Origin of the sequence: Burkholderia sp. Ac-20344, from assembly GCF_017104975.1 — a bacterium.
Taxonomy (GTDB): Bacteria; Pseudomonadota; Gammaproteobacteria; order Burkholderiales; family Burkholderiaceae; genus Burkholderia.
The window spans coordinates 1-55,799 of the sequence record NZ_JAAGPP010000046.1; the positions used below are offsets into that span (position 1 = coordinate 1).

Annotated in this window: 47 protein-coding genes and 4 pseudogenes; 26 read left to right on the top strand and 25 right to left on the bottom strand. The window is 63.3% G+C overall.

What is annotated here, in order from left to right:
* Positions 1-633: 633 nt before the first annotated feature.
* The 7 genes and pseudogenes from G3N64_RS39760 to G3N64_RS16765 all read left to right on the top strand — a co-directional run bounded on the left by G3N64_RS39760 (position 634) and on the right by G3N64_RS16765 (position 6,740).
* Positions 634-1,001, top strand: a pseudogene (locus tag G3N64_RS39760) (DUF934 domain-containing protein).
* A gap of 185 nt (positions 1,002-1,186) precedes the next feature.
* A complete protein-coding gene (locus G3N64_RS16740) occupies positions 1,187-2,146 on the top strand; it encodes an AraC family transcriptional regulator (RefSeq protein WP_205784925.1) in 960 nt (319 codons plus the stop codon).
* 126 nt (positions 2,147-2,272) lie between these two features.
* The gene (locus tag G3N64_RS16745) at positions 2,273-2,839 is read left to right on the top strand and encodes a carboxymuconolactone decarboxylase family protein (RefSeq protein WP_205784926.1); all 567 of its coding nucleotides are present in this window, start codon (positions 2,273-2,275) and stop codon (positions 2,837-2,839) included.
* Entirely contained in the window at positions 2,812-3,927 is a 1,116-nt protein-coding gene (locus G3N64_RS16750) for an acyl-CoA dehydrogenase family protein (RefSeq protein WP_205784927.1), read from the top strand. Before G3N64_RS16745 ends, G3N64_RS16750 begins: the two co-directional genes overlap by 28 nt.
* Positions 3,924-4,718, top strand: a complete 795-nt coding sequence (locus G3N64_RS16755; RefSeq protein ID WP_205784928.1) for an ABC transporter ATP-binding protein — start codon at positions 3,924-3,926, stop codon at positions 4,716-4,718. Before G3N64_RS16750 ends, G3N64_RS16755 begins: the two co-directional genes overlap by 4 nt.
* Before the next feature lie 11 nt (positions 4,719-4,729).
* Positions 4,730-5,920: an ABC transporter substrate-binding protein gene (locus tag G3N64_RS16760; RefSeq protein WP_205784929.1), complete on the top strand. Its 1,191-nt coding sequence runs from the start codon at positions 4,730-4,732 to the stop codon at positions 5,918-5,920.
* Positions 5,913-6,740: an ABC transporter permease gene (locus tag G3N64_RS16765; protein ID WP_205784930.1), complete on the top strand. Its 828-nt coding sequence runs from the start codon at positions 5,913-5,915 to the stop codon at positions 6,738-6,740. Before G3N64_RS16760 ends, G3N64_RS16765 begins: the two co-directional genes overlap by 8 nt.
* 219 nt (positions 6,741-6,959) lie before the next feature.
* Here the strand turns inward: G3N64_RS16765 and G3N64_RS16770 are convergent.
* Positions 6,960-7,363 (bottom strand): annotated as a pseudogene (locus G3N64_RS16770) (LysR family transcriptional regulator); the annotation flags it as partial.
* A 152-nt stretch (positions 7,364-7,515) separates the two neighbouring features.
* Here G3N64_RS16770 and G3N64_RS16775 point away from each other — a divergent pair.
* The 3 genes and pseudogenes from G3N64_RS16775 to G3N64_RS16785 form a co-directional block, all read left to right on the top strand.
* Positions 7,516-8,175, top strand: a complete 660-nt coding sequence (locus G3N64_RS16775) for a carbonic anhydrase (protein WP_205784931.1) — start codon at positions 7,516-7,518, stop codon at positions 8,173-8,175.
* 61 nt (positions 8,176-8,236) lie between these two features.
* Positions 8,237-8,707 (top strand): cyanase, encoded by a 471-nt coding sequence (cynS, locus tag G3N64_RS16780; RefSeq protein ID WP_205784932.1) that lies wholly within the window; start codon positions 8,237-8,239, stop codon positions 8,705-8,707.
* A gap of 145 nt (positions 8,708-8,852) precedes the next feature.
* A pseudogene (locus tag G3N64_RS16785) lies at positions 8,853-9,065 on the top strand (DUF1348 family protein); the annotation flags it as partial.
* Between the two features lie 482 nt (positions 9,066-9,547).
* Here G3N64_RS16785 and scpA read toward each other — a convergent pair.
* From scpA to G3N64_RS16835, 10 genes are read right to left on the bottom strand one after another with little or no spacing between them, the layout of a single operon-like run.
* Positions 9,548-11,689, bottom strand: a complete 2,142-nt coding sequence (gene scpA / locus G3N64_RS16790; RefSeq protein ID WP_205784933.1) for a methylmalonyl-CoA mutase — start codon at positions 11,687-11,689, stop codon at positions 9,548-9,550.
* A complete protein-coding gene (locus G3N64_RS16795) occupies positions 11,686-12,525 on the bottom strand; it encodes a Pnap_2097 family protein (RefSeq protein ID WP_205784934.1) in 840 nt (279 codons plus the stop codon). The genes scpA and G3N64_RS16795 overlap by 4 nt, the downstream gene beginning before the upstream one ends.
* Before the next feature lie 5 nt (positions 12,526-12,530).
* Positions 12,531-13,832, bottom strand: coding sequence for an MSMEG_0569 family flavin-dependent oxidoreductase (locus G3N64_RS16800; protein WP_205784935.1), 1,302 nt, complete (start codon positions 13,830-13,832; stop codon positions 12,531-12,533).
* Positions 13,833-13,888: 56 nt separating this feature from the next.
* Entirely contained in the window at positions 13,889-14,173 is a 285-nt protein-coding gene (locus G3N64_RS16805; RefSeq protein WP_205784936.1) for an MSMEG_0570 family nitrogen starvation response protein, read from the bottom strand.
* 9 nt (positions 14,174-14,182) lie between these two features.
* A complete protein-coding gene (locus tag G3N64_RS16810) occupies positions 14,183-15,367 on the bottom strand; it encodes an MSMEG_0565 family glycosyltransferase (RefSeq protein WP_205784937.1) in 1,185 nt (394 codons plus the stop codon).
* Positions 15,367-16,350 carry a sll0787 family AIR synthase-like protein gene (locus G3N64_RS16815; protein ID WP_205784938.1) on the bottom strand — a complete coding sequence of 328 codons (984 nt, stop codon included), beginning with the start codon at positions 16,348-16,350 and terminating at the stop codon, positions 15,367-15,369. The genes G3N64_RS16810 and G3N64_RS16815 overlap by 1 nt, the downstream gene beginning before the upstream one ends.
* The gene (locus G3N64_RS16820; RefSeq protein ID WP_205784939.1) at positions 16,347-16,907 is read right to left on the bottom strand and encodes an MSMEG_0567/Sll0786 family nitrogen starvation N-acetyltransferase; all 561 of its coding nucleotides are present in this window, start codon (positions 16,905-16,907) and stop codon (positions 16,347-16,349) included. Before G3N64_RS16820 ends, G3N64_RS16815 begins: the two co-directional genes overlap by 4 nt.
* Positions 16,908-16,909: 2 nt before the next feature.
* Positions 16,910-18,022, bottom strand: a complete 1,113-nt coding sequence (locus tag G3N64_RS16825; protein WP_241021028.1) for an MSMEG_0568 family radical SAM protein — start codon at positions 18,020-18,022, stop codon at positions 16,910-16,912.
* Complete coding sequence (locus G3N64_RS16830; RefSeq protein ID WP_205784940.1) at positions 17,973-18,995, bottom strand: Nit6803 family nitrilase; 1,023 nt, start codon at positions 18,993-18,995, stop codon at positions 17,973-17,975. Before G3N64_RS16830 ends, G3N64_RS16825 begins: the two co-directional genes overlap by 50 nt.
* A 19-nt stretch (positions 18,996-19,014) precedes the next feature.
* Entirely contained in the window at positions 19,015-19,497 is a 483-nt protein-coding gene (locus G3N64_RS16835) for an MSMEG_0572/Sll0783 family nitrogen starvation response protein (protein WP_006405208.1), read from the bottom strand.
* A 381-nt stretch (positions 19,498-19,878) separates the two neighbouring features.
* Here G3N64_RS16835 and G3N64_RS16840 point away from each other — a divergent pair, with 381 nt between their 5' ends.
* Positions 19,879-21,270 (top strand): PLP-dependent aminotransferase family protein, encoded by a 1,392-nt coding sequence (locus G3N64_RS16840; RefSeq protein ID WP_205784966.1) that lies wholly within the window; start codon positions 19,879-19,881, stop codon positions 21,268-21,270.
* Between the two features lie 542 nt (positions 21,271-21,812).
* Here the strand turns inward: G3N64_RS16840 and G3N64_RS16845 are convergent.
* From G3N64_RS16845 to G3N64_RS16860, 4 genes and pseudogenes are all read right to left on the bottom strand, one after another.
* Positions 21,813-21,887: pseudogene (locus G3N64_RS16845) on the bottom strand (CidA/LrgA family protein); the annotation flags it as partial.
* 275 nt (positions 21,888-22,162) lie between these two features.
* Positions 22,163-23,197, bottom strand: a complete 1,035-nt coding sequence (locus tag G3N64_RS16850; RefSeq protein WP_126223996.1) for an alpha/beta hydrolase — start codon at positions 23,195-23,197, stop codon at positions 22,163-22,165.
* A gap of 67 nt (positions 23,198-23,264) precedes the next feature.
* Positions 23,265-23,690: an organic hydroperoxide resistance protein gene (locus G3N64_RS16855; protein WP_011880657.1), complete on the bottom strand. Its 426-nt coding sequence runs from the start codon at positions 23,688-23,690 to the stop codon at positions 23,265-23,267.
* Between the two features lie 226 nt (positions 23,691-23,916).
* A complete protein-coding gene (locus tag G3N64_RS16860; RefSeq protein WP_205784941.1) occupies positions 23,917-24,483 on the bottom strand; it encodes a TetR/AcrR family transcriptional regulator in 567 nt (188 codons plus the stop codon).
* A gap of 526 nt (positions 24,484-25,009) precedes the next feature.
* Between G3N64_RS16860 and G3N64_RS16865 the strand changes: the two genes are divergently transcribed.
* The 5 genes from G3N64_RS16865 to G3N64_RS16885 all read left to right on the top strand — a co-directional run bounded on the left by G3N64_RS16865 (position 25,010) and on the right by G3N64_RS16885 (position 29,245).
* On the top strand, positions 25,010-25,558 hold the full coding sequence (locus tag G3N64_RS16865; RefSeq protein ID WP_205784942.1) for a TetR/AcrR family transcriptional regulator: 549 nt from the start codon (positions 25,010-25,012) through the stop codon (positions 25,556-25,558).
* A gap of 140 nt (positions 25,559-25,698) precedes the next feature.
* Positions 25,699-26,559, top strand: coding sequence for an N-acyl homoserine lactonase family protein (locus tag G3N64_RS16870; RefSeq protein ID WP_205784943.1), 861 nt, complete (start codon positions 25,699-25,701; stop codon positions 26,557-26,559).
* 148 nt (positions 26,560-26,707) lie between these two features.
* Entirely contained in the window at positions 26,708-27,943 is a 1,236-nt protein-coding gene (locus tag G3N64_RS16875; protein WP_346778820.1) for an MFS transporter, read from the top strand.
* A 224-nt stretch (positions 27,944-28,167) separates the two neighbouring features.
* Positions 28,168-28,536, top strand: coding sequence for a CidA/LrgA family protein (locus tag G3N64_RS16880; RefSeq protein WP_205784944.1), 369 nt, complete (start codon positions 28,168-28,170; stop codon positions 28,534-28,536).
* Positions 28,526-29,245: an LrgB family protein gene (locus tag G3N64_RS16885; RefSeq protein ID WP_205784945.1), complete on the top strand. Its 720-nt coding sequence runs from the start codon at positions 28,526-28,528 to the stop codon at positions 29,243-29,245. Before G3N64_RS16880 ends, G3N64_RS16885 begins: the two co-directional genes overlap by 11 nt.
* A 105-nt stretch (positions 29,246-29,350) precedes the next feature.
* Here the strand turns inward: G3N64_RS16885 and G3N64_RS16890 are convergent, their stop codons facing one another.
* The 4 genes from G3N64_RS16890 to G3N64_RS16905 form a co-directional block, all read right to left on the bottom strand.
* Positions 29,351-29,638, bottom strand: coding sequence for a putative quinol monooxygenase (locus G3N64_RS16890; protein ID WP_205784946.1), 288 nt, complete (start codon positions 29,636-29,638; stop codon positions 29,351-29,353).
* Positions 29,639-29,865: 227 nt separating this feature from the next.
* Positions 29,866-30,402, bottom strand: coding sequence for a carboxymuconolactone decarboxylase family protein (locus G3N64_RS16895; protein WP_205784947.1), 537 nt, complete (start codon positions 30,400-30,402; stop codon positions 29,866-29,868).
* A gap of 427 nt (positions 30,403-30,829) precedes the next feature.
* Entirely contained in the window at positions 30,830-31,198 is a 369-nt protein-coding gene (locus G3N64_RS16900; protein ID WP_205784948.1) for a BON domain-containing protein, read from the bottom strand.
* Positions 31,199-31,668: 470 nt separating this feature from the next.
* Positions 31,669-32,601, bottom strand: a complete 933-nt coding sequence (locus tag G3N64_RS16905; protein ID WP_205784949.1) for a LysR family transcriptional regulator — start codon at positions 32,599-32,601, stop codon at positions 31,669-31,671.
* 140 nt (positions 32,602-32,741) lie between these two features.
* On the opposite strand from G3N64_RS16905, the gene G3N64_RS16910 reads away from it, so the two are divergent.
* The 10 genes from G3N64_RS16910 to G3N64_RS16955 all read left to right on the top strand — a co-directional run bounded on the left by G3N64_RS16910 (position 32,742) and on the right by G3N64_RS16955 (position 44,254).
* A complete protein-coding gene (locus G3N64_RS16910) occupies positions 32,742-33,749 on the top strand; it encodes a zinc-binding alcohol dehydrogenase family protein (protein WP_205784950.1) in 1,008 nt (335 codons plus the stop codon).
* 62 nt (positions 33,750-33,811) lie between these two features.
* Positions 33,812-35,035, top strand: coding sequence for an L-dopachrome tautomerase-related protein (locus tag G3N64_RS16915; protein WP_205784968.1), 1,224 nt, complete (start codon positions 33,812-33,814; stop codon positions 35,033-35,035).
* A 36-nt stretch (positions 35,036-35,071) separates the two neighbouring features.
* Positions 35,072-35,725 carry an oxygen-insensitive NAD(P)H nitroreductase gene (gene nfsB, locus G3N64_RS16920; protein WP_205784951.1) on the top strand — a complete coding sequence of 218 codons (654 nt, stop codon included), beginning with the start codon at positions 35,072-35,074 and terminating at the stop codon, positions 35,723-35,725.
* 90 nt (positions 35,726-35,815) lie between these two features.
* Entirely contained in the window at positions 35,816-36,739 is a 924-nt protein-coding gene (locus G3N64_RS16925) for a DMT family transporter (protein WP_205784952.1), read from the top strand.
* Positions 36,740-36,767: 28 nt separating this feature from the next.
* On the top strand, positions 36,768-37,529 hold the full coding sequence (locus G3N64_RS16930; RefSeq protein ID WP_205784953.1) for a glycine betaine ABC transporter substrate-binding protein: 762 nt from the start codon (positions 36,768-36,770) through the stop codon (positions 37,527-37,529).
* A 295-nt stretch (positions 37,530-37,824) separates the two neighbouring features.
* Entirely contained in the window at positions 37,825-38,625 is an 801-nt protein-coding gene (locus G3N64_RS16935; protein ID WP_205784954.1) for an SDR family oxidoreductase, read from the top strand.
* Between the two features lie 57 nt (positions 38,626-38,682).
* Positions 38,683-39,444 (top strand): SDR family NAD(P)-dependent oxidoreductase, encoded by a 762-nt coding sequence (locus G3N64_RS16940; protein ID WP_205784955.1) that lies wholly within the window; start codon positions 38,683-38,685, stop codon positions 39,442-39,444.
* A gap of 102 nt (positions 39,445-39,546) precedes the next feature.
* Positions 39,547-40,980, top strand: a complete 1,434-nt coding sequence (locus tag G3N64_RS16945; protein WP_205784956.1) for a catalase — start codon at positions 39,547-39,549, stop codon at positions 40,978-40,980.
* A 79-nt stretch (positions 40,981-41,059) separates the two neighbouring features.
* The gene (locus tag G3N64_RS16950) at positions 41,060-42,424 is read left to right on the top strand and encodes an FAD-dependent oxidoreductase (protein WP_205784957.1); all 1,365 of its coding nucleotides are present in this window, start codon (positions 41,060-41,062) and stop codon (positions 42,422-42,424) included.
* 501 nt (positions 42,425-42,925) lie between these two features.
* Positions 42,926-44,254, top strand: a complete 1,329-nt coding sequence (locus G3N64_RS16955) for an MFS transporter (protein WP_205784958.1) — start codon at positions 42,926-42,928, stop codon at positions 44,252-44,254.
* A 163-nt stretch (positions 44,255-44,417) separates the two neighbouring features.
* Here the strand turns inward: G3N64_RS16955 and G3N64_RS16960 are convergent, their stop codons facing one another.
* From G3N64_RS16960 to G3N64_RS16985, 6 genes are all read right to left on the bottom strand, one after another.
* Positions 44,418-45,062 carry a response regulator transcription factor gene (locus G3N64_RS16960; protein WP_205784959.1) on the bottom strand — a complete coding sequence of 215 codons (645 nt, stop codon included), beginning with the start codon at positions 45,060-45,062 and terminating at the stop codon, positions 44,418-44,420.
* A complete protein-coding gene (locus G3N64_RS16965) occupies positions 45,059-46,957 on the bottom strand; it encodes a PAS domain-containing sensor histidine kinase (RefSeq protein ID WP_205784960.1) in 1,899 nt (632 codons plus the stop codon). The genes G3N64_RS16960 and G3N64_RS16965 overlap by 4 nt, the downstream gene beginning before the upstream one ends.
* Before the next feature lie 30 nt (positions 46,958-46,987).
* On the bottom strand, positions 46,988-47,368 hold the full coding sequence (locus G3N64_RS16970) for a response regulator (protein ID WP_205784961.1): 381 nt from the start codon (positions 47,366-47,368) through the stop codon (positions 46,988-46,990).
* A 160-nt stretch (positions 47,369-47,528) separates the two neighbouring features.
* The gene (locus G3N64_RS16975) at positions 47,529-48,569 is read right to left on the bottom strand and encodes a LysR family transcriptional regulator (RefSeq protein WP_205784962.1); all 1,041 of its coding nucleotides are present in this window, start codon (positions 48,567-48,569) and stop codon (positions 47,529-47,531) included.
* Positions 48,570-49,251: 682 nt separating this feature from the next.
* Positions 49,252-50,781 (bottom strand): hypothetical protein, encoded by a 1,530-nt coding sequence (locus G3N64_RS16980; RefSeq protein ID WP_205784963.1) that lies wholly within the window; start codon positions 50,779-50,781, stop codon positions 49,252-49,254.
* Positions 50,778-55,622, bottom strand: coding sequence for an ATP-binding protein (locus G3N64_RS16985; protein WP_205784964.1), 4,845 nt, complete (start codon positions 55,620-55,622; stop codon positions 50,778-50,780). The genes G3N64_RS16980 and G3N64_RS16985 overlap by 4 nt, the downstream gene beginning before the upstream one ends.
* Positions 55,623-55,799: the final 177 nt, after the last annotated feature.

A 55,799-nucleotide genomic window follows, 5' to 3' on the forward strand; every position in this document is an offset into this window, starting at 1 on the left:
ATCCACAATTCGTCATCAACGATCGGCGCTTGCATTCCTCATGATCCCGTTGCTCAGATGCTTGAGGTTAACAGGTCGCCGGCGAAGTTAACAGCCCCTCGAGGGTCTTTTTGAACTGGCCTCTAAGGATGTCTCTCGCTCGTAGTCCTCCAGATTCGCCAAGATCCGCGCAGTGTCGTTTAGCCTCGTCCGAGTCAGGGCGATAAAGACACTACGAGAATAACTCGGCAATGTGAAGATCACTCGCGTCGTCCGATCGGACGACTCAATGGACGAATGAGCCACACGGTACTTTCCAGAAAACTCACCGGATAAAGAGAACTCCAGCGAATCGACATCGTTACCAATCGGTAGTCTGTCAAAGAGAAATGTCAAAACAGCGGCTTGGTACTGTTCAAGCTTCATCACATCGATCCACTAAGTTATCCAGGATAAAAAGAGTTATCACGTGGCGTCCAAAATCTGCTTCTTGTACCAGGACGCAGCATCCAGGATATCCGCCTTCAACGCCGCACTCGCGGCTTCTGCATCGCCCTTTGCCAACGCAACGAGTACGTTGAAGTGGATGCATCGCGCCGCGGTCGTGCAAGGCTTCCGGTGAGGCCTGCATCCGATTCATGCCCGCTGCAATGTATGGTCCGCTTCGCAAGCGTAACCTTTCGATGATCGAAATCACTAGGTCCGACGTACGCGCTCGAGATCGCGACCGCGACGCGCGTCGATTTGCATTTCCCGTCGTTTACTGACGGACGCTCGTATAGCCAGGCCGCCAGGCCTATTACCTGCGCCGATGACTCGGCTTCAAGGGCGACTTGCGGGCCACTGGTGAGGTTCTCGTCGATCAATTACAGCAGATGGAACGCATGGGCTTTTCGAGTGCGGTACTGAGGGAAGGCTCCGACAGCGAAGCCGCCCGGCGGCCGTTGGAACGATTCGCGGCGTTCTATCAGGGCGATGTCGCGCGAGCAGCACCCTATCGTGAAAACGACGTGGATCGCTGAACGACTACTGCTTCGTGTGCGTTCGCGGCGCGACATCATTCAGTAATGGGATATTCCGTCTACCAGACGTCCTTCAGTTCGACACCGGTGTGGTCCTGGCGGGAAAATGCATTTCACGAATCGTTGGTTTGAGCGGCGTGGCACAGCCCGTAGCATGGGCGCCTCACCCATCCTCCAGCATCGGAATGTCCGCGCAAACAGACAAGGTCGTCCATTGGCTGCTGTGCAGCCTGGAGCCGAAAAGCCAGCTTTTTCATGTCGGCCAGTATTGCGGCGACTGGCAGGCGTCCACCGCCGGCCGCGCGAAAGCGAGCTTCCACGTTATCCTGCATGGATCGGCGTGGCTTCACTTCGCGGACGGGCGCGACAGCATCCCGGTCGCCGAAGGTGAAGCCGTCTTTCTGCTGCGCGACGTGCCGCACGGGTTGTCGCCGAGCCCGGTTCGCCCGCAGACCTGCGCGGTCGCCGGCGGCCACCCGCTCGAGCCACGCGGGTCGATGCAACCGCTCGACTCGTCGGTCGACGGTAGCGTCGGCCTCGCGTGCGGTTTCATCGAATTCCACTCCACCGTGTCGCGCGCGATCGTGTCGCTCTTTCCCGAGTACCTGATCGTGCGGCGCGGCGACGACGCCTATCGCGGCATCCATGGGCTATTCGACCTGATTCGCGCCGAAGGGCGTCATGGCGTCGATGCGCCGTCCCCGCTGATCGACAAGCTGGTCGAACTGCTGCTGTTCTATGCGGTGCGGGACGCCGCGGGGCACGATACCGTCGCCAGCGGGCTCGCGTCGCTGATGCAGCGGACCGGGTTCGGCACGCTGGTTGCCGCGATCATCGACGCGCCCGCCGACGCGTGGACCACCGATTCGATGGCCGCATTCGCGAACATGTCGCGCACCGCGTTCTGCAAACACTTCAGCGAAGCGTCAGGCCATCCGCCGATGCAGTTCGTCACGATGGTCCGGATGCGGCTCGCGGCGGACCTGTTGCGGCAAGGCCTGCCGATTTCGCGGGCGGGCGAACTGGTCGGCTATCAGTCGGAATCGGCCTTTGCGCATGCGTTCAAGCGCACGATGGGCATGCAACCCGGCGCGTGGCGCCGCGACCGCGACGACGCGTCGCAATCGGCCGCCCGCCTGCACTAACCGGCTGGCCGGCGCGACGTCGAAACGCACGTCGTGGGACGAACGCACAGGAATCGCGGATGTTCGCGCATTGTCCGGCGGCAGCGGCGCCTCGACAATGATCGCACTGCCCTTCCGGAGAATCCTGTGAGCCGCCTGCCCTTGCCTACCGTCGAAACCGCCCCCGCGGCGAGCCAGCCCTTCCTGGAAAAATCGCAGCGCGCGAACGGCTTCCTGCCGAATCTCGTACGCTCGCTCGCGAATGCGCCGGTCGCCCTCGAAACCTATCTGACCGTCGCGGAGATCAACGGCCGCGCGGGCCTCACGTTCGCCGAGCGCGAAGCCGTGCAGATCACCGCGGCCGCCGTCCACGGCTGTGCATTCTGCGTGGCCGGACACACCGCCGCCGCGCTGAAAAAGGCGCATGTCGACCGCGCAGACGTCGACGCGCTGCGCGGCGGCGAACCGGTTGCCGATCGGCGGCTCGACGCGGTGGCCGCCTTCACGCGCGCCGTGATCGCGACGCGCGGCGGCGTGACCGACGACGCGCTCGACGCGTTCCTGGCCGCCGGCTTCACCCAAGCGAACGCACTCGAAGTGGTGCTGGGCGTGAGCCTCGCGACGCTGTGCAACTTCGCGAACAATCTGTCGCGCAACGAACTCAACCCCGAACTGGCGGCATACCGATGGGAACCCCGGACACAGGCCGCCTGAAGGCACCCGCCCTCGACGCGTCGCTGGTCGACTGGCTCGACGCGAACGCCACGCAGCTCGACACGAGCGCCGCGCTGAAAGCGGACGTCGTGCCGCGTCTCGCGACCGCCGGCCTGTTCCGGACCGGTGTGCCCGCAAGCCTCGGCGGCGCGGGCGGCACCACCACGGACGCCATTGCCGGCATCGCCGCGGTCGCCGAGCATTCGCTGACCGCCGCCTTCGTGCTGTGGGGCCAGCGCAGTTTCATCGAATATCTGCTGCAAAGCCCGAATACCGCGCTGCGCGAACGCTGGCTGCCGGCGCTGCTCGATGGCCGTTGCGCCGGCGCCAGCGGCCTGTCGAACGCGATGAAATACCTGTCCGGCATCGAGTCGCTTCAGATCGACGCGACGCCGCACGCGGAAAGCGCCGACGATTGGCGGTTGACCGGCCGGATGGCGTGGGTGACGAACCTGCGCGCGGAACGGTTCGTGGTGGCGGCTGCCGTCGCGTTCGGCGATGGCCGGCCGTCCGCGATCGTCGCGATCCCGGATGACGCACCGGGCCTGACACGCAGCTCCGATCTCGACCTGATCGCGCTGCGCGGCAGCAACACCGCCGCGCTGCATCTCGACGGCGTCCCGACCGACGCCGCGTGGCTGATCCATCCGGACGCGCAAACCTTCCTGCCCGCGGTGCGACCGGCGTTCCTCGGCTTGCAGTGCGGGCTGTCGATCGGGCTCGCGCGGCGGGCGCTGGCCGAAGCGCGGCGCGCGGCGGAAACGACGCGCGGCATTCTCGGCCCCGAAGTCGAATCCTGCGCGGCCGGACTGGCCGCCGCCTGCGCGCAGCTGTCGGCCGGCCTCGCCGACGGTAGCCTGCGCCTGCACCCGAACCGCCTGTTCGAGCTGCGCATCGCGCTCGCGACGCACGTGGCCACCGCCGTGAACCTCGAACTCGAGGCGAGCGGCGGCCGCGGCTATCTGCGCGATGCGGGGCTCGGCTTCGAGCGACGCTGGCGCGAAGCGGCGTTCATTCCGATCGTCACGCCGAGCGTGGTGCAGTTGAAGGCGCAACTCGCCGCGCAGGCGCGGAGCATCGCCGCATGACGCCCCCGCTGCTGGACGCGCGCCATCTGACGCTGGGCTACGACGGCAAGCGGCGCCATACCGTCCTTGCCGATGTCTCGCTGTCGGTCGAGCGCGGCGAAATCGTCGCGTTGATCGGCCCGAGCGGCACCGGCAAGTCGAGCCTCCTGCGGGCGCTGGCGGGCCTGGAGCGGCCGCAATCCGGCACCGTGTCGATCGACGGTACGACGCTGCAGGGCCCGCACCCGAGGATCGCGATCGCGTTTCAGGACCCGTGCCTGCTGCCGTGGCTGTCGACCGAGCGGAACGTCGCGTTCGGGCTCGCCTTCGAACATCAGGAGCGCCTCACGCGCGATCAGCAACGCGAACGCGTCCGCTCCGCGCTGCACGCGGTCGGGCTCGAAGCCGCCGCGTCGCTGCGTCCGGCCCAGCTCTCCGGCGGGATGGCGCAGCGTGCGGCGCTGGCGCGCGTACTCGCGCGTCAGCCGCACGCGCTGCTGCTCGACGAGCCCTTTTCGGCGCTCGACGAAGTCACGCGCGCCGCGATGCAGCGGTTGCTGGTGAACATCGTATCGACAACGCGATGCGCGACGGTGCTCGTGACCCACGATATCGACGAGGCGCTGCTCGTGGCCGATCGCATCGTGCTGCTCGGCACGCAAGGCCGCCTCATCGACGCGTGGCACGTCGATTTCCCGCATCTGCGCGACGCGTTCGTGAGCGAACTCGGCACGATGCGCATCGACATCCTGAAGGCGTTGCAGGCCGGCATGAAACGCCCGCATGCGTCCGCACTCCATCCCTTGAACTGATCTCCCTATCCATGTGCCAGATTCCGATGTCGCGCCGCGAATGGCTGAAGCTCGCGGCCCTGTTCACCGCGACGGGCGCCGCCCCGTTGCTGTCGATGGCGAACGCGCACGCCGCGGCCGAACCGGATGCGCCGGTTCGCATCGGCTATCTGCCGATTACCGACGCAGCGCCGTTGCTCGTTGCGCACAACAACGGCTATTTCGCGTCCGAAGGGCTGACGGTCGAGCAACCGAAGCTGCTGCGCAGCTGGGCGCAACTCGTCGAAGCGTTCCTGTCCGGGCAGGTCAACGTCGTGCACCTGCTGTCGCCGATGACGCTGTGGGCGCGCTACGGCAGCCGCGCGCCGGCGAAGGTGGTCGCGTGGAACCACGTGAACGGCTCCGGGCTGACGGTCGGGCTCGACATCGATTCGCTGCGCGATCTCGGCGGCAAGACCGTCGCGATTCCGTTCTGGTATTCGATTCACAACGTCGTGCTGCAGGACATGCTGCGCCAGCAGGGGCTTACGCCCGTGCTCAAGCGGCGCGGCACGCCCGCGGCGAACGAGGTCAACCTGGTCGTGATGGCGCCGTCGGACATGCTGCCCGCGCTCGCCGCGCGCCAGATCGCCGGGTATATCGTCGCGGAGCCGTTCAATGCGACCGCTGAATTGATGAAGATCGGCAAGATCCTGCGCTTCACCGGCGATGTGTGGAAAAACCATGCGTGCTGCGTCGTGTTCATGCACGAGAACGATCTGGCGCAGCGCCCCGCGTGGTCGCAAAAGGTCGTCAACGCGATCGTGAAAGCACAGCTGTGGACGCGCGCACATCCGCAGGACACCGCGCAGTTGCTGTCGAAGGACGGCGCGCACCGCTATTCGCCGCATACGCTCGCGTCGCTCGACCGCGTGCTGGTGCCGTCGCCATCGCTGGCCGACACCTATCGGGCGAGCGGTGCGATCCGCCATGCCGACTGGCACGCGAAGCGGATCGACTTCCAGCCGTATCCGTTCCCGAGCTATACCAAGGCGCTGGTTCAGCGTCTGAAGCGCACGGTGGTCGACGGCGACAGCGCATTCCTCGCGTCGCTCGACCCGGCGTTCGCGGCCCGCGATCTCGTCGACGATCGATTCGTGCGCAAGAGCATCGAGGCAGTCGGCGGCCTGACCGCGTTCGGTCAATCGGGCGCGTTCCAGCGCGAGGAGATCATCGTTGTCTGACGCGCTCGCCTCCCGCCGCTCGTCCGCACCCGACACGCGCCGGAGCGGCGGCTCCCGCTACCCGGCACGCGTTGCCGCGGGATGGCTCGGCGTCGCCGGGCTCGTGGCGACGGTCGCCGTCTGGTGGGCCGCGATCCACGTGTTGACCGAGCCCGGCTCGCTCGGCCGGCAGTTCGCGCCGGACAGCGCGTTCGCCAGCCTGAGATCGCTGTGCGCGGACGATCATCTCGTCGAACACGCGCTCGTCAGCCTGCGACGCATCGGCGTCGGGCTCGGTGCGGCGCTACTGGCCGGCATCCCGCTCGGATTGTTGATCGGCCGCGTGCAATGGGTCGAGCGAATGCTGTCGCCGACGTTCCAGTTTCTGCGCATGGTGTCGCCGCTGTCGTGGATGCCGCTCGCGGTCATGTCGTTCGGCATCGGCGATCGCGCGATCTACTTCCTGCTCGGGTTCGCCGCGTTGTGGCCGGTGCTGATGAGCACGGCGGCCGGCGTCACGCAGATCGACCTGCGCTGGCTGCAACTCGGCGCAAGCCTCGCGGCCACCCGCCGCGAGCTCCTGGTGCATATCGTGCTGCCCGCCATCGCGGGGCCGCTGCTCAACGGCATCCGGCTCGCGATCGGCATCCTGTGGATCGTGCTCGTGCCGGCCGAGATGCTCGGCGTCAACGCGGGCCTCGGCTACCTGATCCTCGATACGCGCGACCGGCTCGCGTATTCTGAACTGACGGCAGTCATTCTCGTCATCGGCTCACTCGGGTTCGCGCTCGACGGTACCGCCCGCCTTCTGGCGCGGGCCGTGCTCGCGACCGATCGCTAGCGATTCGATGGCAGCCGCAAGAGCATGAAAAGCATCAAAAGGTCCCGTGGGCTGGCGCCGGATTGGTGCGGTCGACTCGGTGTCAGATTCTGCGAGGCCCCCCCGATCATTTGCTCGTCGCTTAAACAGGCGCCACTCACCGATAGCCGATCGCGAAGATGTCCGCGAATGCCTCGCGCCACGACACCATCGACGGCCGTCGAGGCTGTAATCAACCGGCTGCGCTCCGATCTGATCCTGCGTGATTTCCTGAATGTCGATCACGATGCCAGGATGCAGCCCATAAAAGCGATCGATCATGGGCCCCACGAGATACGCCGTGAAGGTCGGCGTCACGGCAACGCGCAGATTGCCGCGGCTCAGTTCGCCGACGTCATGTATCGCCCGCACGCCCGCACCCAGATCCTGTAGCGCGAGCTTCGCATAGCGCATCCACGCCGCGCCGGCATCCGTGAGTTGCACGTTCCGCCCCGAACGGTCCAGCCGCTGAGTGCGCCGCTTGTCTTCCAGTTGCAGTATCTGCTGCGACAGCGTGGGCTGCGAAACGTGCAGTGCCTCGGCGGCGCACGTGAAATAGCATGTTCCGGGACGGCCGGAAGGTAACGGATACCACGCAACAGCACGGCGAATTTCTTCGTGCCCGACAACAATTGGTATTGCCTATGGTTAGCATCACAAACCCGTCTTGGACACTATGACGGAACAGGTCCATTCTCTGTTCAACGCATCGCACTGACCGACGCGGCAACGAACGCCAGACTGAATGGAGCTGACCATGCAAGAGATCATCGACGGTTTTCTGAAGTTTCAACGGGACGTCATGCCCGCGCGCAGGGAGTTGTTCCGCAAGCTGGCGACCAGCCAGACGCCGCGCACCCTGTTCATTTCCTGTTCCGATAGCCGCATGGTTCCCGAACTGGTCACGCAGCGCGAACCGGGGGATCTGTTCGTGATCCGCAATGCCGGCAACATCGTGCCTTCGTTCGGTCCCGAGCCGGGCGGCGTTTCGGCTACCGTCGAATATGCAGTGGCCGCGCTCGGCGTGACGGATGTGGTGATATGCGGCCACTCGGACTGCGGCGCAATGACGGCCGTCGCGACGTGCAAGTGCCTCGGCCATATGCCCGCGGTCGCGAACTGGCTGCGCTACGCCGACTCGGCGAAGCTCGTCAACGAGGCGCGTGAACATGCGAGCGAGCGCGAACGCGTCGACTCGATGGTGCGCGAGAACGTCATCGCGCAACTCGACAATCTGAAGACCCATCCCTCCGTTGCACTGGGACTCGCGCAAGGCCGCCTCAATTTGCACGGATGGGTCTACGACATCAAATCAGGCTCCATCGACGCGCTCGATGCCGCGACTCGCCAGTTCGTGCCGCTCGCCGCGCATCCCGATGTCACCGCGACGCCCGCCGAGTGCGCGGCTGCGCTCTGATTCCCGGCTCGTCACACCGGCTGCCGATCTCACCAGGTTGATTTACTCAAGGAGCAGCATCATGACCCAATCGCAAGTCACACCGAACGCACGCGAAGCTTTGACGGAAACGATCGTCGACGCGAAGGTGCGCAAGAACCTCACGTTTGAAGCCATCAACGAAGGCACGGGCCTGAGCCTCGCATACACGACAGCCGCGCTGCTCGGTCAGCATGCGCTGCCGGAGAACGCGGCGAAGCTGGTCGCCGAACGCCTCGGGCTCGACGCGGACGCCGTGTGCCTGCTGCAAACCATTCCCGTGCGCGGCAGCATTCCGGGCGGCGTGCCGACCGATCCGACCGTCTACCGCTTCTACGAAATGGTACAGGTGTACGGCTCGACGTTGAAGGCGCTGGTTCACGAGAAATTCGGCGACGGCATCATCAGCGCGATCAACTTCAAACTCGATATCCAGAAGGTTCCGGACCCGGAAGGCGGCGAGCGTGCCGTCATCACGCTCAATGGCAAGTATCTGCCTACCAAGCCGTTCTGAACCCATGATGCAAAGACGAAAATTCTTACTGAGCACCGGTGCCGCGCTTGCTTCGGGCGGCCTTGCCCTCTCGGGTTGCACGATGACGGGGCGGTGCTCCACGTCGAGCACCAACAACGCGCCGTACCCCACAAGGAGATCCGAAATGACTTCACCCGCAGCAGTTCGCCCGCCGCTTCCGCCGTTCACGCTGGAGACGGCCATCGAGAAAGTCCGTCTCGCGGAAGACGGCTGGAATTCGCGCGACGCCGCCAAGGTCGCGCTCGCCTATTCGCTCGACACGAAATGGCGCAATCGCGCAGAGTTCGCGAACAATCGAGCGGAAGCGCAGGCGTTCCTCGAGCGCAAGTGGAAGAAGTCTTACAACAGTATTGGTCAAAACCACAGTCGTATGCCTACCCGTTATCGTAGGTGGGTGACTGTGTCCGGCGTTTCAGGGGGCTGCTCCAATTGGATTGCATAGCCAATTTTCCTAGTTCGTCCGCTTTGCAGCGAGGAGCCGACGTCTGCATGTCCGAACGAAGGGATGATCGAATGTCGCCTGGTGGCCGGAAGCCGTCAGTAGCCGGCGGTGGAAAGCGACGATACCGTCCTCTAGCGCGTGTCTCATGCCCCTGAAGGGTTCTCACCCAGCTTCAACGTCGTGCCTGAGGGAATCGCTGCGGATGGCCCTTCACCTCGGCGGCCGGTTCGTAAGATCCGAGATCAATCCGCCGTTCGTGCACGACGCCGGCGAGGGCGTGCGGGCGGCAGACGGCGTCGCCGTGATCGCATGACACGGCGCCACCCGAGCGTTCGTGCGATGCGACCACTGTCGCACGAACGGCGGCCCGACCCGCATCAGCTCGCGCCGTCCGCCGGACCTGCACACCGAACCTGCTCGATACATGCGCACAGCGCTTGTGCGATCGCGTCGAGCGGTGTGCCGGGCCCGAAAGTCGCCGTGATGCCCTTCGCCTTCAGATGTCGCGCATCCGCAGCGGGAAAGATTCCTCCCAACACCACCGGAATCTCGGCGCGACGCAACGCCAGTTCGTCGAGCAGCCCTTCGACGAGCTCGAGGTGGGCGCCCGACAACGACGAAACGCCCACGATATCGGCGCCATGCGCCTGTGCGGCTACCGCCACGGCGGCCGGCTGCTGAAACAGCGGCAGGCGAAGGACGTCGAATCCGGCGTCCTCCAGCGCGGCTGCGACGACCGCCGCACCGCGGTCGTGTCCGTCCTGGCCAAGCTTGGCGATCACGATGCGCGGCCGGCGTCCCGCGCGTTTCGCCAGTCGCCCGACGCGGCCCTTCGCCGCCCGCCATGCGGCGTCGCCTCGCCGATGGTCGCCGTAGACGCCCTCGCCGTCCGCTTCCACCGCCGCGGCATGCCGCGGCCATACCGATTCCAGCGCGCGCGTACACTCCCCGACGGTCGCACGTGCCCGCATGCAGTCGATCGCCAATGCGAGCAGGTTTCCGCCGCCGTCGCGCGCCGCATCGGCCAGCCGCTGCAACGCCGTCGCCACCCGCGCCGGATCGCGCGCCGCCTTGACGGCTGCGATTCGCCGCGTCTGCCCCGCCCGAACATGGCGGCCGTCCATCTCGCGCACCATGAACGCGTCGGTCGGGTCGCTCGCGACGAAACGGTTCACGCCGACCACCGTCCGGCGCCCGGAATCGACCTGCGCCTGCGTCTCGGCCGCGGCATGCAGCAAGCGCCGCTTCACCCAGCCGGACTCGATCGCGGCGATCACGCCGCCCTGCGCGTCGATGGCCGCCAGCTCGGCGCGCACGCGCGTCGCGATGCCGTCCGTCAGCGACTCCATCATGTACGAACCGGCCCACGGATCGACCGTGTCGCACAGTCCCGTTTCATGCTGCAGAATCAGCTGCGTATTGCGCGCGAGGCGCGCCGCCGCCGCGGACGGCAGCGCAAGCGCCTCGTCGTACGCATTCGTGTGCAGCGACTGCGTGCCGCCGAACGCCGCGGCCATCGCTTGCGCCGTCACGCGAACGATGTTGTTCTCCGGCTCCTGTGCCGTCAACGACCAGCCCGATGTCTGGCAATGCATGCGCAGTGCACACGCCCGGGGCGAACGCGCGCCGCACGCGTGTGCGATGTCCGCCCACAGCAGACGCGCAGCGCGCAGCTTGGCGATTTCCGTATAGAAATCGCTGCCGACGCCGAAGAAGAAGCTCAGACGCGAGCAGGCTTCATCCGCGGGCATGCCGCGTGCGGCCAGCGTGTCGACGTACGCACGCGCGTTCGACAGCGTCAACGCGAGTTCGAGCACGGCATCGGCGCCGGCTTCCTGGAAGTGATATCCCGACACCGACAGCGCATTGAAGCGCGGCGCATGCCGCGCCAGCCACAACGCGACGTCGGCGACGATCCGCATCGACGGTTCCGGCTCGAAGATCCACGTATTGCGGACCATGTACTCCTTCAGGATGTCGTTCTGAATCGTCCCGCCGATCCGCTCGGGCGGCACGCCCTGCTCCTCGGCGGCCACGACGAACGCTGCCATGATCGGCAGGACCGCGCCATTCATCGTCATCGACACGGTCGTGCGGTCGAGCGCGATGCCGTCGAACAGCCGCGCCATGTCCTCGACCGTATCGATCGCGACGCCGGCCACGCCGACATCGGCCCGCGCCTCGGCGCAATCCGAGTCGTAGCCGCACTGCGTGGCCAGGTCGAAGGCCACGGACAGCCCCTGCGCGCCCTGCTCGAGCGCCGTGCGAAACGCGAGATTGGAATCCGCCGCGTCCGCATGCCCGGTGTATTGCCGGATCGTCCATGGGCGATCGGTATACATCGACGCGTACGGCCCGCGCACATAGGGCCATGCGCCAGGCATGCCGTCCAGATGCGCGACGCCTTCGAGATCGCCGCGCGTGTAGCATGTCCGCAGCGGCACCGCGCGCGCGCGTCGATCGTTGCGCTCGACGTTCGCCACGTCGGCGCCCGACTCCATGATTGCTGCTTCGTTCATGCCCGACTCCGACTCCAGCGCTTTTGCGTGATCACGTCGGCAATCTTCATCCCGTCGCCCTCGCGCACGATTTCGCTCCAGTGCAGCAGGCCGTCCGCATCGGATCGAGCACGCGCGAAACGAACCGTCAACGAATCGCCGATGTCGAGATTTCCATGAAAGTACAGTTGGCGCGCCGCCAGCACCGGTGCGTGCCCGAAGCGGAAATGCTGCCATTCCGCGCGGTCGACGAATGCCTGGAAGCTGGCGAAGTAAAGCAGGTCCGCGCCATTGAAATCCATGTTCGGGCACGGCAGGAACGAGACGCTTGCGCCATCGTCCTCCGCGAGGCCGGCGAGCGCCGGCACGATCGACGCATCCCGCACCCGCAACCTCTTCGCCCGTTCCGCCATCGACAGCGCATCGGCCGGGACCGGGCCGGTGCGGCCGTCGATCCCAGTCATTCGCGCCTTCACCACCGAGCGGTTGCTGCCGGCGTGTTCGCGCGTCACGAACGTCGACATCATCCGCACGATACCGACTTCGTCGTCGCCGTGCCGGACTCGCTGTTCGCTGAAATGGCGAATCGGGCCGACCCTGTGAAGCGCGACATGAAGCGCGAACGTGTCGTTCTCGCGAATCGCGTGACGGCCGTTCATGTCGACGCGCACCGCAACGAACGACGCATATGCACGCCGCCCCTCGTCGTCGAAGAACTCGGGTGCATCGCGGCCGCTATGCGCGGCCAGCGCGTCCCAGTGACGCTGCCCGCACTCCTTGAGCAGCCAGTTTTCCGCGAGCCCGGTGTGCGCGAGTTGCGGCATGCCGGCCCGATAGCGATGGATGGCGGTATGCATCGGCGTCAGGCGGCCAGGCTGTCGGCCGAGCGCCGCGCGGCCGTCATCTCGGCCTGGATCTGGTCGACGATATGGGCGGCATCGCGCGCCACCCCGGAGAATCGCCCCGAACCCCACGTGTATAGCCAGGGCAGCCCGACGAAGTAGAGTCCCGGCACCGGCGTCACGCCGCGCCGGTGCGCGGGATAGCCGCGACCGTTGAAGACCGGCGCATCCAGCCAGCTGAAATCGGGGGTGAAGCCGATGCACCAGATGACAGAGGCGATGCCGCTGGCCGCGAGATCGAGCGCCGTGCGCTCGCCGGCCGGACGCCACACGGGTTCATAGCGCGTCGCGGGCGGCGCGGCAATCCCGTTCTTCTCGATATGGGCATCGATCCCAGCGTTGATCCGGTTGTACGTATCGTCCGCGCTGTCGAGCTGTGCTGACAGATCCGCGGAGAATCGCAACTGCCCGCCCGTGAAATCCTCCAGCCGGCCGTACAGTTCCATTCCTTCGGCGGCAAAGCGGCGCAGATCGATATCGCGCCCGCCGTCGCGGCCGGTCACATAGTGGTTGGTGTTGTCCCGCACGCCTTCGCGCAGCGGATGCGCATCGACCGGCATGTCGTAGTACTGCATGTCGGCCAGCCAGTCGACGACGTCCCTGCCCCGGTAGAAACGGGCACAGCGAGGGGCATCGCCCACCGCGAGGAATACCTTTCGCCCAGCGAGGTGGAGGTCTTCCGCGATCTGCGCACCCGACTGTCCCGATCCGACCACGAGCACCGGTCCGTCCGGCAAGGCGGCCGGATTCCGGTATTCCGACGACTGGATCTGCACGATCGTTGCGGGAAACCGCTCGGCCATCCGCGGCACGATCGGCCGATGGTAGCCGCCCGATGCAACGACGACCTGATCCGCCGTGTAGGTGCCACGCGACGTCGCGATGCGATAGCGCCCGTCCGCGTCGCGCGTCACCCGCTCGACGGCGGTATGTTCCAGCACCGGCGCATCGACGCTGCGGATAAAGCCGTCGAGATACTCGACGATCTCGTCCTTCGTCATGAAGCCGTGCGGATCAGCGCCGCGATACGGATAGCCCGGCAGCGCACACTGCCAGTTCGGCGTCACGAGACAGAACGCGTCCCAGCGCTGCCTGCGCCACGTGTGCGTCACGGTCTCCTTTTCGAATACGAGATGATCGATACCTGCCTGCTTCAGGTAGTAACTGATCGACAGGCCGGCCTGCCCGCCGCCGATGACGACTACGCCGAGATGGGAATCGATAACCGGGAGGCTGGATGAAACAACGGGTTCGCTTGACATGATGCAGTCCTGAATGTGTGTTGAAGACGACAATGGATTCCGGCGTGCCGGACGCCCTAAACGAGCTCGATGACGGTCACGGTCGCGTCGCCCTGCGGCGCAAATCGCTCCGCGTGCGCTTCGATCCGTGACAGCTCGTCCATCGCGGCCGAACACGCGAACCCGTATTTCTCGCGCACGCGATCGGACGCAATACCCAGTGCGCGCCGCGCTCGCTCGACGAAGTCGTCGAGCGCGTATTGCGTGTCGGGCGCGAAGAATTCCGACACCACGGTCGAAGGCGAATAGCAATTGGTTTCCGACTGGTCGGGCCAACGGACCCGAAAATGCATGACCGGCATGATGCCTCCTTACTGGGCGGACGATGCTTGCGCACGCTGCGCCAGCCTGTCCTGGTAAATGTTCAGATGCCTGCGCGCACTCGCGTCCCATGTGAAGCGGCTCAGCAGTGCGGGGACGGCATGGGTGAAATCGGGAGCCCGCCGCCCCGAGAGCGCGTCGCGCAGCGCGTCGGCGATCGAATCCACGTCGGCGGGATCGGCCCACACGCACGCGTGCTCGTCCAGATACTCGGTAAACGGTTCGATTTCGGATACGACGACGGGCTTGCCGCACGCGAGCGCCTCGAGCACGACCAGACCGAATCCCTCGCGGATCGACACCATCGACACCACGTCGGCGCAGTGCATCAGCGCGACCAGCGCCGCATCGTCGAGCGGCCCGGTCGGCACGACGGCTTCGTCGACGCCGATCCCCAGCCCGAGCGCGGCGGCGCGCGCGACGAAGCCGCGCGCATAGGCGTCGTGATCGAGCAGACTCGCGCCGCCCGCGATCACGAGCCGTGCGCCGGGCATCGTGCCGCGCAGCCGGGCAAACGCCTCGAGCAACGCGATCGAGTTTTTCCGCTGCTCGATGCCGCCGATCGCGAGCACGACCGGCGCGCCGTGCACGCCGAACCGCTGCCGCACCGCCTGCACGTCCGCCTGGTCCGCCCGAGCGAACCGGGCGACGTCCACGCCGTTGGGCACCACGCTGGCGTCGACCCCGTACGTCTTGCGCATCGTGGCCGCCCACGCAGCGCTCACGCACAGCACCTGGTCGGCTGCTCGCCACGCCCGCTCCTGCCAGCGTTCGAGCTGCGGGTCGTCGAATACGTCGAGGTGATGCACGGTCCGTACGAATCCGTCTATCGCGCCCGACTCCTTCAGCTCCGCCAGCGCATTGCCCGTGATGCTGTCCTGTGCATGCAGGACGTCGAACCCGCTGGCATCGTGCTCCAGCAATGCGTGCCTCATCGCGGCGATCCGCGTGCGCACCATTTCCGCGATGCTGCGCGGATGGCCATCGACACGCGCCAGCACGACGCGGCACCGGACATCGCGGAACATCGTCTCGCCCGGCGCGGCCGGCGCGAACACGGTCACGTCGCTTCCCGCTTCGTGCAGCGCCCTCGCGAGTTCGAGTGCGTGCACGACACCGCCGCGCGGATTGACCGAGTGGGTCAGCAGCGCGATGCGCAACGTATCGCCGCTCATCAAACACCTCCGCCGGCGCCGGTAATGAACGGCTCGATCCGTAAATCCCACAGCACCGCCGTTTCGCCCGCCTCTTCGACGACGACCTCGCGCGTTGCGTCGATATCGCCGATCACGGCGCACGCGAGCCCGCGCGCCGCGAAGCGTTCCGCGATCGCGTCGGCATGCACCGGCCGCGCGGCCATCAGGAACCCGTAGCTCGGAAACGCCGCCAGCCAGCGATCGAAGTCGACGCCGGGAGGCCGCGGGATCGCGTCGAGCGCGATCCGTGCACCGACGCGCGAGCATTCGACGAGCATCAGCGCCGTCCCGAGCACGCCGGCCATCGAGATATCCTTCGCGGCATCGCACAGCCCATCTTCCGCCAACGTCGGCAGGATCTCGAGATCGCCGCGCAGCCGGGCCGGCGACGCGCCGACCGACGCATTCCAGAACGGATACGGCTCCTCGAATGCGCCGCGCAGGTCGACCGCCATCATCAGACGATCGCCCGGCCGCGCGCTGAAGCTCGACAGCAGTGCGCGCGCCCGGCCCAGGATCGACACGGCCAGTTGCCCCTGCGCGCTGCGCGTGTTGCTGTGGCCGCCGACGATCGGCACGCCATACGCCGACGCCGCCGCTGCCATCCCGGCAAGCACCGGCCGCGCGGTGTCGATCCCCTCGCTCCACAATGCGTCGACGACGGCGATCGGCCGCCCACCCATCGCATAGACGTCGCTGACGTTCGCCATCACGCCGCTGTACCCGGCGAACCACGGCATCGACTCGACGAAATCGCCGACCATGCCCTCGATCGCAAACAGCAGGTAGCCGTCCGCGTCGGGAATCGCCGCGCAGTCGTCACCGAGTGCAACCGCCTGTGCGAGATCCCGTTCGCCGTTCGGCGATGCCGCGGCGAGCGATGCCACCACGCCGGAGATGTCGTGCTTGTGCTGGAAGCCGCGGCTTGCGCGCAGCGTCGCGATCCGATCCTCGACGCTCATGGCCGCACCTCCGAGCGCAGGACGAAACCCTTGAACGGCGTGCCGCACGGCGGATAGTGTGCAAGCTGGGCCTGCATCAGTTGATGAGGACGTCCGAACAACGATTCTTCGCCGAGCGCATCCCAGTGAAGCCGGCGAAACAGCGGCACGTTCTGCGATTGCACGTGTGCGACGAAGGTCCGGCAACCTTCGGCATGCGCGCTGCTGACGGCCAGCGCGATCAGCATCGAGCCGATCCTGCCCTGCCGGCGAAACGCCGGATGCACCGCGAGCCGCGACCCCATCCAGGTTCCGGGCACGGTTTCATGAATCCGCACCGTACCGACCACCTGCTCCGGCAGCCCGGCGCAGCAGCTGACCGCGACCAGCAATTGCGCGTGGCGATCGATATCGTCGCGATCGTCGCCGACGAAGATCCCTTGCTCGATACAGAATACGGCCCGGCGCAGCTTGTATGCTTCGTCGATTTCCCACGGAAGCTCCGCCCATTTGATCCGGTATTCGGCGGGCCGGTACGTGTCGAGGTTGTCGGCCAGCCCCATCTCTACGCAGTACATGGTCACGCCTCGTAGGTCGACAGTGACGAGCAGGCGCCGCACTTTCCGCACCCGGCCTTGATGTCGGCGGAACGCATGCCGGCGTCGCGCAACATCGCGCCGAGCGGCGCGAGCACCGCGCGCATGAAGTCCGGCGACGGTGCCGGATGGCTCTCCAGCGGCGTGCCACTGATCGGAACGAACGGCACGACGAACGGATACACGCCCAAGTCGATCAGCTCGCGCGACATGTCCAGAATCGCGGCCTCGCTGTCGCCCAGCCCGGCGAGGATGTAGGTGCTGACCTGGCCGCGGCCGAACACGGCGACGGCCGCGCGAAATGCCGCCATGTACCGGGACAACGGCACGCTCGCCTTGCCCGGCATGATCCGTTCGCGCACGGCCGGCGTCACGGCCTCCAGATGCATGCCGAGCGTATCGATCCCGCTTGCCTTCATCCGGTCGAACCAGCCGTCGTCGTCGGGCGGTTCGCACTGCGCCTGGATCGGGAGATCGACGGCCGCCTTGATCGCGAACGCGCTCTCGCACAGGATGCGGGCGCCGCGATCCGGCGTCGGCGGTGTGCCGGTCGTCAATACCATGTGCTTGACGCCGTCGAGCAGGACCGCCGCGCGCGCCACCTCGGCGAGCTGTTCAGGCGTCTTGCGGGCGATCGTCCGGCCGGCGGCCAGCGACTGGCCGATCGAGCAGAACTGGCAGGTCTTGCGCCGGCTCTCGTAGCGAATGCAGGTCTGCAACACGGTGGTCGCCAGCACGTCGGCACCATGCAGCGTCGCGATGTGCGAATACGGCACGCCCTCCAGTGTCTGCAACGCGCAGAAGCGCGGGTTCGACGGAAAGCTGATGCTCGCGATCGGAATGGTGCCGCGCGAGAGCAGGCTGACGCCCGCCGCGTCCGGCGCCGCCGCGACGAACGGCGAATCCCACGCGGTGCTCGTGTGCACCGGCACCATGATGGTCATGCCATCGACCGTCACGGCCTTGTGATCGGATGGCCCGGCGCCGCCGCGCCGGCTTGCGGCGCCAACCCGGGGGTCCGCGAGGCGCAGCCCGACCGACTGCAGTTCAGTCATCAATTGCCGGCTCTGCACCGACGGTTTCGCGTTCGCGCTCATGGCTGTTTCCCTCGAAGTCGCGTGCGGCCGACCCGCTGATCCCCATCGGGGTCACCGTGGTCGCCGGCCGAGTGTTGATGGCAAGGCTCAGCAGTTCCGGACGGGCATAGTGGCCGACCGAATCCATCATTCGCTTGCGTTTGGTGATCAGCGCCATGTCCAGATCGGCGATCACCATCCCTTCGCCCGAGCGCAACGGCTCGGCCAGATGCTGGCCTTCCGGGGACACGATCGCGGTATTGCATCCGCCGCGCAGGGCTTTCTGCAGATCCGGATCGCCCGTGATCGACTCGATCTGGGCATCCGTCAGCCAGCCGGTCGCATTGACGACAAAGCAGCCCGATTCCAGCGCGTGGTGACGAATCGTGACTTCGATCTGCTCCGCGAAGATCGGGCCCACCAGCGAACCGGGGAACTGACTGCAATGAATCTCCTCGTGCTGCGTCATCAGCGCATAACGGGCGAGCGGGTTGTAGTGCTCCCAGCACGCGAGCGCGCCGACCCTGCCGACACCGGTCTGCGCGACCTTGAGCCCGGCCGCGTCGCCCTGCCCCCAGATCATCCGCTCGTGAAACGTCGGCGTGATCTTGCGGCGCTTGACCGCGAGCCGTCCGTCGACGTCGAAGATCAGCTGCGTGTTGTACAGGCTGCCGTGGTCGCGCTCGTTCACGCCAAGCACGACGACCATCCCGTGCAGGCGCGCGCGCTCGGCGACCGCATGCGTCACGGGCCCGGGCACCACCACGGCCTGCTCGTAGAGCCGCATGTGATCGACGCCGGATGCGACCGGCGCCCGCACGAACGAGAAGTACGGGTAGTACGGCACGAATGTTTCGGGAAAGACGATCAGCTGGACACCCTTGCCGGCGGCCTCGTCGATCGCCGCGCAGACCTTGTCGAGCGTCCCCCCGGCCCGTTCCAGATCGGGAGCGATCTGGACGGCTGCCGCACGGACGATGCGTTTGTCGGACATGATGGCACCCGTCATTCGATCAAACGGTCCAGGTATGGATGACCAGCGCGTTCTCCTTGCGATGAAGCAGCTGGATATCCAGCACGTCGAGCGGATTGATCGGTCGGATGCCTTCGATCAGCGACGCTTCGCCGTGCCCGTACAGCGCCTGCAGCGCAAAGCGGCACGCGTAGACCTTCCCGCCCTCTTCCATGAACTTGACGAGTTGCTTGTTGAAGTTAAGGTGGCCAGGAAACGCCTCGTCGCCGAGTGTCGGAAATCCGCGCTGCAGGCCGAGCGTCACACCAGGGCCGTAGAGCAGCACCGACGTCTCGAAGCCCTTGCGTTGCAGGCGCGTCGCCTGCAGCAGGTTCACGAAGCCGATCGATCCTTCGAACGCAACCGTGTGGAACGTTACGAGCGCCTTCTCGCCCGGTTCCGCCTTGACGTCTTCGAAAACCTTTTCCTCGTAATCGACGAGGAAATCTCCTTTCTTGTGCAGAGGCTGATTGACTGCGGGCATAGCACGCTCCGTTTGAAAATGAGTTGAGTGATGTTCCCGAACGCTTTCGGATCCGGGCGAGCTCATTAACGCAACGCATATGCCAACCGGGCCCGATCCGATGCAATCACTCTCCAATCATTCAATCGATAAACGCCGATGCTGTCGGCCCAATCCTTGCGTGACCGGATCGGGACCGGACGGAAAACGACCGTCCAGCGCGCCGCCGCGCACCGGACTGATGCAGCAGAAAAGGGTTCGTGCGCATCGAACGTGCATCGATGCATCAATCCGATACACAATGCGATCAATGCAATCAACCGGCTGCAAAACGGCGATATCTATATTTTTCTATTAATGCGTGATGCTAACGTTTTGATGAATCATCAAATGGAAACAGGTATGGATTACGCAGTCCATCATTGGTCGAAGCGGCTATTGGACAGCAGGAAACCAGCGTACCTGCTGATCCCCGACCTCATCGAGGAAGATCTCGCCGCGGGCCGTCTGAAACCACGCGAGCGCCTGCCCGGGCTGCGCGATCTCGCCAGTGCGCTGAACCTCAACTACACGACGGTGGCCCGCGCCTATGCGGAAGCTCGCCGGCGCGGCCTGCTCGATACGCGCGCGGGAAGCGGCACATTCGTGCGCGGCCCGACGCGAACGATTCCGCTGTCGGGCGGCAGCAGCATCGAAATGTCGATGAACATGCCGCCCGAGCCGCCCGTGATGGCCAGGCGGCTGCAACAATCGGCAGCGGCATTGTTCGATGGCGCCGATCCGTACCAGCTCATGCGATATCAGGATTTCGGCGGCGCCCCGGCGGATCGCGCCGCCGGCCGCACGTGGCTGGCCAATCGCCTGCCCGGCTGCAGTAGCGATACCGTGCTCGTTTGCCCGGGCATCCACAGCGCACTCGTCGCGCTCGTCTCGACGCTTGCACGCCGCGGCGATGCGATCTGCCTCGATTCGCTCGCTTACCCCGGCATCAAGGCAATCGCCTCGCAACTGGGCGTGCAGTTGCAGCCCCTGCCACGGGACGACGACGGTCCGTTGCCGCACGCATTCGAATCGCTCTGCAAAAGCGGACGGCCTGCCGCGCTGTACTGCAACCCCACCCTGCAGAACCCGAGCACGCTCACGATACCGTTCAGGCGCCGCGAAGCCCTGGCCGATGTCGCGCTGCGCTACAACGTGCCCATCATCGAGGACGACGCCTACGCGATGCTGCCGCAAAGCGCGCCGCCGCCACTGGCGTTGCTGGCGCCCGAGCTGACCTACTACGTGACCGGCATGTCGAAGAACCTCGGCGCCGGGCTGCGAATCGCGTACCTGCTGGCGCCGACGGTGCGGGAAGCACAGCGCATCGCCGGCGCGTTGCGCGCCACGACCGTGATGCCGAACCCGTTCACGATGCTGCTGTCGACCCAATGGATCAACGACGGCACCGCGAGCGAAATGCTGGCCGCGATTCGATCGGAGGCGCATGTACGGCAGGCGATCGCGGGCCGGATTCTCGGCGCATGGCCGTTGGATGCCCACCCCGACGGGTTCCATCTCTGGTTGCCGATTCCGCGCGAATGCCAATGGACCGCACCGGATCTGGCGCAGCATCTGCGGAGTCGAAGCGTCGCCGCCGTGGCAAGCGCGGCGTTTTCGACGGACGGCGACCCGCCGGCGGCGATCCGCATTTGCCTCGGTGGGCCGCAGGATCGGGAGCAGTGCCGGGACGGCCTGGAACTCGTCGCGGATGCACTCACCGACGCACATCATCTTTACAGTGCGGCGATGTAGCCGCGCCCCGCGTGGCGGACTGAACGCACGGACCCGACGCCGTACTACGTGTCCGCCCGCTTATGCCGCCGGTGTGGCGCGGAACAGCAGCATTGGATTCCTTAGACCAGAATGAAGTCGTCACCATTTGCAACGTAAAGTTGTCACTTCGCTGGTCGTCATTGAGCGGTAGATGCGCGCCCCTCGCAACCTCATGAGGTTACGCTCGAGTGCTATGTTCTTCGGAGTACATCGGCTCTACGCGAACATACCCCCTCTGCAGATCGCCGCTCTCTTCTCGAATTCGTTACAGCACGGGTTCAGAGAATTCTCCGTCGGATAGCCCAACGGGCGAACCCGGGTCGGTTAAGGCTCCGTGAAAATCAACACTCTAGCCACAGCGGTAGGCGGGCGTCACAGCAGATCACGACGCAGCCTTTTCGGCAGCCTACGCTTATAGAGTGGTTGGAGCAGCGCCTCACAGTCCCGCAATAGCCCCCTCGTCGCCGATTCCCTTCCGTGTGATGTCCGCCGGCATCATCGACCGAAACATCCGCGGACGACGGCAGGCCGAACAGGTAGGACACCCCTTCTCCGAGACACTGGAAGGTCAGCAAGACCGCGAACGCCTGCAGCATGAACCGCTTCTCCCGAACGTGGCCGCGTTACCTCGCAGCCGATGGGCCGGCGGCATGCGACGCCGGTGTGGACGATACGCGGGATCGTGCCAACAATGGGCGCGGCAGGCACCGCCGGCCATCACGCGATCGGAATCGGGATCGGGCCGCTGCGATCCGGCCGCCGGTGTCGCATTTCGACGCACCTGTCGCCCCGCTCCCCATGCGGAAGCGGCGGACCCAAGCCCGCCGCTTCGCCGTTCGCATTCGAACCCGTTCGAATGTCGCCCGCAGCCCTACTTCAGCCGCGTCGCGATTTCGTTGGCCATCGCCTTCATCGCCGCCTTGGTCGGCGCATCCTCGGCCAGTGCGTTCAGCAAACCGAAATCGTGAATCGTGCCGTCATATCGCGTGGTCGTCGCATCAACGCCGGCTGCGTCAAGCTTGCGGCCGTACGCTTCGCCTTCGTCGCGCAGCACGTCGAACTGCGCGACCTGGATCAGCGCGGGCGGCAATCCCTTCAACTGCGTGGTGCTCGCACGCAGCGGCGACGCGTAGATCTCGTTGCGTTGCGCTTCGTTCTTCGTATAGGCGTCCCAGAACCACTTCATCATCGGCCGGGTCAGGAAGTGACCCTGCTGATACGCGTTGTACGAACCGGTATTGAAGTCGTGGTCCGTCACGGGCCACAACAGGCCCTGGAAGCGGATTGCCGGGCCGCCTTTGTCCTTCGCCATCAGCGCCACGACAGCCGCCATGTTCCCGCCGACGCTATTGCCGACCACCGCGAGGCGGCTGCCGTCGACACCGATTTCCGCGCCGTGCGCGGCGACCCACTTCGTCGCCGCATACGCCTGGTTGATCGCGACCGGGTAATGCGCTTCCGGCGACGGCGTGTAGTTCACGAACACCGCGACGGCGCCCGATTGCACCACCAGATCGCGCACCAGGCGCTCATGCGTCGGGAAGTCGCCGAGAATCCAGCCGCCCCCGTGGAAAAACATGAACACCGGCGGCGTGCCCGCCGCGCCCTGCGGGCGCACGATCGTGATCGGCACCGACAGGCCGTCCTGCTCGATCGTGCGGTTCGATACGTCGATGCCGGACAGGTCGACCTTCGCGCCGCGCTGGGCATCGACCAGCACCTGACGCGCCTTCGCGGGACTCAGCGTTTCGAGGCCCGGCCCCTTCTGGCCGTTCAGCACGGCGAGGAACCCGCTGGTCGCCGTATCGGGGCGGACGCCGTCAGTGCCGGCGGCAAAGGCGGCGGGGGCGGTGAACACCGCGGCCGCAACGGCAGCGGCGATCAGCAGCGGCTTGACGATTTTCATGATGAGACTCCTTGGTTCAACCGGTGAATGCAATGAATGGCAATGGATTCGTTCGCAGTACGTGCGATCAGACGAGCGTCAGCGTGACGTCGATGTTGCCGCGCGTCGCGTTCGAGTACGGGCAGACGATGTGCGCGCGATCGATCAGCGTTTGCGCGGTTTCACGGTCGAGGCCCGGCAGCGAGATCTTCAGTTCGACTTCGATGCCGAAGCCGTTCGGGATCGCGCCGATGCCGACGCTGCCTTCGATCGCGGCATCCGCGGGGATCGCGATCTTGTCGCGGGCCGCGACGAACTTCATCGCACCGATGAAGCACGCGCTGTAGCCAGCCGCGAAAAGTTGTTCGGGGTTCGCGCCGGCGCCGCCCGCGCCGCCGAGTTCGCGCGGCGTGGTCAACTTCAGGTCGAGACCGCTTTCGGGCACCGTGGCACGGCCGTCACGGCCGCCGGTGGCTTTTGCATGAGCGCGGTACAGAACTTTTTCGATCGACATGACGGACTCCTTTTCAATGATGAGTGAGTGAAACAGCCTTCCAACCCGGGATCGCGCGCCGACGGCCTGGCCGCCGGCATCACGCTTGTTTATCTACTCATAGATAGATGCATATCCCCAAAAAATGCGGATGATCGAATCCATCCGCCCGATTATCTATCTACTACGAGATAGATAACTAACCCCAACAAAAGGCGGCGAACCGCCTGACTGCCTGCCCCGTCCGTCAGGACCGGGTTTTCCAGACGGCCTCGACATCCTCGAGACGCGCCCGCGTATGAAACAGCCGGCTGGCCAGCACGCTGCCCTGGAACGCCGCGTACAACGTGCGCGCCGCCGTTTCCGGCGTGCCGCTGAACTGCAGCGTGCGCTCCTTCGCGCCCTGCGCCAGCAACTCGGCGAGCCAGTTCTCGTTGGCCTTGAAAAAGGCCTGAACCGCCTGCCGCACGCGCTCCGGCAACGATTCGATGTCCGCCGCGAGCATGCCGCACAGACAGATCTGATTGCCGTCGCCAAGCGTTCTGCCGAACAGCTTCGTGTAGAGGCTCAGCTTGACGTCGGCCGGCAACGCCGGATCGATCGCGCGCATCGCCGCAACCACTTCGTCGCTGTACGCCGCCACCGCTTCCAGAACGAGATCGTCTTTCGACGGGAAGTAGTAGTGGATGCTCGACGTCTTCACGCCAACCAGATCGGACAGGTCTCGATAGCTGAAGCCGTTGTAACCGCGCAGCATCATCAGCGTGATCGCGTGGTCGAGAATCTGATCGCGGACGGTCGTCTTCGTTTCCATGGATCGAACATTATCTACTTGTAGATAGATAGTCAAGATCTTTTTTATTGGGTGCGATGAAAGGCCTGCCGGATCCCGGGTGTCGGCAAGCGTGCGGCTGTTGCAGTTCGTAGATTCTGCTAATTGTGTCCGCTCGCGCGCTAACCGTGTCCGACTATTCCGCTAATGCGGAGCGGCCATGGTCAAGCTTCGGAACCGAGCAACCGCAATCCGCGCAGTTGATTGACTTGCACACGTGTTCGCACCATGCCATTTCATGATTCCTTGACGCGCACCGTCAAGCACCGCAGCAGCCCCGATAGGTTCTGCATCAGGGCACAGACCGTGGGCTTGGTACAGCGCGCGTCACAAGCTCGTTAAACGCCGGGTCCGCCCCGCTACGACCGAATGCCTTCTCACTACAGCGTCGGTGCCCGAACCGCGTTCGCGTCTGATTGCCATAAGTACGGCAACTAGCGCTAGCGCGAACGATAAAAAAAACCGTTCGGTTTAAAATGATTGCAAATCATCTTACGGTGTGACTGGCATGAGCAGACCCAAAAAATTCAGTCGCGAAGGCGTCTTGCAAAAGATCCTCCCGCTCTTTTGGAAGTACGGCTTCGCCGGAACATCGCTCCAGCAGCTGGAACGGACATCGGGCGTCAACAAGTCCGGGCTCTATGCGGAGTTCGGGGACAAGGAAGACTTGTTCCTGCATACCCTCGTCTACTACTACGAACATCGCGGGGCGCTGCAGGTCCTTACCGCGGAGCCGAAAAGTTACGGCAACATCGAGCGCTTCCTGCGGCTGGGCGACCCGCAAGACGATGGCTGCGTAGGTTGTTTCTCCGTCAATTCGATCCGTGAATTCCCGTCGCTGTCCGACCGCGTGCGCGAAGTCGTCGGCGCGTATCACCATCGGCTGATCCCGCAGATCATCGACAATATCGAGGCCGAGCCTCATCAACTGCCTGCCGCGACCATCGCCACGATCGTCACGGTGTTCTTTGCCGGCTATTGCATCGAACGCAATTTGCCCGCCCTGGCCGAAGGCGACGCCGTCGGCGCCTTCATGCAAGCGCTACGACTCCTCTGACGCTCGTCCGCGGTCGGCTCTCTTCGCGATAGACCAATCGTTTTGAACCGATTGGTTTTTTTAATTGGCTCCGCCTCGTCCGCTTGATCATACTGAACCGATCGGTTCAATAAAGCACCGATCAACAGCGGAGAGCAGCCATGAGCTTGAAGATTCACCCGATCAACTTCGGCAACATGTCGCTCGATTCGAGCGGCCTCGTCCTGTTTCGCGAACCCGGCAAGCAGGTGACGATACCGGTGCTCGGGTTTCTGATCACGGGTGGCCCGCATCCGGTGCTCGTCGATACGGGTTCGCGCAGCGTCGAGCAGTACGCTGAATTCGGTCTGCCATACGAAGTCACGCCAGAGATGACGATCGAGTATCACCTCGCTCAACACGGCCTGAAGATGAGCGATATCCGTCACATCGTCCATACGCACGCGCATATCGATCACGTCGGCATGACCGACCGATTTCCCATGACGACAACCGTCGGTATCTCGCGTCGCGAGCTGGAATTTGCGGCATCCGGGATCATGGGCCCGCTGATGTACACCGCAGCCGATACGAAGCATCTGATCGACCGCCTGCATACGCGCGGCGCAATCCGGCTGTTCGACGTGGACGGCACGTTCGAGGAAGAGGTCATCCCGGGTGTCGCGGTCCGCCTTTCCGGTGGCCATACGCCGGGTTCGCTGTCGGTGCTCGTCGAAACCGACGAAGGCATCGCCAACATCAGCGGCGACATCGCATACAACCTGAAGGATCAGTTGATCGACCCGATTCTCGACCAGGCTGCGCACGAGCCCACCATCACTGCGAACCGCGCGATGTCGACACTCGACGAGAAGCGCGCGATCAAGCGCGCGCTTGCGACGAGCCGCTTCTTGCTGCCAAGCCACGACGTGCCTGCGCTGGTGAGCGGCGGGAAGGTGGTCGGCCTGATGGAAAACGCCATCTCGAACCCGCAGGCCGATGTCACGAAGGCGTCGAATTACACGCCATTGACGCAGGGCTGAACCCATATGCCCGGCCTTCTGCGTCGAACGCTCGGACTGTTGATTGTCGTCGCGGGCGCATTCCACGCCGCGGCCGCGCTGGTTCTGCACACGATCGGCAGTTAGTCGGTTGATCGGTGCGTGCCCGTCCGTCTCGTTGCCGCGTTGCGTGCTTCTCAAGCCTCGAAAGGACTCTCTCATGGCTACACCCTTTTCCGCGCGGACGGCGCGCGCGCTCCACATCCTCAGCCTCGCGTACTTCGTACAGGCGACGGGCGCGCTCTCCGTCGTCGGCAGCCTCGACTCGATATCGCGTCAATGGGGACTCGCGGATTCTCAAAGTGTTTATCTCGTTACCGTGTTCGGTGTGACGTTCGCTTTCGCCGCTCCGCTGCTGCAAGTCGGTTTTGGACATCTGCGACGCCGTCGCCAGGTACTGCTCGGCTTGGCGCTGTTCAGTACGGCTGCCCTCCTGCTGGCGGCCGCGCCGAATTATCCCGTGCTGCTGCTGTCGCGGGTGCTGATGGGACTCGGCGCAGGTTTCATCGGCCCGGTGCTCGGCGCATTGGGGTCGAGCCTCGTCGATCGCGACCAGCAGGGCAGCGCGATTGCCAGCGTGCTGCTCGGCTTGAGCGTCGCCGGCCTGGTGGGCATGCCGCTGTCCGCATGGATCGCCCACGCATGGGGCGCACGGTCGCTCTTCGTCGCCGTCGGACTTGCCGGCGCCGTGACCGCCGCGCTCATCGTTTGGGCAGTACCCGACACGAGCAGGGGCGAGAACATCGAATTCGCAACGATGGTCTCTCTTCTGACGCGCACCGATACGCTCAGTGCATTTCTGGTCGTGTTCTTCATCGCGGCCGGCGTCTATTCGACGTACGCTTTTATCGCACCCATCATTCGCGACGTATTCCATGCAGGGGCCGACATGGTGTCGACTTCGCTCGTGGTGCTGGGCGTGGCCGGCGTCGCAGGCAACCTGTTCGTGACGCGCGCAGCGCGGCGCTATAGCGCGGAAGCGATGCTGCTCGCCGGCCTCGCCCTGCTTGCGGCGGACCTGGTATTTCTCTGGTTCACGCCCCCCAGCCTCCACCTGCTTTTTGTCGCACTGACGGCATGGGCGTTCGCAACCGACCTGCTGTGGCCATCACAGCAACGGCGCATCGTCGAACTCGTACCGCAATGGCGCGGCATTGCGTTGGCCTTGACCGCGTCCTTCGTGTTTTGCGGCATCGGCGTCGGCTCCGCCGTCGCGGGGTGGGTCTATCCCGCGTTCGGTTTGACAGGGTCGATCGGCAGTTCACTGGCGTTTCTTGCGCTGGCGACCGGCAGCCTGCTCGTGTCCCGTGCGTCGGTCAACGCGAAGGGCTGCGCGACCGTATGTCGGGAATCGCTTCAATCATGAGGCGACCGAAACAAGGCACGGTCCGCGGATATTCCAGCATGCCGGGTGGTCGAGCATTCGACTTACCCGGCAGGCGTCTCGACTGATTGCCGGCGATAGGCAAGCGCTTTTTCCGTTCTTCGCAGAAACTGTTTCTCGATATTTCGGGCTACACCTCGATTGATCGGCGCAAGACAATTCAGCTGCCCTCTCCCATTCGCTCGAACCCTTGAGGCCGGAACATCATGTTGAATGCCTTGTCGACCCTCCTCGTCAGCCAGCTCATTGGCGAGACGCTCGCGCACCTGACGGGCGCGGCCGTTCCAGGTCCGTTGATCGGCATGCTCCTGCTGCTCGCATTTCTCGTCTGGAAGGGCGGCCCGTCAGCGGAGCTGGAAGGATTCAGCAAAAGTCTGCTGTCGTGGCTGGCAATGCTGTTCGTGCCCGCGGCCACCGGACTGATGACAGGACTGCATCAGCTGACCACGGACTGGTGGCGCATTGCCATCTCCATCTTCGTTTCGACGTTGCTCGGACTGGCGACGACGGGATGGATCATGGAGAAGCTCGGCAAAACGCTTCGAGTCGAATCGGAAGCAAGCCATGACATCTAATCTCTCTTCCGCATGGGCCGTGCTGGAGCACCAGCCGCTTTGGGGACTGCTCGCGACGCTTCTCGCCTATCGTGCCGGACTCCTCGTGAATCGGCTCGCGCAGGGGAACGTGCTGGCTCATCCGGTTCTCATCGCCGTGCTGATACTTGTCGTACTTCTGTCGGTCATGCACGTGTCATACGCCGACTATTTCGCGGGGGCGCAGTACGTTCACTTTCTGCTCGGGCCCGCGACCGTAGCGCTCGCCATCCCCATGTTCCGCAGCTTGCGCCACATCCGCAGAACCGCTCAGGCGCTTGTCCCTGCGCTCGTAGTCGGTTCAATCGTATCCGCAGGTAGTGCCGCGTTCATCAGCAAGGCGCTGGGCGCCGCGCCTGTCGTGACGACGTCGTTGATTGCACATTCCGCGACGACGCCTATTGCCATGAGCATCTCTCGGCACATAGGGGGCGACTCGTCGTTGACCGCGACCTTCACGCTCTTTACCGGCATAGTCGCAGTTCTGCAGATCGGCGCAGCCATGAAGGCGATGCGAATAATGGATATCCGGGCTCATGGGCTTGCGGCCGGAACGGCAGGCCACGGGCTCGCGACGGCGCGCATGCTGGCCATCAGCGAAACAGCTGGCGCATTCGGCGGCCTGGCCATTGGAATGAACGGTGTCCTGACCGCGCTCGTCGCGCCCGTCCTCGCGCTGCTCGTTCGATGATCAACGTCGCGCACGCCACATCAGGCCTCTATCGAACGAACGAAAAGCAACGGCGGCCGGAATTCGATCCGGCCACCGGCTTGTTCCAGAATGATTCCGGTTCGTTTAGATCAGTTTCTCGAGCAGCACGACATCGAGCGTCGCCTTGCCCGCAAGCTCGCGCGCCAGCTTCTGGAATGCCGGAGCTTCGCCGTGGACCTTGAGCGCACGTTCGTCGCGCCATCGCTCGATCATCGTAAAGCGATGAGAAGCGTCGCGGTCTCGATGCAGATCATACTGCTCGCACCCATCCTCGGTCCGGACAGCCGGCACGGCGGCCAACAGCGCCTCTTCCACCGCCTTGGCGTGTTGCGGATCCGCGGTAATCGTGGCAACGACAAACTGCTTTGACATTTTCATCCTCCATCGTAAAGGGATCTTTCGAGCATCTGCTTTCCTTTGACGCGCCAGTACGACGACATGATCGAACGAATCGGTTCGTCGGCATAGCACTCCGCCGCTCATTCAGCCTTCGAACTGCTTCGCGAGCGTCAATGCACGCAGCGCCCGACGGGCGCTGCGTGGCGTTTCGGAAGGAAACACCAGGTGCTGATCGTCAGTCAAGCTGACGCCCGACGCGTTCAGTCGACTGCTGGAAAGTCCAGCGTAGTGTCGTTCACGCGATTCACCAGGTTGGTGAACGTGATCGATGTCATGACCAGGATGATCTCGATGACCTGGCGCTCGGTATACCCTGCCTCCAGCACCGCCTCCAGCACGCCAGCGGGCGCGGTATCGCGCGTCGTCGCGATCGCTCGCACGAACGCGAGCAGCGCATCACGCCGCGCCTCCCCCGACGCGCGACCGGCGCGGATATTCTTCATCACTTCCGGCGTGAGACCCGACATCCTGCCGAGCATCGTATGAGCGGCAAGGCAATAGTCGCAACCGGACAGCGCGCTTACCGCGAGGCGCACCGTTTCAATATCGGCCTGATCCAGAGAACTTGCCGCGATCGCTGCATCGACGTTCAACATGGCCGCAAGACCGGCCGGGCTATGCGTGCCGATGGTCGCGTAGGCGTTCGGGACCTTCCCAAGTGCGGCCTTGATCTGACCGAACACAGCTGCGGTTTCGCCGGTAGCTTCCGACGGCTTCAGAGTAGTCAAGCGTGTCATATATCTCTCAACAGGTTGGATAATGAAGTGCCGACCGGAAACGGCCGACAGGATAGCGAGGTTACGAGTCAGAGCCCGCGCCCCCTGGCTTTACTGCCAAATAACCACGGAAAAATGCCGAATGAGTCGTATTGCGCAACGCGCACAACAATTATCTACATCGCGAAGCCGCGACCCGGTTTAATTTCAGCAGTTACCATCATAAAAATTTTCCAATTGAATTGGAATTCGATTCACCGGAAAACAGACTTTACTCGTCAACATCGGGGAGATCAATTTCGCATGCAGGGCATTCGCTTTCAGGCGCAGCGTTAACATTTTCCGCGCATGGCACCATGCACCATTTAAAATCGGACCTCGGCCGCCGCGAACACCGCGCGGTGCGCGAACGCATCGGTACGCGCACGTCAACTTCCGACGACGGCAATCAACCGCCCGGTTCGCCCGGCACCAGATTGTTGGCGACTGACGTCACGCCTGCGACGCGCGCGGCACTGTCGCCGGCAAGCTGGACTTGTTCGCTGTCGGGCACGTAGCCGGTCAGGGTCACGGCTCCCCGACGCGCGAGCACCATCACGTTGATTGCATTCAATCCTTTCGTTTTCGACAGCGCCCATACGATTTTCCGCGACAGCGCGCGATCGGCAGCGCGTTGCGCCTTCTTTTCACTCTTCGTCACTTCTTTCTGGCTGACGACCTGCTCCGACGGCGGAGCAGTATTCTGCTCCGCCGCATGGGCCGAAATACCAAAGGCCAAATAACTGACATACAGCATCGATGCGATAGTTTTCTTCATCACACTCTCCTTAACCCACGTGAAGGCAAAGTTATCAAGGGATAAAACCCGAGTGAATGGTAAGAAAACATTTGGTCGACCTCAATGGCCTCTCCCTGAAAACAGCGTTCAAGGCGCGATCTTCGCCTTCCCGCACCGGTGCCCGCAAGCGACCTATACCTGCGCATAGGTGCATTAATTATTTTCGACTAGCTCGAATACACGGCGAGGCGATTTTCCGGGCAGCGCCGAAACGCCAAACTGGTTGCATGTGTTGCCGATGACCCGAAAGGCGCCGGAACCACGTTCGAACGTGCGAGATCTGCCAGCCGGAACGCTCGGTTGCTCTGGACCAGCGCGACTGGACGTTGACGAAACTTCGGGACCGGATACCGTCCCGCATTGGAGCCGAGAAGCTGATGAATACTACGTTGCGCGCCGTTCCGCATTCACCTCCGCACGTCCCCGCCCGCGCGGCGAACAAGGCCGTGTCACTCCATCGCGTCGCCAACGTAGTCGCGCATCGCGGCGATCATCGGCGAAATCCGTTCGCGGAGGTGCGCATGAAGGTATCTGACCGCCGGCGAGAACTGGCGACGATGCGGACACACGAGGCTCAGCGGAGCCGCCTCGCCTCGCTGATCGGGCAGCAATACCTTCAGGCGCCCCGCTCTGACGTCGTCATGAACGTCGAGCCACGACTTGTAGGCAATGCCCCGGCCCTCGACGGCCCAGCGCCTCGCAATTTCGGCATCGTCGCACAGCAGCACACCCTTCACCGTGACCTGCCGCCTCACGCCGCTTGCCGGGAACAACCAGCGATCGTAGACACGCCCGCCGAGCACGTACGGCAAACAGTCGTGCAAAACCAGCTCGTCGAGCGACGCAGGCGAGCCATGTCGTTTCACGTATTCCGGAGAGGCGACGAGCACTCTTCGGTTGCTTTCGGCGAGCGCAAGCGCGACGTAGCTCGCCGCCTCCGGCGCGCCATAGCGGATAGCCACGTCCACCGGATCGCGAAATACGTCGGTCACGTAGTCGGACAACGACAGCTTCAGCACCAGCTTCGGATGCGCATCGCGGAACACGCCGAGCCACGAAAGCAATGCGTTGCGTCCGATATCCGACGGTGCGGCGATTCGCAACGTACCTTGCAACGCGTGCTTTCCTCCGTGCAGCCGCTCGCGCCCCTCGTGAACCATGGAGAGCACTTCCTCCGCATAGGGGAGGTACTGCTCCCCTTCCGCGGTGAGTTTCAGACTTCGGGTGGAGCGCGCAAAAAGACGGGTATCCAGCTCGCGCTCGAGCCTTTGAATCGCGGCGCTCACCTGTCCCGGCAGCAGATCGGCTTCCCTCGCCGCATTCGAGAAGCTGCCGAGCGCCGCGGCTCGCACGAATAGTTGAAGGTCCTCGAGCCGCACCATTTTCATTCCTGGAGTGAAAGTCCTCCCTAATGTAACTCGTTTTTCCCGCAGTTGAGGTCGAGCAGTATTTCACTCACACGCCGGCGCCCGGTCTGCAGCGAGCAGCCCAGCGCTACTCAAACACCATTCGGAGTTCATCCATGAAAGCGGTTGTCTATACACAACATGGCCTGCCCGCGGACCATCCCGAGTCCCTTTTCGATGCCGAGGTGCCCAAGCCTGAAGCCGCGCCGCGCGACTTGCTGGTGAAGGTCGACGCGATCGCCGTCAATCCCGTCGACACGAAGGTTCGCATGGGGTCGCCCACCGAGCAGCCGCGGATCCTCGGATGGGACGCCGTCGGAACCGTCGAGGCAATCGGAAGCAACGTTTCCATGTTCGCTCCGGGAGACAAGGTTTTCTTCGCAGGCTCGATCGCTCGGCCCGGCGCGTATGCGCAATATGTTCTGGTCGACGAGCGTATTGCGGGCCGCAAGCCTGCGACGCTCTCCGACGCTCAAGCGGCAGCGTTGCCGCTTACGTCGCTGACGGCGTGGGAACTGCTCTTTGATCGCCTCGGGATTGCCGAGGGCACCGGTGCCGGCGATGCATTGCTGATCGTCGGTGCGGCCGGCGGCGTCGGCTCCATGCTGACGCAACTGGCACGTCGACTGACGGGGCTGCGTGTAATCGGAACGGCCTCTCGCCCCGAAACGCGCGCATGGGCGCAAGCGCTCGGTGCACATGACGTCATCGACCATACCCAGCCGCTACTCGAAGGCCTGCGCCGCATCGGTGCTCCGCAAGTGCGCTACGTAGCCAGCCTCACTCAGACGGACGTCCATTACGCGCAGCTCGTCGAGGCACTGGCGCCGCAAGGCCGACTTGCCGTCATCGACGACCCCGACACGCTGGACGCAATGCCGCTCAAACGAAAGTCGATTTCGCTTCATTGGGAACTCATGTTCACACGATCGCTGTTCGAAACCGCCGACATGGTCAGACAGCACGAAATCCTCGAGCGCGTCTCCACCCTGATCGACGACGGTACGTTGCGCACGACCATGGCCGATCACTTCGGAACCGTCAATGCCGAAAATCTCCGGCGCGCCCATGCCCTCATCGAGAGCGGTCGCGCGCGAGGAAAGATCGTGCTGGAAGGCTTTTGACGCACGCCGACGAAGCCCTGTATCGCCATTCCAAAAATGCTGGACAAGACCGGAGAACAAACATGCACTTCCCGCATCAGCACATCACGCGATTCACGTCCATCCGCCGCACGGCAACCGCATTGGCGGCCGGCCTGAGCTTCACGCTGTTTGCGAGCCCGTTGCTTGCGCAACCATCTGCGCCAGCAACGTCGCCTGCGGTTCAGGCGGCCGACCGCACCATCGGCGCGATGGACACGGTGGCCACCTTTTCCGGCCCGATGCCCACCGGCGTCACGGTTACCGAGAACGGCCGGATTTTCGTCAATTTCCCGCGCTGGGGAGACGCCGTGCCGTTCACTGTCGGCGAGTTGCGTGACGGTCGCGTCATCGCATATCCAAACGCCGAGATCAACCGTGCCGATGCGGCGCACCCGTCCACGCACTTCCTGAGCGTCCAAAGCGTCGTTGCCGACGGTCACGGTCGGCTCTGGATCCTGGACACCGCCGCGCCCAATTTTTCGGAGCCGGTCGCCGGCGGCGCCAAGCTCGTCGCCGTCGATCTGGAGACGAACCGTGTGGTCAAGACGATCGTATTCCCCGCGAACGTGATGCGCGCCCAGACCTATGTGAACGACATGCGCTTCGATTTTCGCATCGGAAAGGCCGGGGTCGCTTACGTGACCGACTCCTCGCTGTCGGGCATCGGCGGCCTGATCGTGATCGACCTCGACAGCGGAAAGGCGATACGCCGCCTGACCGGCGACGTGTCGACATCGGCCGACCCGCGTTTCGTCCCGGTCGTCGAAGGCCAGTCTTTGAAAGTCCGCGACCCGAACGGGACCACCAAGCCCTTTTCCGTGGCGTCCGACGGCATCGCGCTCTCCGCGGACGGCCAGACCCTCTACTACTGCCCGCTGTCGAGCCGCCATCTCTACTCGATTCCGACCGCGATGCTGCGCGATCCGTCGATCAGCGACGCGCAACTGGCGGCCGCGGTGAAGGATCTCGGGGAGAAAGGGGCGTCCGACGGTCTTGCCAGCGACGCGAACGGCAATGTCTATGCCGGCGATTACGAGCACAACTCGATTCGCAAGCTCGAACCGGGCGGCGAGTGGCAGACGATCCTGCACGATCCGCGCGTGCTGTGGCCCGACACGCTCTCGGTCGGCCCGGACGGTTACCTCTACTTCACCGCGAACCAGCTTCACCGCCAACCGGTATTCCACGGCGGCAAGGACGAGCGCCAGAAGCCGTACGCATTGTTCCGCGTACGTATCGGCGCAGGTCCCGCACCCACCCGTTAATCCCTTTCGCCATCGCCGACAACCGGAGTCCCGCACATGAATCTTGCCGACGCCATTCATGCCCGCCATACCGTCAAAGCCTTCGAGGGCGGCAAGTCGCTTCCCGCCACGCAGGTCGAAACATTGCTGTCGCTGCTTCACCAGTCGCCGTCCTCGGTGAATTCTCAACCGTGGCACTTCGTGGTGGCCGCGACACCGGAAGGCCGCGCGCGCATCGCGGCCGCCACGACGGGCGCCTACGCGTACAACGAGGCCAAGGTCGTCAATGCATCGCACGTCATCGCGATGTGCATGCGGACCGACATGGACGAAGAACACCTTCAGGCCATTCTGGAGCGCGAATCGGTGGATGGTCGATTCAAGACCGCCGAAATGCGCGCCGCGCAGAACAAGAGCCGCCGCTCGTACGTCGACATGCACAAATACGAGCTGCGCGATACGCCGCAATGGATGGAAAAGCAGGTCTATCTGGCGCTGGGCGGCCTGCTGGTCGGCGCGGCGGTCCTCGGCGTCGATGCAACGCCGATGGAAGGGTTCGACAGCCGCGCGCTCGATGCGAGCCTGGGCCTGCGCGAACAGGGCCTGACGAGCGTCGTCATCGTGTCCCTGGGTTTTCGCAGCGGCGACGACTTCAACGCGGATCTGCCCAAATCGCGGCTGCCGCGCGAACGGATATTCACATTCATCTGATCACCCCAAGCAGGCTTGCCGCCCGCGCGGCAAGCGTTCCGAGCTACCGTTTCGCGCACGCTCGGCTGCACGACTTCGAGGAGCGTCATCATGTCCGAGTTGATTCGGATGGACACGCACGGCCGCACCGCGACCGTGCCCTCGTCCAGATATGGCGGTGCGCTGTTATTGGGCGCGGCGATTTTGTTGTGGGGTGCGAACTGGCCGGCGATGAAGCTCGGCCTGGCGCACGTCACACCGCTGTGGCTGTCGGCAGCAAGGTTCGCATCCGGGGCGCTGTGCCTGTTCGTCGTGCAAGCTGCGACCGGGACGCTGCGCTTGCCGAAGCGCGCCGACCTGCCGTTTCTCGCCAGCGTCGGCTTGCTTCAGATGTTGGCGTTCACCGCGATGAGCGCCGTCGCGCTGCACCACGTGAGCGCCGGCCGTTCCGCCGTGCTCGCCTATACGACGCCGATCTGGGTGACGCCCGTGTCGGTGCTGGCATTTCGCGAGCACCTGTCCGTGCGTAAAGCATTCGGCACGGCACTTGGCGTGGCCGGGGTCCTGTTGCTTTTCAATCCGCTCGATGTCGACTGGCACGATCGTCAGGCCGTTGTCGCGCACGTCATGCTGCTCGGCGCGTCGCTGTGCTGGGCAGTCTGCATTCTTCATCTCCGGCATTTCCGCAGCGCGTCGAGCGCCTACGTGCTCGCGCCCTGGCAAATGCTCGTTGCCGCCGTACCGCTCGCCGTGCTTGCCAGAGTGCTCGAGGGACCCTACACGGGCGACGGCAGCCTCAGCCTGACATCGGCGCTGGTCTACATCGGTCCGATTGCAACGGCATTTTGCTTTTGCGCGGTGAATGCCGCCAACACGCGCATGTCGAGCACGAGCATGGCGACGGCGATGTTAGGCGTTCCCGTCGTCGGCCTCATGACGTCGGTCCTCTTTCTTCACGAGCATCTCACGATGGGACTTGCGGCAAGCGTCGTTCTCATCGTGGCCGGCATCGCGCTCTCTATCGCATCACGCTGACCTTGATTGTCTGAACCAGGAGAATGCCATGGTCGATCTCGACCCGACTCAACCCAGACTCACGCTCGTTACCATCGACCTGTCGTTCCATCGCGCGGCCTCCGGCGTCGTGCGGCGGATATTGAACGAGCATGGCGTAACGGTCGACGAAATATTCGCACCGCACGAAGAAGCCTTCCGGATTCTGCGGGAAGGGCAAGCCGACATGCTGAGCAGCGCGTGGCTCCCGAGCAGTCATAGTCTCTACCTCGCTCCGTTCGAGCAGGACGTGCACAAAATCACCGTCCTTTATCGGCCATATGCACTGTGGGGCGTACCCGACTATGTGCCCGAAAGCGCGGTGAGCTCCATCTCCGATCTGAAACGGCCGGATGTGGCGTCGCGGATGGTGAAGCGGATTCAGGGCATCAATCCCGGCGCGGGCATCAGCAGATTTTCCCGCGAAATCGTCGCGCAGTACGGCCTGGCGGACGCAGGGTATCACTTCGAGAACGGCACGCTCGACGATTGTGTACGCGCCTTCGAGGAGGCCGTCGAAGCACGTCGGTGGGTCGTTGTCCCGCTTTGGACTCCGCAGTATCTGCACGAGCAATACACCATTCGCGAACTCAAGGACCCGAAGGGTCTGCTCGGCGGCACGGACGACGCCACATTGATCGTCAGGAACGCGTCGCTTGACGCGATCCCGTTGGCCGCATTGTCCGAACTGCGCAATCTCAGCCTCGGCAATCGGGAAACGAGCCGTCTGGACCATGTCCTCTCACGCACCGGTTCACCTCGAACGAACTGAGGCGCCACGAGCGAGCACCGTCGGCGACGAGCGCCTGGATGACACGTATCGACCAGAACCGTCGCGAATGCCAACGGCCGTAATGCAGTTCGCGAGAACGAATATTCGGAGTAGGTGAAATGACTTTATGGGCGGAGCGCGTTGATCGACACGTCGCCTCGCCAATAAACTGCATCGCACTACATCGCAATCGCCGAGAAATGGAAGACTGAAACGAGCCGGCTGAGATTACGCAACCGGCTCGGCGTTTCCCGGCATATGTCATTCACTTCGTAACCATTGACGGAACAACATCATGACGCAAGCACACAAAGGCACCGCACTGATCACGGGCGCATCGTCGGGTATCGGTGCGGTCTATGCCGAACGACTCGCACGCCGGGGATTCGATCTCGTCCTCGTTGCACGCAACAAGGACCGGCTCGACGCATTTGCGAAACGCCTTACCGACGACACGCAGCGCAGTGTCGAAGTGATCGCTGCGGATCTCGGCGATTCGCGCGCGCTGGCCGCCATCGAAGCGAAGCTGCGCACGGATGCGAGCATCACGCTGCTCGTGAACAATGCCGGTGTCGGCACGCACAAACCGCTGCTTGAAAGCGACGTCGACGCAATGACGCGCATGATCGATCTCAATGTCACGGCGCTGACGCGCCTCACCTATGCAGCAGCACCGGGCTTCGTCGCTCGCGGCCACGGCGCAATCATCAACATCTCGTCCATCGTTGCGATCGGGCCCGAGCTGCTGAACGGCGTGTATGGCGGAAGCAAGGCATTCACGCTCGCTTTCAGCCAATCGCTTCATCACGAACTGGCAGACAAAGGCGTGCAGGTCCAGGCCGTTCTCCCGGGCGCTACGGCGACGGAATTCTGGGAGATCGGCGGGCTCCCGCTGGACAACCTCCCGAAGGAGATCGTCATGTCGGCTTCCGATATGGTCGACGCGGCGCTGACCGGCTTCGACCGTCAGGAACTCGTCACGATTCCATCCCTGCACGCAGCAGAAGAATGGGCCGCATACGACGCCGCCCGCCGCGTCATGATTCCCCATCTCTCGAGCAATACCCCCGCGGCGCGTTACGCCGTCGCGCAGTAAGCGCAGCAAACCACTTTTCGCAACCGCTCCAGTCGTCCATTCAAAGGAACTTCGATCATGAAACTCACCGGAAATACTGTCTTCATCACCGGCGGCACGTCGGGTATCGGCCGCGCTTTCGCAGAAAGCCTTCACAAGCGTGGCAACAAAGTCATCGTCGCGGGGCGTCGCAAGGCGTTGCTGGACGAGATCGCTCAGGCCAATCCGGGTATCGACACCGTAGAGCTGGACGTGGGCGACCCCGCGCAGATCGAGCGTGTCGCGCGACAGCTGATCGCGGATTATCCGACGCTGAACGTCGTGATCAACAACGCGGGCATCATGCCGTTCGATGACGCTGGCGGTGCGCTGGACGACGCGCAAGCCGTTCGGCTCGTGAACACGAACCTGCTCGGTCCCGTGCGTGTCAGCGCGGCGCTCGTCGAACATCTGAAGGCGCAACCCGAATCGTTCATCATCAACAACAGCTCCGTTCTGGCGTTCGTTCCGCTTGCTGCCACGGCGCTCTACTCCGCGACGAAGGCGGCCATTCACTCGTACACGATGTCGCAACGCTTTGCGTTGCGCAACACGAGTGTCCGTGTGCTGGAAATCGCCCCGCCGTGGGTCGACACGGATCTGATCCACAAGAGCGGTGATCCGCGAGCAATGCCGCTGGACGCCTTCATCGCCGAGACGATCCAGCGTCTCGAAACCGCGACGACGGAAGTCGTGGTCGAGATGGCGCAGCCGCTGCGTAACAACGTCGGCCCCGACGAGTATGCGTTCGTCGATCAGTTCAATCAGGCGCTCGTCGAGAACCCCATTCCGGTAGCCTGAGGCGCCGTAGAGAACGAAACCGGAGGGCGGCGCTGCGGCATCGCCTTCCCACCCTGCAATTCAATCAGTCACTGACCAACCAACGACTTGAGGTTTACGAAAATGTCCGACAAGCGTCTGACGACCGCCGCTGGCGCCCCCGTATCCGACAACCAGAACTCGATGACCGCCGGCGTTCGTGGCCCGGTCGTACTGCAGGACATGTGGCTCGTTGAAAAGCTGGCCCATTTCGACCGCGAGGTGATTCCCGAGCGTCGCGTACACGCAAAGGGATCGGGTGCCTTTGGAACGCTGAAAGTCACGCACGACATTTCGCGCTACACGAAGGCCCGGGTCTTTGACCAGGTTGGCAAGGAAACGCCGATTTTCATGCGTTTTTCGACGGTCGCGGGCGAGCGCGGCGCCGCCGACGCGGAGCGCGACGTGCGCGGCTTCTCGATCAAGTTCTACACGGAGGAAGGAAACTGGGACATCGTCGGCAACAACACGCCCGTGTTCTTCGTGCGAGACCCGCTCAAGTTTCCGGATTTCATCCACACGCAAAAGCGCGATCCGCGTACGAACATGCGCAATAACGTCGCCGTATGGGATTTCTGGGCACGCCATCCCGAGTCGCTTCATCAGGTCACGATCCTGATGAGCGATCGCGGCATCCCGAAGAACTATCGGCAAATGCACGGCTTCGGCTCGCACACGTTCTCGTTCGTCAATGCCGACAACGAACGCTTCTACGTGAAGTTCCATTTCAAGTCCGCGCAGGGCATCGAGAACTATACGGATGCGGAGGCCGCTCGGGTGGTCGGTCAGGACCGGGAGTCCGCACAGCGCGATCTTTACGAGGCGATCGAACACGGTAACTTCCCCAAATGGCATTTCCGCATCCAGGTAATGCCGGAAGCGGACGCATCGAAGGTGCCGTACAACCCGTTCGACATCACCAAAGTCTGGCCGCACAAGGATTACCCGCTGATCGACGTGGGAACGATCGAGCTGAACCGGAACTCGGAAAACTATTTCGCCGACGTCGAGCAGGCTGCGTTCACACCGGCTAACGTCGTACCCGGAATCGGGTTTTCGCCGGACCGCTTGCTTCAAGGGCGCCTGTTTTCGTACGGCGACGCGCAGCGCTACCGCCTCGGCATCAATCATCACCAGATTCCCGTCAACGCGCCGCGCTGCCCATTTCACTCGTTCCATCGCGATGGCGCGATGCGCGTCGACGGCAACCTCGGCGGCACCGTGAACTACGAACCCAGCCGTCAAGGCGATTTCGCCGCGGATCCGGCAGCGGCCGAACCGCCGGTGCAGGCGGGCACGGTCGACCGTTACGACCATCGTGACGATGACGACTATTACAGCCAGCCGCGCGCACTGTTCCGCCTGTTCAGCGCCGACCAGAAGGAGCGACTGTTCGGCAACATCGGGCGGGCGATCAACGGCGTGCCGCAGGACGTGATCGACAGAGTGCTCGCGCATTTCGAGCGCATCGATCCGGCGTATGCGGCTGGTGTCCGCACCGCCATCTGGACCGACTAGGACCGCCGGGCGCGCGTCGTGCGGACGTCGCGCGTCGACCTTGCGAATTCGTCTCTCGAATCATCTAAGGAGTAACGTTATGGAAAGCGCGAAGAAGTACGAATATCTGTTCCTCGGCGGCGGCAAGGGCGGAAAATCCCTGGCGATGGATCTCGCCCGAAGCGGCAAGCGCGTCGCGATCATCGAACGCGGCATGATCGGCGGTTCGTGCATCAACGTCGCGTGCATCCCGAGCAAAACGTTGATTCAGAATGCCCGCAACATGCATGCGTGGCGAGCGGCGTCCGGCGATGCGCACCACCTTGCAGACATGGCGGGCGTGCACGCGAACGTACGTGCAGTCGTCGATGGCATGGTCGATATCAACCGTCGCGCTTTCGAACAGTCGGGCCTCGATCTCGTGATCGGTTCGGGCCGGTTTGTCGCGCCGCGACGTATCCTCGTTCGGGCCGGCGACGGCTCCGAACAGCTGTTCGAAGGCGAGAACGTCTATATCAACACCGGCACCGTGGCAGCGGTTCCCGACGTACCCGGCCTGCGTGACTCGAGCCCGCTCACGCACGTGGAAGCGCTGAACCTCGACGTGCTGCCGAAAAGGCTCATCGTGATCGGCGGCGGCTACATCGGCCTGGAGATGGCCCAGGCGTTTCGGCGCCTCGGCAGCGAGGTCGCACTCATTCACGACGCACCGCGGGTCGCCATTCGCGAGGACGAGGACGTCAGCGTCGAAATCCAGCGCGCGTTCGAGGACGACGGCATCTCGCTGCATCTGTCTGCCCGGATTACCGGCGTAAGCGGGCGCTCGGGTACGGGCGTCACCGTCAAGCTCGACGACGGCACATCGATCGACGGCAGCCATCTGCTCGTCGCTGCGGGTCGGCGGCCGGTCACCGACGACATCGGCCTGGACCTGGCAGGCGTAGACCGCGACGAGCGCGGCTTCATCAAGGTCGACGACGCGCTCGCGACCACCGCGGAACGAACGTGGGCGATCGGCGAGGTCGCCGGCACGCCGATGTTCACGCACGCATCGTTCGACGACTATCGCGTACTGAAGGCCGGGATTGACGGGCGCGCTGGCAGCACCGCGGCGCGCATCATTCCGTACGCATTGTTCACCGATCCGGAACTGGGGCGCATCGGCCTGAACGAGACGGACGCCAAAGCGCGCAATACGCCCGTCATCGTCGCAAAATTGCCGATGGCGGCCGTGCCCAGAGCTCGCACCAACGGAACGACGCGAGGCTTCATGAAGGCGCTAGTGGCGCCCGAAACCGGACAAATTCTCGGCTTCACGATGGTCGGCGCGGGAGCAGGCGAAGTGACGTCGGCCGTGCAAATGGCGATGATCGGCAAGCTGCCGTATCAGTCCGTGCGCGACGCCATCATCGCCCACCCGCTTCTCGCCGAAGGGCTCAATCTGCTTTTCGCCACCATCAAATAACCGAGTGCCTTTGCAGTCAGGCGGGCCGCCCCCACCGAACGCGGGAGCCGGCCCGAAGCTCGTGCCGCCACGACGCACTTTGCGTCGCGGCGGCGCTCGCACTTCTTTTTCAGTTGTCGCCGTCGAGATAAAAATGCTTGCTGCATGCCTCCCGCGTTCGACACTATCCGGTAAAATCTCAGGACGAGTTCGAGTCGCGCAACGCCAGCCCGTCGTGTGCCGCACGGGCAGTTCCGCGATCGCGGGCCCTGATAAAAAACATGCCTTCGTCAACACCGGCGCCGCGTTCCGGGCGCCTCGCGTGAACCGTGGGCAAAGTCGCCGTTCTTCCACCTCATCCAGCATTGCCTGCGCTTCGTTACCGACGCGAACGAAGTGCACGCACGGCCGTGCGGCGTGGAGCGGAAACATGAATTGCTGCTGGCATCCGATATCGACGATCACAGGCGTTGATGTCGATAAATTTGCGCGGCCTTGCTCGCCGCGCAACGGGGGAGTCTCTTGGATCTGAACGCGACGCGCGCATCCGGTCATTCGGTCGATAGCAACGACTCGAACGACGAAGCGCGGGAAAATCGTATTTCGCGGCATCTCGCGCTGCGAATCCTGCCCATTTTCATGTTTGCGTATGTTGCCGCATACGTCGACCGCATCAACGTCAGCTTCGCGAAACTCCAGATGGGGGTCGACCTGGGTTTCACTGATGCGATATTCGGATTCGGCGCGGGTACTTTCGCGCTTGGCTACGTCGTATTCGAGGTCCCGAGCAACATGATCCTGCAGCGGGTAGGCGCCAAGCGCTGGCTCACGCGAATCATCCTGTCGTGGGCGATCGTTTCGGCATTGACCACCTTCATCGCGACGCCCAAGCAGTTCTATGTCATGCGCTATCTGCTTGGAGTTGCGGAGGCAGGGCTCGTGCCCGGCATCGTTTATTACATCTCCCAGTCGTTCCCGCGATACCATCGCGCGCGGGTGCTGTCCACCTTCTACGCGGCGCTGCCGTTGTCCGGTCTGATCGGATCGCCGCTGAGCGGCTTCATCATGGAGTACTTCGACGGAATCGGCGGGCTTTCCGGCTGGAAATGGATGTTGATGGTCGAGGCGCTGCCGGCGTTCGTCGCAGCGCTTCTCTGCTGGAAGTATCTCGAGGACGATGTCACCCAAAGCCGCCATGAGACGGAGGCCGATCGAGCCTATCTTGTCCAAACGCTTGCCGAAGATCGTGCTCTCGCCGCGTCGGCGAACAACAACGCGATGTTCGGCAGCTGGATCTTTTGGGTATTCGGGCTGATCTATTTCCTCGACGTCGTCGGCATTTACGGCTACACGCTATGGGCGCCCACGATGATCAAGTCGCTCGGCGTGGGCAGGGATCTCTTCATCGGATTGATCGCGGCGCTGCCCAACGCGGTCGCAATGATCGTGATGATCACGGCCGGACAAAGCGCGGATCGCCGCCGAGAGCGGCGCCTGCACACCGCCGCACTGTTCTTGCTGGCGGCGTTAGGCCTGACACTCGCCCTCATCTGGCACGGCAATCTGTGGCTTACCGTGATAGCGCTGTGCATCGCCAATGCGGGGTTGCTTTCGCTGCCGCCCGTGTTTTGGGGAATGCCCACGGCGGTTCTCGGCCCCAGCAACGCCGCCAGCGGTATCGCGTGGATCAGCGCGATCGGCAATATCGGGGGCTTTTTCGGGCCCTATGTGGTAGGCGTTCTCAAACAGTCGTCCGGGAGCTTTGCGCTTCCCGTCTCCTGCCTGATTGCGTGCCTGTTGCTGGGCTTGTGCCTGACTCTGGCGTTGCCGAAACACATCGTCAACAGATAGTCCCGGGCCGTGATTGATGGCGCGAACCGTCGCAGCGGCTGTGCCGGTGCCGCGGTTCCGGTTCGCTTCGGATCCGCAGGGCGAGGCCGACGCCGAATCGCGCCGGCAAGCGTGTTCGGTTGCGCTGACGCGGCGACGCCCGCGCGCGTCGCGATCGGCGCCGCTACTCGGCGTTGGGATCCAGCCCCAGCGATTGCGCGCCCAGCACGAATTCGGGCAGCGTTCGCGCGCCCATCTTCCGCATTGCGTGGCCCCGATGGATCTTCACGGTGATTTCGCTCAACCCGAGCTCCGCGGCAATCTGCTTGTTCAGGAGGCCGCTCACGACATATTTCATCACTTCGCGCTCGCGCGGCGTCAGAGTCTGGTAGCGGCGACGCACATCGGCGACACGGCTCTCTGACTTTCGCCTCTTCTCGTCCTTCAGCAATGCATTCTGGACGACGTCGAGCATGTCCTGGTCGCGAAAGGGCTTGGACAGGAAATCCAGCGCCCCGTTCTTCATCGCCTTCACCGACATCTCGACATCGCCGTGAGCCGTAATGAAGATGATCGGCAGCTGCACGTCGCCCGCGACGATCTGCTCCTGCAATGCGAGTCCGCTTTGTCCTTTGAGCCGGACGTCGAGAATCAGACAGCTCGGCACATCGGGCTTGTCGAAATCGAGAAACTCCTGTGCGGAGCCAAAGAGTTCGACACCCAGGCCAACCGAGCGAAACAGCCGGCCGAGCGCTTTGCGCATGGAATCGTCATCGTCGACAACGTACACGAGTGAGTTTGTTGCGATGAGATCGGGACCGTGGCTCATGACTGTGTGATTCCTTCAAGCGGTAGAACGAACTGCATCAATGCCCCCTGGTTTTCTTGCGACTCGCCCCAGATGCGGCCGCCATGCCCCTCGACGATGGAACGGCAAATCGAGAGGCCCATGCCCATGCCCTCCTTCTTGGTGGTGAAGAATGGCGTAAACAACGAATTGGCGTCCTCGCTGCGGATGCCCGGGCCGGAATCCTGAACGCGCACCCACACGTTTGTGCCGTCGATCAGTGCGGTCGACACGGACAGGATTCGCTTGCGGTCCGCAACACCGCTCATCGCCTGAACAGCATTCATCAGGAGGTTGATGATGACCTGTTGCAACTGGACACGATCCCCGCGGACCCAAAGCGAAGACTCGCAGGTCTGTGCGACCTCGACACCGTGGCTCTGAAGCTCACGGCGCATGAGATCGATCGATTGCTCGACGATGGACGTCACGTCGACGAGCGCGTCGTCCCTGTCTCGTCTCTTGGCCATCGCGCGAATCTGGCGGATGATTTCGGTCGCCCGTCTCGCGTCGTCGGTCATCTGTTCGATGGATTCCCGCACCTCGACGAGATCCGGCACGTCATGGTCCAGCCACCGCAACCCCGCCTCGCCCGACGTGACGATCGCGGCCAGCGGCTGCGTGACTTCGTGCGCAATCGAAGCCGCCAGCTCGCCCAGCATCGTTACCCGCGTGACATGCGCCAGTTCCGCGCGCGAGCGCTCGAGCGCCTGCTCGGCCTGCCGGCGCTCCTCGATGTCCGTATTGACGCCGTACCAGCGCAGGATCCGGCCGTCTGCGCCGCGCAACGGCGCCGCGCCGATGATCATGCAACGATACTCGCCGCTGCCGAGCTGGACGCGCGCGGTCACCTCGAACGGACTTCCGGACGAAATCGCCTGATGCCACGCTGCGCGCAACGTCTCGATGTCGTCGGCATGGACGATATCGTGCCAGACGTCCGCGCCGTCACTGGTGCGCACACCGTAATCCATCCAGCGCCGGTTCAGGTACAGCAGGCGCCCGTCGTCGTCCGTGCTCCATACCATCGCAGGGATCGCATCGACAGTGGCCACGAGTTCTTCCTTCTGGCGGCGCAGCTCGGCTTCCAGCGATTTCGCCTGGGTGATGTCGCTATCGGTGGACAGGATCGCGATCGGCTGGCCCGACTTGTCTCGCGAGACGATCCATCGGCTGGAGATCACGACGCGCTCGCCGTTCCTGCGAGTGCGCATGAGCTCTCCCTGCCAGTTGCCGTCGACTACCGTCTTCTCGATCAGGTCAGCGATCGGCAGCGCCGAACCGGTGCGCGTCAACTCATGGAACGCTTTGCCGAACGCTTCTTTCGCACCCCATCCGTACATGCGTTCCGCGCCCTTGCTCCAGAAGCGGATACGCCCGTCGAGCCCGTACACGACGATCGCGTCGTGGGTCAGATTGAGCAAGTCAATCTGATCCTGCAGCGTCGCCCGGCTGCTCTGATTGCGCAACGCCAATGCCGACACAGTAACGATGGCGATGACGCTGACGATACAGCGCACGAGGGAACTGACCGCTATCTGATCGCTCTGCGCCAGCAGGAAACCGAGCAGCGTAAGGGATACGCATGCCCAGGCCACGCCGACGGTGACCGTCTGAGACGCGACCGATGCGACAAGCAGAACCACGACGACATAGAGAACCGCGACCGCGACGTCGATCGGCGCAAACGCGTCGACAAGGAATACTGCGAGCCCCAACGCGACCGCAACCGCGTACACCGCGCGCTGACTGTTCCGGAGTTGCGTTTCGACATTGGGCCCGAGCGCCGACGCGCGCGCCACGGCGAGTTCGGCCGGCGCAACGATCGGGTCCGCGGATGCGCCGCGGCCATCGCCCGCGTGGCGGTCGTTATTCATAGAGTCACTCGGTAAAGACGGATTTCCGAATTACGTCCGCTTGCGCTCCGAGCCGATATCCTCGAGGCGCGTCTTGATCTGCGCCGGATCCACCGGCTTGCTGAACACGCAGATCGCGCCAAGCTTCATCGCCTGCTCGCGGGTTGCTTCGGATGGAAAAGCCGTGATGAAGATCACGGGCGGAGCGGGCCCGCGCTCAAGAAGCGCTTCATACATCTCCAGCCCGGTGATGCCCTTCATCTGGACGTCCGAAATGATACACGCGACGTCCATTATCAAGTCGGCGTCAAGGAACTCCTCGCCGGACTCGTAGACCCTGACCTCCCAGCCCAGCGAGCGAACGAGGCTTCGCGTGGCCCTGCGGATGGACCGGTCATCATCGACGATGGAAACAATACCTTGGTTCGGCATACGAGCGGGTCCTTGACCTTCAATTCAGTAAAAATATCGAGAACGCGAGCATTTGAGGTCGGGCGCTCGACCGAATCGTATGCCGCCGGCAACCGGCGCGCAAACTATACTTCGGTTTAGGTACGGGCACGGCAGCGCGCTGCGGCGCTGCATGCAAGGACTATGCGATCGGCGCAGTCGCCACCAGTTGCTGCGCTACCTTCGGCAGGAACGGAGGCTCGTTGCGGCCACTGCCGAGCGTCCAGTACGGTGCCGCGTCGCGGCCACCAGCGCCGTCGATCGCGGGAGCGCTGTCGAAGCTCGCAATCTCGAGATCGCGAAGCTGGGCCTGAATCCAGTCGATGAACGCCCGTATCGACATGGGCACCTGGCGCCGGTCTGGATACAGAACGGAAATCGGCAGGGGCGGCGGACCGTACTCGTCGAGGATGCTGACGAGTCGTCCCTTGGCGATTTCTTCGGCGACCATGCGCGCACTCACCTGCGCGATGCCGACGCCCTCCACCGCATAGCGAACGGCCGAACGGACGTCATTGACGGAGATGCGCTCCGCCAGTTTGAGCCGCGTCTCAGCGCCGTCCACGGTATAGCGGAACTCACGGGCCGGGCCGAAGCGCCTCGGCGTGTAATGAATGACATCGTGGCAATGAAGGCTGTCCGGGTCGGCCGGCGTGCCGCGAATACGCAGATAGTCCGGGCTCGCGACGGTCACCACGTGAAAATTCCCGACGCGTCGGCTGCGCAGCGACGAATCGGCGAGCTGTCCAACAACGACTGCGCAGTCGACGCCGTTGGCGATCAGGCCGTCCGCATCTCCGCCAACGTCCACGCGCAGGCCCACTTCCGGGTAACTTGCGTGAAACGCCGGCACGAACGGCAAGACCGAATGCGCGACCTCCTGGTCGACGTCCACGGCCAGCCGACCGCGCGCGATTTTCCCCGCTCCGCTGAGTTGCTGCTGCATCTGCTCGATCTCGCCGAGAATGCGCTGGCAGTGCTCCTGATACTGCTCGCCCTCCGTGGTCAACCGAACACAGCGGGTCGACCGCTGAAGCAACGTCACGCCGAGATGCTCCTCCAGTCTCCGGACCAGCGTGCTGGCCGACGCCGCACTGATACCGAGCATCTCAGCCGCTGCTGTGAAACTGCCCAGTCGGGCGACGTGACTAAACACTGACATCGCGTGCAGGGTACGGTCCATGCTGTTCTCCGGAAATCGTTGCGGTAGAAGGATTAACCAGAAGTCTAGAGAACAGTCGGCCCAGGCAACATCACCTCGTGGGAGCTTGGTCCTTATACGATGGTGTTAGGAGGTGCACCGCTGGCGCAGCGCGATGAAATCGTGATCCGCTTGGGATTCCCGGGCCAAATCTAGAACAGGTCTTCGCGTTTTTATTCGGACCGGAAAACCGACCGCAGTCGGGCCTGTTGAATGCGCTACGAGATCAGCGCGCTATGCCAATCGTCCGGCGGCTCGGGTTCCGGCGATGCTGCTGCCGCGCCGCGTGGCCGCAGTCACGCGATTTGCGAGAGCCGAGTTTGAGCAGCCGATCGTGCCATGGTGATAAGGTTCCCTATGTCGCTGGCGCATTCATTCGGACGTCACGACCGGCACACGACCGCAAAAGCCGGCTCTGAGACGAAGTGAACGACTCTGAACGACCCGTCTCTGCCATTCGGACGCTACCGCTCAATGTCCGTTTTGCAGCGTCTTCCGCCCCTCGGTGCTTCGCGGTATACGTCGCTAGACGGAAGCAAGCAGTCATTCGGCTCGACGACTCCAACCTGTATTAGTGTCAAAGCTAAAAGGTGTACCAACAGCAGGATACGCGATAGCCGCTGGCTGGTGGAGCCCCCGGCGAACGTGGGGGCGATCGACAACCTTACAACGCCGCCGGCCCCTCCACTGCAACCGTGCTCAGCTGAATCGCCGGACAAGGGAGGGGCGACCGATCGTTTCCCCAACACACTTGCTCGAACACACAAGCCCGACAGCACAGATGAGTCTCGATGCCATCCAGTTGGCAGCGACGATCTCGCACTGCCCGATGATCTCCATGGGCGCAGTGTCGGACCTGGGCGTCTTGCGTGAAGGACTCGGTGGTATATGACATTGGAACCAGATCGGAGGTCACGCCACCATCCTTTGCCGTGCGCCAAAGGTGATAGGTGCATTCAGGGCCTAGCGGTTCATTGAGCTTGTAGAACCACGCCTCGCCCGTGATGATCACAAACTCACTGTCGACTCCCGCCTCGCCGGTGACATCAACGAGGCGCTTCAATTGGGGATCAACACCAGCACGCGCCGCACTAGAGCCCGCTTCGACCGTCACTCGCGCGCGCATCAATGTGTCAGCTGGAGAAGTAGTCAGGCCGGCAAAGGCGACCAGCGACTTTGGCGTCGCTGCGGCCCCTATCACGCTGCGCATTCGCGACTCCAAGGCAGTGCCCTTCACCTGTATGACCTGAAGAAGGTAGCTGATGTCATCGACATCCATCTTCTCCTCAACAGGGGGTGTGTCGTAGTCAACGACTACAAACACTCGACCTCCGGTCTCAATCGCTAGCGCGGGATAGATGGATCGCGTGGGATATGACCGTCTTCTGGCCCCGCTTTTGGTGGTGGCCACAAGTACGGCTCGAAGGTATCCATCTACATGGTCGCTCCGCATCCAGCGAAGTGCATCCGCGACTGGGGTTGTGAGCGGAATGTCGTCCACCAGGCATCGCCGATGAAGCAACAAGTAGATTTGCTCGACTTCGGCCTGTATGTCCTCCATGCTGGAAAAGAAGTGAATGCTGTTTGCGTCCGGCAATCCGTCGGCAACGAAAGTTGCAATGGGATCATCGAAGACCACCAGCCACTTTCCTGTCGTAATGACGACACGGCGAAGGGTGGCCCTGCCGGCAGCGTCAAGAGACTGGACATAGGTTCGAAGGTCCCCGAGGTAGCCTCGCCATCCCGCAGTGACGCGCGACGAACTAGTTGACCCCTTTACGATTGCGATTTCGTTCGCAAGTAGCTTGGCCGTCTCCAATGAACTTAGCGCTGCGCCACTCCTCGGCCGAGGCGCATCGATATCAGCACCCTTGGCTTCCACAATTAGGACTGGTGTACGAACGGCGCTCGCAAATCCGAGATAGTCGAAGTACAGCGGTTCACCTGTAGCCGACGAAGATCGCGCCTCCTCGCGAACCGCCGCCGCGTCATCAGCATCCCAGCCGAAAGCCCTCAGGATTCCATCGACAAGAAAGCGACGTGTCCGTCTCTCCAGGAGATCGCTCGCCTGCGGCGATGTGCCTACTTGGGCGCGCGAAAGTTCCTCGCGAAGAACTTGCTCCTGTCGACTGAATGCGCCAAAGCAGTCAGCGAGCGTCCTTCCCACTCGCTGTATTTCGGCGAGGGTGCTCATCGCAACAGGTCCGGCAGCTCATACAGCAGACGCAGCGCTTCCGGTGCCCCAGCCCTGGAGAACAGTTCAAGAACCTTCACCAACTGTTCTCGTCGGGCGTTGTCGGCAAACACTGATCGGTAGTCGGCCAAGTACATCTGCACCAAGCGGACCAGCGCGGTCTCGGCAAGACTCTCGAACTGATATCCGTCGCCAGCAGCTGGCCCAAGAAGCAACGCCGCGATTCGGTCGAAGACTGCTTCCGGCGCAGCTTCTGCCAGGAACTCATATAACTCGACCAAGTGGTAGACGATCGAGGAGATTCCTGTGTCCCCGATCTTTTGCAGTATGTCGCCATACTCAGCGATGAACTCGGCCTTGCGATGCCGATCGCTCAAGCTGTTAGAGAAATTCGAGTTTCCACGAGTCGCAGAAGAAGCGCCGGAACCGAAGTAAAGCTGATTTGCCGCGTGCTCAAGTTGCTGACCGCTGCGACGGTAGAGTGGCACACCGAGTTCCTTTTGGCCTTCACGAAGCAAAGCCTCCGCCTCGTTCAGACCGGCGATCTCGGCATCTACGATCGCAGCGAGAAGTTCTCGCGATCTGTTCTGAATCTTCGCGGCGCGGTCTGCCTCGATCTTTTCGTCCCATTTCAGGAACAGTGGCGCTCTAAGTTCAGAGATCAGCCGCCCCACGAATCTGTGGCCGACTGCAAGATTGGCGATCCAGCCATCTATCCATTGCTTCGCCGTGGCATGACCTCGGCCTAACCACAAGTGAGCCGCTATGCCCGCAACCGCTTCAGCGAGTTCACTCCGCCCTTCTTCCTTTGCTATCGCATTTGCCTCGGCCGCTCTGATAACCTTGGACACAATCGAAGCACATCGATCCTGTTCCGCGCCGATCATCCTCCCCATCGGCCCACTGACAAAGAACGCAAGTACTTCGGGATGGTCTTCGTGCTCGGCTACGTAATCCATTAGCTCCCACATCGTGGGCCTCGCCACGTCCCAGAGCGTGTTGAGCGCGCAGCTAATCTGGTGGCGAACCGTCGGAACCGGATCGGCGAGCATTCTGCGAAACCTTGCCTCGAAGCTGGCGTCTAGGCCCCTACGGGCCAGAGCCAAGTAACCCTGAGCTGCGTACACGCGAACATCCCAGTTTCCCCAGGCCATCGTTCTCGTGTTTTCACCCGAGACCTCAGGATACGGGCTCTCCGACAACCGATCCAGCAAGGCCAGCAGCTCACCTGTTGGTGGATTTCGTTCCGCTGCTGACTTGTACGCGTCGCTGTCGGCAATTTGCGCAGCGGCGTTGCTGACGTAACCCCAAGCCGCATGGAGGGTCTCTGCCTTCGCCGCGACACCGGACTGCTGATCGATTGCCCTGACAACGCTCTGTATCTGCGCCCATATCGTTGTGACGCCTGCCTGATCGATGCTTTCGCCGCTGGCTTTAAGACACTGCTTCAGTGACCGCACCGATTCCATGACTGTCCCATCCGGGCCAGCGTGTGTGTCAACTCCCTGACTGCGCAACAGAGAGTCAACGATGTCTTCATCGCTGCCCGACCAACCAGTCGATATCGATATGTAGGCAGGGTTACCAGTGAGATCCCCCTGCTCCGCAAGCTCAGCCCGATACGCGGCAAGCTCCGGCACTAGTAAGTTGCTAGGCTCGACCAGCGACAGGAGTCGCTGCGCGCGGTACTCCCATTGCTTTCTTGTGTCGTCATCCGAACTTCGGACCCGCTCAAGAAGCCGCTTCTCAAATGAAACTCGCTGATCCGCAGGCCTCGTGGGCAGAGCAGCGGCGACGTAAGCGATGGCGTCACGCGACAAGCGCCAGCTGAGCAAGACTCCATCGTCTGTGGCGATAGGCCAGAGCTTCTCGTCGGCCACGCCCAGACGTTCAGCGGCAATCCCAAACAGTCGCGCAACGACCGAAGAAGATACCGGCGCGCCAAGAGCAGCGTCCGTGCAGCGGCGGAAGTCATCTCCAGAGCAGGACCGCAGGAAATCCGCTAGTACCCTTAGCGCTCTCCTCTCGGTCCCCTCGTGCTCCTCTGCTTCTCGCCACTCTTCCATCGAGAAACTGTCATCAATGATGGTGATCGCATCTGTGGCGCCTTGCACTGTCACACGCGTCAGTCCATCTCTTCCGCCCCCCTGTTCTTCCGCTGTGAGCCCAATGGCGCAGCTGCTCACCGCGCGAATAGCGTGCTCCGGGGAGGCCTCCAGGAACTTCGGCAACACTTGCTCCAGGTGCCAGCGAGCATGTTCGTAGTCCTGCTTGTGACTTGATCTAAGCGTCAGGATTTTGCTCGGGCTGCCGCCGAGAAAGGTGTCGCCCTCCTGCGGGGACTCTTTGCCAAATAGGCTGGCATAGATTCTTTCCACAAATGCCGGTGCGGCACTCAGCATGTAGCACGCGCCTTCGGCAAGCCAGGGTGCTTCCTGTGATGCGTGCGTGGAGAAATGGGGCTCGGAGATTACGTATTCCAAGAGCCGCTCCGACGCTGCAGGATCGGACTCAAAGGCGCGAGCTACGAATCGGATTGCGTTGCTCGAATATCCCGACAGACTCTCGTCAGACCAGATCGTCGCGAGCATCGCGCGCGCAGCGGCACCGAAGGCAGCAGCGAAGCCTGCGTCATCGAAGTTACCTCTCTCCATCAGAGTCAGCAGAAGGATTCGCACCCCGTCGAGATGCTCCTTAGCGCCGGTCAATGCGGCGCCGCGCGCGGCCTCTGCCCAAGCGAGCATTGCGACGTTCGCATTGGAGTGCGCGAGGAGACTTACTCTCACAAACCTCGACGCTCTTGAAAGCACATGCCCCGCCTGAGCCCGACGACTGCGGTCGCTCATGATGGCCATCAGTGGTTGCACGTCTTCGAGCGTCTGCACGCTGTCGATTACTGTCCGTAGGGCAATGCTGCCCAGCACGGGGTCCATATCGTCGTGAGAAGCCAGGTCTGCGGCCAACTGCCAAGCAGCCTCCTTCCCTGCCATCCCTGTTTCCCACTTGTCCATGATGGCGAACCGAAGGCCTGGACCGAGTAGTAAACCGATCGCCGGCTGCCCGGCAACCTGTGCCGTAAGCGTCGCTGCGTCATCCAAGTCAAGGTAGAAGCGCCCGACAGCGTGGTCAAACAGGACGTGGTGCGCAAAGGAGACGCGGTCCTGCGGTGCCTGCACCAAAACCCCGGTAGCGATGACTTCATCCAGCGCATCGTTCTGGATGCGGTCCTGCCTAACTACCAGGCGCTCTTGCCGGGCCATCTCGCCCACTACCTCCTTCGCCGCGCGTCGCAACCGATGACTGCTGAGCCGCTCGTCCTCGTACCGCGATATCAGCTGGCTCTGACTGGTGACAGCTTGAATCGCCTCAGGTGCCAGGCCTCCAGTGACCAGCTCGGCGGCGAGTGACAGGTTAAAAACGTTTCCCAGCAATTCCCGAATGGATGCGGGCGCCGCGGATAGGAGTCGGCCGAGTGTGGGGTTCGCTTCGCCGATGAAGGTCAGCTCGGAATCGACGAGCCGTGGGATCGAGAAGTGCCGGACGGATTCGAGGCCGGACTCGGCATATTCGCCGTCCGGGGGCGTTCCCTGCATAAGCGCACGCAAGCGCTTCCCATGCCGCAGATCAAATGTGCGGATGGAGGCAACAACGGACCATCGCTCACCGAGCTTGTTGACTACGCCTTCGATCAGTCTTGCAAATACCGCCTCAGATGCACCGCCTCTTGATGCATCCAGCGCGTCGATCACCAAGACAGCCGGTGAAGTTCCGGGCCATGCGCCCAGCACATCGAGAAGGTCGTTCTCGATGTTGAGCGCCCGTCGAAGCGCGGGGGCATCCGTGGTTGCGGCTAGGTCATCCACTGAAAGAAATACCGTTGGCGCTCCGCTGGCAAACAACTCCCTCGCGTAGCGCACCAGCACACCGGTCTTTCCCGCACCGGGCTCACCGATAACCAGCAGGCTTCCGTTGGCGATGGCGTCGCCTAAGGCCTGTAGGCACTGACGTGGAATCTCCGCATCGCCCGCCAGCATGGCATGCCGCTTAAGCCGTTCCAACTCTGCCGCGGTCCATTGCCGAAGCCGTTCGATGTCAGCGTCGTACCCGGGCGACTGTCGGTCTTCGATTCCCGCCTTCCGAACGGAACGAAGCCAGCCATTTCTGTCAGAGGGCGCCCCCTTTCGGATCAGGTCCTGGGCGATGCGCTGGAGTTCCGCCATCGCGGTCTCGCTCGTTACTGCGTCCCCGTAGAGACCACCTTGCAACGTCGCTGCCGCCTCGCGCCAATCCGCGCCTCCTGGTTCGATGTCAAAACGCACCAAGCGGAACATGCCTGCCATGCCTGCCAGTACCGCGTCCGACAGCGGGCCGGCCGACGCATTTGCCCATGAACGCGTGGCATGGTCGCGGAAGATATCGAGCGCGCCGCGTTCACTTTGATTGACCTGTCCGTAGACCTCTGCCCACGTGCCACCAACATCAAACATTCGGCAGGCCCGGTGTAGGTCATCAAGCGACGCTGGCGCACTCGTCGATACGGCCAATACGCCTGTTGCGGCCTCCCGCGTAGCCGACACGGTCCGATACAGACTCGTCAGCTGCTTGATTACGGATGCCAGTGCCGACCCGTCAGCACTAGATAGCGCTAAGTTGGTTTTGCACTGGACACTGACCAGACTTCCATCTGAGAGTTGAACCTCGATGTCATCGAGATTCCGGCCCGTCTCGAACTGAAGTCGCTCTACTACGGCGTCTCTTCTCTGCCCGAACCGAGTACCGATGGGTGTCCGGCTGAGCAGATGAGCAGCAAACCATGCGCTGACACCGGCCTGAAAACTCATTCCAGCCTGGGTGGCGCGCCCCCCGGCGACCGACGATGAAGACGACATCTCTTAGAGGCCAGTTCAAAAAGACCCTCGAGGGGCTGTTAACTTCGCCGGCGACCTGTTAACCTCAAGCATCTGAGCAACGGGATCATGAGGAATGCAAGCGCCGATCGTTGATGACGAATTGTGGAT

Excerpts from the sequence above, each read along its gene's own strand:
- G3N64_RS16740 (WP_205784925.1), top strand. The coding sequence starts at position 1,187 with ATGTCCGCGCAAACAGACAAGGTCGTCCATTGGCTGCTGTGCAGCCTG.
- G3N64_RS16750 (WP_205784927.1), top strand. The coding sequence starts at position 2,812 with ATGGGAACCCCGGACACAGGCCGCCTGAAGGCACCCGCCCTCGACGCG.
- G3N64_RS16755 (WP_205784928.1), top strand. The coding sequence starts at position 3,924 with ATGACGCCCCCGCTGCTGGACGCGCGCCATCTGACGCTGGGCTACGAC.
- G3N64_RS16760 (WP_205784929.1), top strand. The coding sequence starts at position 4,730 with ATGTGCCAGATTCCGATGTCGCGCCGCGAATGGCTGAAGCTCGCGGCC.
- G3N64_RS16775 (WP_205784931.1), top strand. The coding sequence starts at position 7,516 with ATGCAAGAGATCATCGACGGTTTTCTGAAGTTTCAACGGGACGTCATG.
- cynS (WP_205784932.1), top strand. The coding sequence starts at position 8,237 with ATGACCCAATCGCAAGTCACACCGAACGCACGCGAAGCTTTGACGGAA.
- scpA (WP_205784933.1), bottom strand. The coding sequence starts at position 11,689 with ATGAACGAAGCAGCAATCATGGAGTCGGGCGCCGACGTGGCGAACGTC.
- G3N64_RS16795 (WP_205784934.1), bottom strand. The coding sequence starts at position 12,525 with ATGCATACCGCCATCCATCGCTATCGGGCCGGCATGCCGCAACTCGCG.
- G3N64_RS16800 (WP_205784935.1), bottom strand. The coding sequence starts at position 13,832 with ATGTCAAGCGAACCCGTTGTTTCATCCAGCCTCCCGGTTATCGATTCC.
- G3N64_RS16805 (WP_205784936.1), bottom strand. The coding sequence starts at position 14,173 with ATGCCGGTCATGCATTTTCGGGTCCGTTGGCCCGACCAGTCGGAAACC.
- G3N64_RS16810 (WP_205784937.1), bottom strand. The coding sequence starts at position 15,367 with ATGAGCGGCGATACGTTGCGCATCGCGCTGCTGACCCACTCGGTCAAT.
- G3N64_RS16815 (WP_205784938.1), bottom strand. The coding sequence starts at position 16,350 with ATGAGCGTCGAGGATCGGATCGCGACGCTGCGCGCAAGCCGCGGCTTC.
- G3N64_RS16820 (WP_205784939.1), bottom strand. The coding sequence starts at position 16,907 with ATGTACTGCGTAGAGATGGGGCTGGCCGACAACCTCGACACGTACCGG.
- G3N64_RS16825 (WP_241021028.1), bottom strand. The coding sequence starts at position 18,022 with ATGAGCGCGAACGCGAAACCGTCGGTGCAGAGCCGGCAATTGATGACT.
- G3N64_RS16830 (WP_205784940.1), bottom strand. The coding sequence starts at position 18,995 with ATGTCCGACAAACGCATCGTCCGTGCGGCAGCCGTCCAGATCGCTCCC.
- G3N64_RS16835 (WP_006405208.1), bottom strand. The coding sequence starts at position 19,497 with ATGCCCGCAGTCAATCAGCCTCTGCACAAGAAAGGAGATTTCCTCGTC.
- G3N64_RS16840 (WP_205784966.1), top strand. The coding sequence starts at position 19,879 with ATGGATTACGCAGTCCATCATTGGTCGAAGCGGCTATTGGACAGCAGG.
- G3N64_RS16850 (WP_126223996.1), bottom strand. The coding sequence starts at position 23,197 with ATGAAAATCGTCAAGCCGCTGCTGATCGCCGCTGCCGTTGCGGCCGCG.
- G3N64_RS16855 (WP_011880657.1), bottom strand. The coding sequence starts at position 23,690 with ATGTCGATCGAAAAAGTTCTGTACCGCGCTCATGCAAAAGCCACCGGC.
- G3N64_RS16860 (WP_205784941.1), bottom strand. The coding sequence starts at position 24,483 with ATGGAAACGAAGACGACCGTCCGCGATCAGATTCTCGACCACGCGATC.
- G3N64_RS16865 (WP_205784942.1), top strand. The coding sequence starts at position 25,010 with ATGAGCAGACCCAAAAAATTCAGTCGCGAAGGCGTCTTGCAAAAGATC.
- G3N64_RS16870 (WP_205784943.1), top strand. The coding sequence starts at position 25,699 with ATGAGCTTGAAGATTCACCCGATCAACTTCGGCAACATGTCGCTCGAT.
- G3N64_RS16880 (WP_205784944.1), top strand. The coding sequence starts at position 28,168 with ATGTTGAATGCCTTGTCGACCCTCCTCGTCAGCCAGCTCATTGGCGAG.
- G3N64_RS16885 (WP_205784945.1), top strand. The coding sequence starts at position 28,526 with ATGACATCTAATCTCTCTTCCGCATGGGCCGTGCTGGAGCACCAGCCG.
- G3N64_RS16890 (WP_205784946.1), bottom strand. The coding sequence starts at position 29,638 with ATGTCAAAGCAGTTTGTCGTTGCCACGATTACCGCGGATCCGCAACAC.
- G3N64_RS16895 (WP_205784947.1), bottom strand. The coding sequence starts at position 30,402 with ATGACACGCTTGACTACTCTGAAGCCGTCGGAAGCTACCGGCGAAACC.
- G3N64_RS16900 (WP_205784948.1), bottom strand. The coding sequence starts at position 31,198 with ATGAAGAAAACTATCGCATCGATGCTGTATGTCAGTTATTTGGCCTTT.
- G3N64_RS16905 (WP_205784949.1), bottom strand. The coding sequence starts at position 32,601 with ATGGTGCGGCTCGAGGACCTTCAACTATTCGTGCGAGCCGCGGCGCTC.
- G3N64_RS16910 (WP_205784950.1), top strand. The coding sequence starts at position 32,742 with ATGAAAGCGGTTGTCTATACACAACATGGCCTGCCCGCGGACCATCCC.
- G3N64_RS16915 (WP_205784968.1), top strand. The coding sequence starts at position 33,812 with ATGCACTTCCCGCATCAGCACATCACGCGATTCACGTCCATCCGCCGC.
- nfsB (WP_205784951.1), top strand. The coding sequence starts at position 35,072 with ATGAATCTTGCCGACGCCATTCATGCCCGCCATACCGTCAAAGCCTTC.
- G3N64_RS16925 (WP_205784952.1), top strand. The coding sequence starts at position 35,816 with ATGTCCGAGTTGATTCGGATGGACACGCACGGCCGCACCGCGACCGTG.
- G3N64_RS16930 (WP_205784953.1), top strand. The coding sequence starts at position 36,768 with ATGGTCGATCTCGACCCGACTCAACCCAGACTCACGCTCGTTACCATC.
- G3N64_RS16935 (WP_205784954.1), top strand. The coding sequence starts at position 37,825 with ATGACGCAAGCACACAAAGGCACCGCACTGATCACGGGCGCATCGTCG.
- G3N64_RS16940 (WP_205784955.1), top strand. The coding sequence starts at position 38,683 with ATGAAACTCACCGGAAATACTGTCTTCATCACCGGCGGCACGTCGGGT.
- G3N64_RS16945 (WP_205784956.1), top strand. The coding sequence starts at position 39,547 with ATGTCCGACAAGCGTCTGACGACCGCCGCTGGCGCCCCCGTATCCGAC.
- G3N64_RS16950 (WP_205784957.1), top strand. The coding sequence starts at position 41,060 with ATGGAAAGCGCGAAGAAGTACGAATATCTGTTCCTCGGCGGCGGCAAG.
- G3N64_RS16960 (WP_205784959.1), bottom strand. The coding sequence starts at position 45,062 with ATGAGCCACGGTCCCGATCTCATCGCAACAAACTCACTCGTGTACGTT.
- G3N64_RS16965 (WP_205784960.1), bottom strand. The coding sequence starts at position 46,957 with ATGAATAACGACCGCCACGCGGGCGATGGCCGCGGCGCATCCGCGGAC.
- G3N64_RS16970 (WP_205784961.1), bottom strand. The coding sequence starts at position 47,368 with ATGCCGAACCAAGGTATTGTTTCCATCGTCGATGATGACCGGTCCATC.
- G3N64_RS16975 (WP_205784962.1), bottom strand. The coding sequence starts at position 48,569 with ATGGACCGTACCCTGCACGCGATGTCAGTGTTTAGTCACGTCGCCCGA.
- G3N64_RS16980 (WP_205784963.1), bottom strand. The coding sequence starts at position 50,781 with ATGAGCACCCTCGCCGAAATACAGCGAGTGGGAAGGACGCTCGCTGAC.
- G3N64_RS16985 (WP_205784964.1), bottom strand. The coding sequence starts at position 55,622 with ATGAGTTTTCAGGCCGGTGTCAGCGCATGGTTTGCTGCTCATCTGCTC.